Genomic DNA, 57671 nt, shown 5'->3' with positions numbered 1-57671 from the left:
GACAATGATGATCCCAGTAACGGTCATCTGATAGAAAGAGCCCCAGCCAAGCAGATTGAAGATGTTTCTGAGCACCTGAAGCAGCATGACGGCAAAGAACGTGCCCAATATGCTGCCACGGCCACCGAAGAGGCTTGTGCCACCCAGCACGACTGCAGCGATTGCATCCAGTTCAAGCCCTTGTGCAGCTGTCGGTTGGCCGATACGCAAACGTGACGTGAGCAAGATGCCAGCGATTGATGCCATGAGGCCCGAAATCGCAAAAACGGCAATGATCATTCCGCGTGTCGGAAGACCGGAAAGGCGCGCTGCTTCGGGATTGCCGCCCGTCGCATAGACATATTCGCCAAACACTGTGAAGCGCAGAATCAAACCCGCGACGATACAAAGAGCGATAAAGATTATACCCATTGATGCTATCGCAAAGCCGGGAAAAATTGGAACCATCGTTGAACTGATCGTCGAAAAGCCTGCGGGTAGACCGCTCACTGGGACGCCGTCGGTCAAGAGATAAGTCAGTCCGCGAAACGAAACCAGACCAGCAAGCGTGATGATGAAACTCGGCACCTGAGCGAGCGCTGAAATTGTGCCCATGGCAGCGCCGCAAGCCATGCCTGCAAAGGCCGTTAAGACAACAGCCACGACCGGGTCATATCCCTGAGACATGAGAACCGCGACCAGCATACCACAAAGCGCTGCGACACTTCCCACCGACAAATCGATATTCCCGGTGAGAATGACGAATGTCATGCCAACGGCCACGACGCCCACAACCGCTGCCTGCTGAAACAGGTTCGCGATATTACCAAATGTAAGAAAGTTGCCGGAAAGCGTTGCGGCGATTGCCACAACCAGCAGGAAAATGACAATGAAATTATACTCCACTGCCAGATTGATCAGCCGCTTGCCCAAGGGAGTTTTGCCTTGAGGAACGGCGAATAATGGTGTGTCAGTGCTGGACATGGTGACTGTCCCCCAGAATTGTTGTTTTCAGGATCGCGTCACGATCGGTTTTTGAAGGATCGTAGCGAGCAATGATGCGGCCTTCATGGAAGACCCAGATGCTATCGCAGGCGGAATAAAGCTCATCCAATTCGCTGCTGGCGACGATAACGGCAGCGCCCTCATCGGCAAGGCGATGCACGAGATTATAAAGATCGGCCTTGGCTCCAATATCAAGACCACGACTGGGTTCATCGAGCAGGAGAATGCGCGCGCCATTGATAATCCATTTGGCCAGAACAACCTTTTGCTGATTGCCACCCGAAAGCTGGATCACCGATTGTTCGGGATAGCCATATTTCGTCGAGAGGCTGGCAAGGATCGGTCGTGTTCGTTCTTTTTGAAAATTGTGACGTGTAAGCCAGCTCGAACGCATCGCAGGCAAAGTCGCATTCTTATAAATCGGCGCGTGAAGGATCAGCCCTTCCGTCTTTCGGTTTTCCGGTACGAGTCCCAAACCCGATTGAATGGCATCTGCCGGATAGCGCGGTTTGAAAGGCCTGCCATCGATGTGAATTTCGCCCTGAAAAGCTCGCGCTCCAAACAGGGACTTGAGAAAACTGGTGCGCCCGGAACCATTAAGGCCCGTGAGCCCGGTCACTTCACCCCAGCGCACCTGAAAGTCATCAATATGAAGTCCTTCATCACCCTTGAGGCTGGTTACTTTCAGGGCGACTTTTCCCGTTACTGGCGGGCGTTCCTGCCGTTCGACCAGCGAGCGTTCGCGGCCAATAATCGCCTCGACCAAGGCTTCATCACCAGTCGAGCTCAAATCAAAGGTCTCAATCGTCTTACCGCCACGCAAAACCGTCACACGGTCGCCGATTTCACGCAGTTCACCAAGACGATGACTGACATAAAGGATTGCCACCCCTTGCCGGGTCAGCTCGCGGATGACTTCGAAAACGCTCTTGAGTTCGGTTTCATTAAGCGCTGCTGACGGCTCATCCATGATAATAATTTTGGCATCCATGGTCAGCGAACGCGCGATTGCCGTGAGTTGCTGGTTTGCGACCGAAAGCGTCTCGACCCGAACATCAGGCGCAAAATTCGCACCCACACGCCTTAACGCTTCAACGGCTTTGCGCCGACGATCCTTTTTTCTCAGGAAACCAAACGTTGTCGGCGCATGTCCGAGAAACATGTTTTCTTCGACGGTCAGTTGCGGAACCAGATCAAGCTCCTGATAAATCATCGAAACGCCAAGGCGGGAAGCTTCAGACGGTGATCTTGGTGAGACGTTCTTGCCGTCTATCGCAACCGTTCCGGTCGAAGGACGCAGCGCGCCCGCAATGATCTTGAGAAATGTCGACTTGCCCGCGCCATTTGCGCCCAGCAGGCAATGTATCTCGCCTTTTTTGATGTCGATTGATGCATGTTCCAGCGCAATAATATTGGGCGGAAACCGCTTGGAAACTTGGCTTACAGACAAAACGCTATGGGACATTTGAAACCTCTAGGGCATGTCGTGCGGTGGCCTCGTCGGTTACGATAACCTTGAGATATCCAGCTGCGAGGGCTGCGACAGCGATATTGTGTTTTTCGGGACCAGAAACGACGCCGATGCTGTGTTGCTTTTTGCAAAGAGATTCGAGACGTAATCCAAGCGTGCGGTCATCAATCGAACTATCGACAATTGCGCCTTTGACATCGACGAAGCGTCCGAGAATATCGCCCACCGCACCCGTATCGCGCAGACGATCAATATCGCTTTCAGTGAGGTAGCCGGAGCTTAAAAGGACAGATTGATGCGTGATACCGCCCATGCCGAAGCAAACGGTTTCCGCCTGTTCGGCGAGCTCCATCACACGTTCGACAATCGGGTCTTCTTCCAGCGCATCGCGTGTGGTCTTCTTGCCAAGAATGGCCGGAACCGGCAGCAATGTGGTTTTACCATTGCCTGCGGCGGCGGCAAATTCTTCGGCAACAGCACTGGTTCTTACCGTCGTTGAATGCAAATGTGTTGATCCGTTGACCAACACCACGTGTAACCCCGGACACCAATTGCTCGGCAAAAATTTCGCTACGGCCGACATGGTGCGGCCCCACGAAACACCAATCAGCTTGGGTTTGGGATGCATGGCCGCAAGATAATTTGCCGCTGCCTGTGCAACGCTTTCCATCAAAAGAGCGGAATCCGTACTCTCGCCGGTCGGCACAACAATGGCATCGTGAAGGTCAAATTGCTGTTGCAACATGATTTCGAGTTCAGTGCGTCGCTGCGCACGCGGCGTGATCTCGATTCTGACAACCCCCAGTTCTTTTGCTTCCGTCATGAGCCTTCCCACCTGCCAGCGGGTGAGCCCGAGCTCCTTGGCGATCTCGCTCTGTGTCCGTTCCAGTTCGTAATAGAGCTTGGCAACGCGCACCATGAGATGTTCGCGCTGTTCGTCGGACGGAAGACGGACGGAAGGGTTCAAACGGGTGTCGTTCATACTGGAGCTCCTGTTGCCTGTCGCGCAGACAACCGATGCAGCGTTGGAGTCAGCACTGCGGTTGCTTCGCGATAAAGCTCCAATGTATCTGCGAACCATGCGCTGCGCACCGCATTGGGATGCAATTCCTCTGTATATGCAGCGCAATTTTTTGCAGCGGTGATCAGATCAGGGAAAAATCCCAGAGCATGTGCCGCACTGACCGACGCACCAATGAGCGAAAGATTATCGCTTTGCGCGACCAAAACAGGGCGTGCAAGGGCATCGACTGTGCTTTGTAACCACAGCGGATTTTTGCAAATACCACCGGCCATAACGATACGGTTGATCGTTACATCGCGCTTTTCCAGAGCATTCAGAACATTGGCCGAACCGAGGGCAATGGAGTCAACGGCGGATGCATAAATATCTGCCCTTCCGTGTCCAAGTGACAGACCTAGCATCGCGCCACGCAAATGACCGTCGCGATAGGGAGTCCGGTTGCCCATCCAGTAATCAAGTGTCAGCAAGCCGGAACCAGCTTTCTGCGCGACACTTGCCTGCTGAATAAGTACCTTATGCTCATCAGCATTAAGACAAAATATCTGACCGCTTAGCCAGTTGAGAATGGAACCAGTAGACACCTGCCCCGCTTCAACCAGCCAATAATCATCCACCAGCGCATTGGGATAAGGCCCCCAAAAGCCGCTGACATCGCCATAGCCAGATAGATGCGTCAGAAACACGTTGGACGTTCCGCCAATCGCCAGCATCGATCCGACTTCAACTGTGTCGGAACCCAGCATGCCGATATGTGCATCAATGCCTCCCTGCGCGATGATCGGGCACGACGAAAGCCCAAGCGCTTCGGCAACGTGCTTTTGAAGCACGCCAATCGTTCCACCCACAGGGATGATGCGCTGTGGGAGTTTGCCCGTCAGGTCTTCAATGCCGAGCTGCTTATAGACTTCCGGGACGAAGTGAGAGGTTCGGGAATCGTAATTCCATTTACACGCAGCGTTCATGCGCGAGCCAACCCATTCGCCCGCAAGCCTGAAATTGATGAAATCAAGCGCTTCACAGATAATATCTGCCTGCGCATATGTTTCCGGCTCATGGCGCGCCAGCCACATTGCCTTCGGCACCAGCCACTCAACCGCATCCCCGCCACCGCTATAAGCCATGACCGGATGATTGACTTCGCTGGTCGCGTGCGCTTCGGCAGTTGCGCGGCAATCCATCCATAAAAGCGCTGGGCGCAGAGGCTTGCCGTCTCTGGTGCATATGGCAACGGTTGATGCCGTGGTTGCAACGCAAATGGCGGCTATATCCCGCATTCCGATTGTTTCAATTGCCTTTCGACCAGCAATCAAAAGTGCATCCCACCATTCGTCGGGCTGCTGTTCGGCCCATCCGGCGCGCGGATAAGTGGTGTTATATTGTGCTTCGGCAACGGCAATCATATTGCGCTGCTCAAGATCATAGACACCGGCGCGCACGCTGCCGGTGCCAAGATCAAAACTAAGAACACATGTCATGTAAATCCTCCCTATACCAACTCCCGATTGGTATATTAGCGTCCCTTGCGATTAGGGACGGAACATGACTTTAGAGAAAAACAGTGATTTGTCAGATTTGAATTTCTCGAACATTTCGGGCAGTTCGGAGAGGTCGATATCATGACTGATCATGAACTCCCACTTCAGATCTCCCGTACCAAGCTTATCCAGCGTCACAGTCCATTGCGGACCCGGATAAGGGGCACCGAATGAATTCCATGATCCATGCAGCGAAATTTCCTGCCGCAAGAAATGCTGAAATGTTTTGGTTTCGAGGGTCACATCTGAGACCGGAATGCCGATGAAGACGACATGACCACCGGGAGCTGCAAGCTTCACCGCCGAATTGATTGATGAAGGATGCCCGGCTGCTTCCACAATAATGTCGCATAGCAAATTCGCAGGGATTTCTTCTCCCGGCAAAAATACATGGCTGGCACCGGCTTCGCGGGCGAGATCAAGCTTCTTTTGTGAAACGTCGATTGCAACGACTTCACTGGCACCCATCAGCTTCATCCATTGGATTGCAAACAGACCAATGGGACCGCAGCCAATGACCGCTCCGCGCTGGCCGATCGTAACACCACCGGCTTTCCAAATTGCATGAAGTGCAATAGATGCAGGATCGGTCATGGCAACCGCGCGAGGATCAATATCCTTGGGGGTCTTCAGAAGATTTTCGGCGGGAACACAGACAAATTCTGCATAGGCTCCATCTCTGCGTGAACCGAAATAATCATAATCGCGGCAGCGCGAAAACTGGCCCTTTTCACATTGATCACATTTCTGGCAGGGCAACATAGGCGGAATGGCAACCAGTTCGCCCAGTTTAAAGCCCTCGACGCCCTCGCCTATCTCGGTAATATGTCCCGAAAACTCATGCCCGCAGATGATGGGCATTTTATGCGCACCCTTGATCAGCATGCGCGGCAGATCAGACCCACAAACACCAACCGAGGCGACCCGTATCATCACATGCCCTGGGCGCAGCTCTGGGGCTGGTACATCTTCGATACGAATATCGCCGGGGGTATATAATACTGCTGCACGCATGGGGAAATCCTGAGTGATTTTGATATTGAGTGTGAATCTGTTGGCTGGATCTGGACAAAGGCCCACCGAGCAGGCCGCTGGATTTCAAACCCAGCGACCCGCTTTTCCTTCGAGCGCTCCTCTAGCGAAGCACTCAAAATTTTAATGTTTACTTTGCGAGTACCTCTGGGCGGTATTCTGCAAACAGGTTGTCATGCGGGAATTTGCTCACATTGTCTTTTGTGACCACTTCCGTTCCGGCATCAACGAACTTAGGTACGTCCTTCTTTGCAGCCGCCTGAATAGCAACCTGAATAGTAACATCGCCCAGATATTGCGGATCGTTAAGCGTTGTCGCAATGTAATGGTCGCCGCTAGACATAGCCTTCAGCGCTTCGGACAATCCATCCACACCGGCAACTGATACGTCATCCCGACCGCTTTCCTGCAAGACCTGCAAAGCACCGAGCGCCATATCGTCATTATGTGCATAAACGACTTTCACATCAGGATTAGCTTGCAACAAATCCTGCATAGCCGTCACTGCATTTGCGCGAATGTATTCAGCATAAGGTCCGGCAACAATCGTGTGCTTGCTGCCTTCAAGCGCCTTATGGAAGCCATCGCGGCGATCCATCATAACTGCGCCGCCAGCATCGCCCTGAATTTCAATGATTTTGGCGCTCTCCACGCCATCAGCTTTCAGCTTGGCAACGACGGCCTCACCGACGAGCTGGCCCATCCTTTTATTGTCGCGGCCGATATGCGCCGTCACACCATCACCATTGACGCTGCGATCAACCGTTATAACCGGGATTCCAGCGTTTACTGCCGCTTCCAGCGACGGCACGACCGCATCCGGGTTTACCGGATTGATGATGATCGCATTCACACCCTGTGTGATGAGATCCTGAATATCGTTGTTTTGCTTACTTACGTCACCATTGGCATCAAGAAAAACAAGCGTGTTGCCCGAAGCCTTAGCCGCAGCCTCAGCACCTTCCTTCAACTGCACGTAAAACGGAGACTGCAAAGTTACCTGACTAAAGCCGATTTTAAGCCCATCAGCCGAGGCGATGGACGGCAACATCAATGACGATGAAAGGGCAGTAAAAGCCACGAGTAGAGTACGACGATTGAGCATTCTTTTCCTCCCTAAGAAACTCGAATCAACAAATGTGAGATTTATGCGCATTTGTTGATTTTGTTTTACGGCAGAATAAGCCACATGTCAAATGCGCGCGTTTACGGCCTTCGCGGTTAATCAAATTTCGGTTGCAGGGGGAGCCTTTGGCGACGATCCAAAGGCCATCAGGCATTTATCAAATGCGTTTTGTGATCGCCAAACACTACAAGAAGCTGGCCAAGCACGACGGGCCGTAGAACATGTTGGCTAAAGTAAAGGGGACAAGCAGGCAGTAAGGCTAGCTTTTAACCACATTCCGCTGCCATAATCCTTTAGAGGGCAATCTAATTTAATTGAACCAGATGGGTGCGCTGAGCTCTTTTGCTTAAAGCATAACCTTATCAATCACTCCTCACTCCAATAGGACTTGTGCTCAAAGCAAACGAGAGGCTGGTATACATCGAGACTTATTCTGGATAGACTTTTTGTTAAGCTGTTGTAATGGCAATTGATATAGCTCCCATGCGGGACTCATGATAACGGTGAGTTGAGTAGTTTGCATTTAACGCCTGCAAGCAGAGGAAACGCGCTTTTCTGCCAGAATGATCTGATGCCGAAGACAGCGTTAATCTCTGCGGGTTAGGCTCAGGATATTATTCGTATGAGTTTGAACTATCCATGGCAAAGGCTTGCAGGCCTGCCGCGTTTGGGTAAGCAGATCATTCTGCTTTTAAGCGACTGTGCCCTACTTTTGCTCAGCGCTTATCTCGCATTTGTCATGCGACTTGGTTTCGTTTTTGTGCCTTCTCATGCACAACTTTTCCTGATTCTTATTGCACCCGTGCTCGCTGTTCCGGTCTTCATCCGCTTTGGGCTTTATCGCGCTATCATTCGCTATCTTGCAGAGCGATCCATCTGGCCAATCTTTCAAGCAACCGCAATTGCAGCGCTATTCTGGGTAGCGCTTGTATTCCTCATGGAACTCTATGGCGGTTCCGGCCTGCCCCGTTCTGTACCATTGCTATACTGGCTTCTAAGCACAGTTCTTATTTCCGCCAGTCGATTTGGCGCGAAGTGGCTTTTGCGCAATGCAGACACCAAAAAGATCTATTCAAGCTCCGCGCTTATTATCGGTGTTGGCGAACCCGGTCGTCAGCTTGCCGCCGCATTGCGAAGCCATAGCGATACGCATGTCATTGGATTTGTCGACCCGAACGGCCGGCTTGATGGCATGGACATAACGGGATTGCGCGTCTATCCCATTGCTCAAATCCCTGAACTCATCGAAAATTACGGCATTAAACAGGTCGTCATTTCCGAGCCTGAGCTAACACAGGAACAACGACAGACACTCGCGCGTCTACTGGGTCGTTTGCCAGTCAGTACACGCATTCTTCCGCCGATTGCTGATCTGACGGCTGGCAAATATCTTGTCAGCGCTTTGCGCAATGTCGAGATTGATGACCTTCTTGGACGCTCTCCCGTACCACCGGATACCAATCTGTTGCGCGAAGTCGTCGAAGGACGTCGGATCATGGTAACCGGTGCTGGCGGATCAATTGGCAGTCAACTTTGTCAGACGATTGCGCAGTGGAACCCGGAATGCATCGTTCTTTTTGAATCAAGTGAGTTTGCGCTTTATCAGATTGAGCGTCAGCTAAAGCAGCTTGCATCCTGTGAAATCATACCGGTTCTTGGCTCTGTGCGAGACAAACACGCGCCCGAAAAAACCATTCGCCAGTACAGCATTGATACAGTCTATCATTGCGCGGCCTATAAGCATGTGCCTCTCGTCGAAAAGAACGTACTCGTCGGCATCTGCAACAATGTATTCGGCACCCTGAACGTTGCGGCAGCAGCACTTGCAACGAATGTTGAGCGCATGGTGCTTATCTCTTCTGACAAGGCGGTTCGACCAACAAACGTTATGGGAGCGACGAAACGCTGGGCGGAACTCGTCGTTTATTATTACGGTACACTTGCCGAAAAAGCTGGTCAGAACAAATCCTTCTATTCCGTACGTTTCGGCAATGTTCTGGGTTCAAACGGCTCGGTTGTTCCGCTTTTTCGCGAACAGATTACCAATGGTGGTCCAATAACGCTTACACATGAAGACATGACGCGCTATTTCATGTCGATCAAGGAAGCGGCCGAGTTGATCGTGCAATCGGGTGCCATTGCAGAATCCGGCGATACGGTTTTGCTCGAAATGGGTGAGCCCGTGAAAGTGCGTGATCTTGCAGAAAACATGATTCTTCTTGCGGGCCTCACCGTACGCAGCAATGACAACCCAAACGGCGATATTGCAATCGAGGTTACGGGCATCCGTGAAGGCGAGAAGATGTATGAGGAACTCTTCTATGATCCGTCACAAGCGCAAGCTACGCGACATCCAAAGATAATGCGTGCGCCAAAAGGCAAGAAGGCGGATGTCGATGTCATGACGAGCCTCAATGCCTTAAAAATAGCAATGGAAGCCGAAGATGTCGATGCTGTCCGCAAAGTGCTTTTTGATATTATAATTTTCTGAAGCTGCCACGGAAGTCCAGTAACAGGATCAGAACGGCAACGATTGCGACGAGCAAGAAAATAACTTGCGCGAGCAAATGGTCAAAACTCAACATCGCGACGGCACAAATTATCAGGATGACGTTAAGAAGCCCGACATGGAAGACAACTTTAAGAACGCTCCAGCCTGATCTTTTTGCAACTTGATAAGCGTGTTTTGAATGGGCTTTGAGGATATTCTCTTTAGCGATCAGACGCAAAATAATCGTCGTACCCGCATCAAGCAAATAATATAGCGGCAACACAAGCGCTACCGCGATATGCGTTTCACGCGCGAGAAGAAGCAATGCCGTTCCCGTTAAAAGACCCAACGGCAGACTACCCGAATCGCCAAGAAAAATGCTTGCGGGTGGTCGGTTGAAGAATGAAAAAGCAAGCAGCCCCCCGGCGACTATTGCCGCAAGCGCACCGCTTTCAACACCCGAAAGCCGCATCATCGTCAAGATAGCGACACCTGCCAACGGGACACCCAGACCCGCGACTGTCATCAAATCCAGTCCGTCCATAAAATTAGTAATGTTAATGGCCGCGACCAGAACGATCACAATCAAGGTCGCCTCAAACCAGTGCGGAAGCAAAGCAGATAAAAGCCGGAAATCTGGCCCCAGACCATAGAGAACCAAACCACTGGCTATGAACTGGGAACCGAACCGCAAAAAAACTGGTAATTCAAATCGATCATCGATTACGCCGATAATCCACAAGAGTGCTGATGCCACCGACAAACACACGGCTAACTCTATCGGAATGCCAAGATCCAGTCCGAGTGTCAGCAGAATGACGAGATAGGCGGGAATAAGTGCCAGTCCACCGATCTGCCGGGCCGGGACGCTGTGATTTGATCGCGAGTTAAACGCTGCCGCAAGAAATGACCGTGGTAGCGATGCAGATAAGATATAAATTCCGGCGCCGCAAAGGATGGCGCTTGCAAAGAATGAAACCAGCAACAAAATCATTGAGAATACCGATCAGAAAATGTCCGTCGGAAGGAGTTACCAGCTTTGTGGTCCGTGGAAAATAGCTCAGCTTAGCGAAGCGATAAATACTCTGTTAGGATATACGCAAATAGGCGGCGCAAACATGATACGCCCAGCCTGCGGTGGACAAATTCCGCTACGCGCTTTAAATCGACTTAAGCCATTTAATTCTAGCAGAAGAGCCCGTCCATGCCGCAAAAAACTGATCTTCTCGTTCCCATCCTGCAAGGCCAGCCTGTTATTCCGGTTTTGGTGATCGAAAAAGGTGAACATGCAGTTCCGCTGGCACGTGCACTTGCTAAAGGCGGCTTACCTGCCATCGAAATTACGCTGCGCACCGCCGCCGCATTGGATGCAATACATGCGGTCGCTTCCGAAGTACCTGAGGCAATCGTCGGTGCTGGCACTATTCTCAATGCAAAGCAGTATGAAGATGCCGCTAAGGCTGGTTCCCGCTTCATAGTCAGCCCTGGCGCTACAAAATATATTCTTGCAGCGGCGAATGACAGCAACGTGCCGCTGCTACCTGCCGCGATCACTCCAAGCGAAATGCTTTCGCTTCGCGAAGAAGGCTACACACATTTAAAGTTTTTTCCAGCTGAACAAGCTGGCGGCGCATCATTCTTAAAGGCATTATCTTCACCTCTGGCAGGAACCGTTTTTTGCCCGACCGGTGGCATCAGCCTTAACAATGCTAAAACCTATTTATCGCTCTCAAATGTCATCTGCGTTGGCGGATCATGGGTTGCACCAAAGGAACTGGTCGAGGCTGGCGACTGGGAAGGGATCACCAAACTTGCAAGCGAGGCTGCTCGCCTAAAAGGATAAGAGGCAAATAGTAGAAATAGAAAAGGGGCCTTAAAGGCCCCTTTTCTTTATCTCTTAACTGCTCAGTTGGTTTCCGTAAACTTTGCAACTGTGAGGAAGGTAACGGCGTTACCGCTGAACTCATTGGCGCGCTCGCTTGGCAGATCCCCACGCTGGAAACCAGCTGTGTAAACCATTGCAGGTGCTGCACGCAGTGCATCGTTACGAAGAACCGGGTTGGTCGCTGGGGACGTTTGCGAAACCGAATCTGATGACATAGCAACCGCAGAAGCTGGCATTGCAGCAGGCTGCACAACCGGACTTGGGCGAGAGGCCGCTCTTGCCACATGACGATCACCCTTCCCTGATGAGCGAGCAATGCTTTTTACGTTCTGACCAATGGATGCAACATTCTGGCGGGGTGGCGTGGCTACAGTCTTGGCAACCGATGCAGTTTTAACCGGCGCAATCTTTACGGGCTCAGGCTTGGCTGCTGCAACGGGCGCAATGTCAAAGTCGTCTTCAGGCGGCGCAATCAGCTCGCCAATTTCATCTCGTTTTGAGACCATCGCCAATTGCGTATTGGCGCGGGGTGCCTCTTTAGGAAGCGGATAAGCGGTTGCTGAGGCCTGCTCCGCAGCATTGCCGGCATCTGCAACTGCAGTTGATGCAACAACCGGATTATTGTTAACGAGTTGCGCAATCGCGTCCTGTGGATTTTGCTGATCACGTTCAGGTCGAGCACCCGGCACGACCGCGGCTGCAATCTGTGTCACGGCTTCCTGCTGTGGCCGCAATGACGGAATTGGAACAAAACCTGTCATGAGCGGATTGGCACCCGCATCCGCGATTTCCTGCGCAACGGCATCAGCAGGCTGTGCCGCAGCAAGTGCTATTGCTTCCTGCGCTGCATTCACCGGCTTGCGCGTGGGAACCGGGATGTTCAATGCAACCACGGGCGCTTCTTCAACTTGCGGTTCTGCAACCGCTGCTTCTGGACGCGGCGCCTGCATCGGCACCGGTGCCTCACGCGTTGGCAAGGATGCAATCAGTGCTTCAGGCTGCTGGACAGGTGCAGGTGGAGTAACTGCTGGAGCCTGACGGCTCGGTGTTGCGCGTGCTGGACGAACCGTCGCTGGTGCTGGCGCAGAATCGTTGCTGTTATCTTCTTCCTCATCAGCACCACCTCCAAACAGTGCGCCGAAGAGTGTCTTGCTCTTACGCGGAGCCGAATTGCTTGCCACCGTGACACTGCCGCCACTCGCTTTTTGTCTTTCAATCATCGCAAGTGCCTGCTGATAGCCGGGCAATGGCTTACCATCAGCTGGAAGGTGGGCCGTTTTACCATCCGGGAACAATGCCAGAAGTTCGCGGCGGCTCATACGCGGCCAGGAGCGCACATTGCCGACGTCCATATGCACAAATGGAGAACCTGAACGAGGATAGTAGCCAACGCCGCCGATCTGGTAGCGCATACCAATGCCACGCAATTTGGCAAGCGGAACACCGGGAATGAAAAAGTCCATGGCGCGACCAAGCGTGTGCTGGCTCTTCTTAGCCACACCACTGGTTTTGGAACGCAACATGTTGTTGGTTGCAGGCGAACGATAAGCGGAGACAACAGTGATATACTGGCTAGAACCCGAGGAACGATAAACCTGCCAAACCAGATCGAATAGACGCGGATCCATTCTGGTCGGCTCGTTGCGGCGCCAATCGCGCAAAAAAACATTCAGCTTTTTGAGACCATCCGGCAAGAAACGGCCATTCTTCTTGAATGTGATCTCCGCCTTTTCGCCGGTGTGCACGTAATAAAGTTTTAACGTGCGGGTTTCAGCCGATGCCTGCGATGGCGCCAGCGCCATAAGCGCAGCCGCAATAATCCCAAATACCGAAACGGACAGCCTGGTCCAGACTTTCGCAAAGCGCGCTTTAATGGTCGATATGCTGCTCATTGAATCGTATCGCCTTACCGTGTTGTCCGCCCAAGGGCCGTATCAGAGACCGTACAAGTGAATATTCGAGAACCCTGATTGTCGGATTTAATGGTTAATAGACGCTTAGTGAACAACAAATGAGGAGACACCATGGCAAAAAAGACACACGACCGCATCTATTTTTAGTATGGTAAAGAAATTATTAACAATCTTCTTCGATGCTGACATTCTGGCAACAGCAACAGGTTAATCCAATAAACTATTGTTTTTCAATGCGTTAAGTGAATTCAACCATTCACAACCCGGCCATTTCCGGTATCATTTTCGGGACTTGTGTCGTATTCGCCTCTACCAGCTATCGACGCCACATCGATGCCATATTCTTTCAGTTTTCGATAAAGGGTGGTCCTTCCGATACCCAAGCGGCGCGCAACCTCACTGATATGACCATCATAATGGGCAATCGCGAAGCGGATCATGTCTTCTTCGGTCGAAGCAAGTGTACGTACTTCTCCCTCGGTTGTGATACCGCTTATAGAGCGTGAGCCAAAACCGTTGACATATGTCTGATTTAGAAACGCATTGTCATTACTTTGGACCGGGACTGTTCCGCCTTCAAACCCAAGATGACGAAAATCGCGAATGGTAAGCGCATGTTCCTCGCATAGAAGAACGGCATGATAGATGGCATTTTTAAGCTCGCGCACATTGCCCGGCCAATGATAGGCCTTGAGGCTTTCCAGCACATATGGAGTGATACCAGTGATATGGCTGAGCCTTTCTTCGCTCGCAAAATGCATGAGGAACTGATGCGCGAGAATTGGAATATCCTCAACACGGTCTTTAAGCAGAGGCATTTCAATCAAAAACGATGAAACAAGATGATAAAGACCGGGATGAAACCGTCCCATATGCACGAGCTCGACCAGCGAATGGCTGTTGGATGCAATAATGCGCGTGTCGGAGAGTTGAGAAGCCTGCATCATTTCGAACACACGAAGCTGCGTCCGATATGACAAAGCGCTTATCTCATCAAAAAACAAAGTGCCGCCTTGTGCTTCGGCAAATTTACCCGCGATCTGGATGGGTGCAGTGCCCGTCTTAAGTGCGAGATTCATATCCGATTGTCCGAACAACACTTCATCGGCATTTTGCTTTGCCAGCGAGCGGCAATCAATAGATATGAATGGCCCTTGCCAGCGCTGACCGCCACTACTGATAGCCCGCGCAAGCGTTTCCTTGCCCGTTCCGACTTCGCCTTCAACAAGCAATGGCGTATCAAGCTGCGTCACACGACGAGCCAGTGTTACGACCTTTTCCATCGATCGGCTTTTCGAGACCATCTCTGCAAGCAGAATATGCGATTTATCATAAGAACGGGTGCGGTTGAGCTCTTGCGTCAGCGAATCAAGTTTGAACGCATTGGCGATTGAGACCTGCACACGCTCAAAAGCCACAGGTTTCGTCAGAAAGTCGACAGCACCTAGCCGGATCGCCTGCATGGCTTTATCCATATTGCCATTCTGCACGAGAGCGATGACAGGTGTGTGGATGCCAGCTTCACGCATTCTCGCAAGAACCGCGCAACCATCCATATCCGGCATGGCGAGATCAAGAAGGATCAGCGCAATGTCTTTGCGACTGCCGATAAATCCAAGCGCACTTATCCCGCCGTCTGCAAGAATAGTGCGATAGCCCATGCGCAGGACTGCCGCCTCAAGGTTGCGGCATTGTATCGGATCATCATCCGCTATGAGGATACGCGTACTCATCGATGCTCTACTACCAGCGGTGTATATGCCGGAATACCCCAATATATTGTACTGAACATATTTCAGGCACTTTTTTTGAAACACCACACCTTACCAATGCAAGCCCAATGCGCGCATTTTGCATATATTCCTCAGAATAGTGGCGCTTTTCTGAACTGAACGCACACCCCTTGGCGACAAGAAAAAGACATGCGAGAAGAGGACAACAGGAGAATGCCAATGACCACTATCACGAACCGTTTTTCAAAGCCTGTCACATCTGACGCTGTCCTTCATATACCAGCCGGAGATACGGCTGCTGCGATAAAGACAGAGCTTGGAGAATTGCCGGAATGGAATCTGGCCGATCTTTATCCTTCTGCCGAGAGCGCCGAGTTGAAGGCCGATCTCGAAAAAGCGGCAAAAGTTGCAAAAGACTTTGAAGCGCGCTGGAAAGGCAAGCTTGGCGAAGAAGCGGCGAAGTCCGATGGCGGCAATTTTGCGCAAGCGATCAAGGAATATGAAGGCTTAAGCGAAGTGATGGGGCGCATCGCGTCTTTCGCTGGCCTTTATTATTATGGCGACACGACCGACCCCAAACGCATGAAGCTTTTTGGCGATGTGCAGCAGAAGCTGACAGACGCAAATACCCCGCTGATTTTCTTCAGCCTCGAAATCAACCGCATTGATGATTCTGTGCTGGAAACGGCGATGAGCGCCAATCCGGCAATCGGTCATTACCGTCCGTGGCTGGAAGATCTGCGTCTCGACAAGCCCTATGAGTTGGAAGATAAGCTCGAACAGCTTTTTCATGAGAAGTCGATCACCGGCTATAGCGCATGGAACCGGCTTTTCGATGAAACCATGTCAAGCCTGCGATTTGAGATTGATGGTGAAGAACTCGCTATCGAGCAGGCGCTTAATCTGTTGCAGGATTCGAATGGTGCAGTGCGCAAAAAGGCGTCCGAAGCGCTCGCCAAAACCTTTGGCGCAAATCTACGCACTTTCACGCTGATCACCAATACGCTGGCCAAGGACAAGGAAATCTCCGATCGATGGCGTGGGTTTGAAGATATTGCAGACAGCCGCCACCTTGCAAATCGCGTGGAGCGCGAAGTGGTGGATGCGCTGGCCAGGGCTGTTGAAGACGCCTATCCGCGACTTTCGCACCGTTATTATGCCTTGAAAGCCAAGTGGCTGGGCCTTGAAAAACTTGAGAATTGGGATCGCAACGCACCGCTGCCGGAAACGCCGCAAGCACTGATTTCATGGGATGAAGCGCGCGAGACCGTGCTTTCGGCCTACGGAAATTTCGCTCCCGAAATGGCCGCTATCGCGCAGGATTTCTTTGACAAGAACTGGATCGACGCGCCTGTGCGTCCGGGCAAGGCACCGGGCGCTTTCGCGCATCCAACCGTACCTTCCGCCCATCCTTACGTTCTGCTCAACTATATGGGCAAGCCGCGCGATGTGATGACGCTGGCTCACGAACTTGGCCACGGTGTGCATCAGGTGCTAGCCGGTGGACAAGGTGCATTGATGGCATCGACGCCGCTCACGCTTGCAGAAACTGCTTCCGTATTCGGTGAAATGCTCACCTTCCGTTCGCTGCTTGAGCGCACCAAGGACAAGCGTGAGCGAAAGGCCATGCTGGCTCAAAAAGCCGAGGACATGATCAATACAGTCGTGCGCCAAATCGCCTTTTATCAGTTTGAGCGCCGCATTCACACCGAACGTCGCGAAGGCGAATTGACAGCCGAACGCATCGGTGAAATCTGGATGGATGTGCAGCGCGAAAGCCTAGGCGATGCGGTGCATCTCAATCCGGGTTACGAAACATTCTGGACTTACATTCCTCACTTCATCCATTCGCCGTTCTATGTCTATGCCTATGCATTCGGCGATTGTCTGGTAAACTCGCTTTATGCCGTCTATCAGAACTCGGAAAAAGGTTTCCAGCAGAAGTATTTCGATCTGCTCAAAGCCGGTGGCACCAAGCATCACAAAGAACTGTTGGCACCATTTGGTCTTGATGCGACCGATCCCGATTTCTGGAGCAAGGGCCTGTCGGTGATCGAAGGGATCATCGACGAACTCGAAGCCATGGAAAACTGAGCAAGTTCGTGACCCACAAGGGTTTGAATAGGCCGAGCGTCCTTTTTCGGGACGATAAGGTGGGTCGTGAAGTTTTCTTCACGGCCCCTTCTGCCATTATTCACGCCAATAAGCCGGAAGAATTCGATGCCGCATGGGAAGACTTGCAGCGCGCGCATGACGATGGGAAATGGCTCGCAGGCTATCTTTCCTATGAGGCAGGATACCTGCTTGAGCCAAAACTGCGGCCGTTATTGCCGGATGGACGACAAGCGCCGCTCATTTGCTTTGGTGTTTTCGACGGTCCATCCGATGAGACTTTGCATCATCGCGGCGACGACGACATCACTTATCTCCGCGAACCAGTAGCTGAATGGTCATTCGAGGATTATGCACCGCGTTTTGAGCGGTTGCACCGGCATTTGCGCGAGGGCGATTGCTATCAGGGCAATCTGACTTTTCGGATCAGTGCTGCATGGGACGGCGATCCTCTGGTGCTGTTTAACAAACTCGCAAAACGCCAGCCGGTTCGCTACGCAACCTATTGCGATCTCGGTGGTCCGATTGTTCTGTCGCGATCACCGGAACTTTTCTTTGAGGTCGATGCTGACGGCTTTATCGAAACGCATCCCATGAAGGGCACCATGCCGCGCGGGGCGACACCTGAGGAAGACGAGAAAAACCGCCAGTTTCTGATGCACGACCCAAAGAATCAGGCGGAAAACCGCATGATTGTCGATCTGCTGCGCAATGACATTTCGCTGATAAGCGAAGTAAGTTCGCTTGATGTGCCCGAACTTTTCCGGGTGGAAACCTATCCAACTGTGCATCAGATGATCAGCCGTGTGCGCGCAAAACTAAAGCCCGACCTTTCCTTGCGTGCGCTTTTTACGGCACTATTTCCCTGCGGCTCAATCACTGGCGCTCCCAAAATCAGCTCAATGGAAATTCTACGAAAGCTGGAAACCGGACCACGCGATATTTACTGCGGTTCCTTGGGCTGGATTGAACCCGGCGGACGCATGCGTTTCAATGTCGCCATTCGAACGCTCTCGCTTCAAAGCCAAAATCGTGCAATTTTCAATGTCGGGGGTGGTGTGGTTTTCGATTCCACAGCGCAAGCGGAGTATGAGGAATGCCTTCTGAAAGCGCAGTTCGCGACGGGTCAGGTGCCAGCAATGTGCAACCCGATTATCAACTGATCGAAACAATGCGCTGGGAGCCGCTTTCCGGCATCCTGCGTTTCGATCTGCATATGGCGCGCCTTGAAAACTCTGCGCGTGAACTCGGCTTTCTTTACAATATGGAGGCCGTTCACCAGAAAATTACCGAAATCTGCGCAGGCGAAAACCCGCTCAGGCTGCGGCTGACACTCGCACCCGACGGTCTGGTTAATATCACGGCCCTACCCTATGAGCCGCTACAACCGCAGACCGTTTGGCGCATCGCGGTTGCCCGCAGTCGTCTTAACCACAACGATCCCCTGCTGCGGCATAAGACGACACGGCGACAGGTCTATATTAGCGCACGCGAAGAATATTCGACCGCCGAAATTGACGAAGTTATCCTGCTTAATGATCGTGATGAGGTCTGCGAAGGCACAATAACATCGATTTTCCTTGATGTTGGCGGTGCCAAATGCATCACCCCAGCCCTTTCCTGTGGCTTGCTGGAAGGTGTGCTACGGCGTGAACTTCTAAACAATGATGTGGTCCAGGAAGGGCCGGTTAAGCTCAGCGATCTTGCAAGTGCGCGCAACATTCTTATCGGCAATTCCTTGCGGGGCATGATCCTCGCAAAATTAGTAACAGTGTAAATTCGTTAAACACGTATTCATGTCATAGGCTTGTGACGTTTCTTTCTTTCTATGAACCTGTGCTATCGTGACAGAATGAGCAGTTCCGCATCCCGGAAATGCCAAGCGCTGCATCCTTGCAGCAGGAGAGAGAAAGAAAATGGCGAAAGCGAAATGGCCAGTCTATGGAGAAATTACCGGCCCTCTTATCATGATCGGCTTTGGCTCGATCGGGCGCGGTACCCTGCCACTGATCGAACGCCACTTCAAATTCGACAGATCCCGTATGGTGGTCATCGACCCATCGGATAAGAACCGCAAAATTCTTGATGAAAAGAAGATTCGTTTCATCAATGAAGCCATCAGTCCCGAAAACTACAAACAAATGCTTGAGCCGCTGTTGAACGATGGTGGCGGTCAGCCTTTCATCGTTAATCTATCGATTGATACAGGTTCGCTCGATCTTTTGCGCTTCAGCCGTGAGCACGGTGCGCTTTATATCGACACGGTGGTCGAGCCATGGTTTGGTTTCTATTTCGATGAAAAGGCCGACAATGCGTCGCGCACAAACTATGCCTTGCGCGAAACGGTACGGGCTGAAAAGCGTAAACATCCTGGCGGTCCCACGGCTGTTTCCTGCTGTGGCGCAAATCCGGGTATGGTGTCGTGGTTTGTAAAAAAGGCGCTGGTTGATCTCGCGACCGAGCTCAAGCTTGAATTTGAAGAACCCGCGTCAGATGACCGTCACGGCTGGGCAAGGCTGATGAAAAAGGCTGGCGTAAAAGGCGTTCACATTGCCGAACGGGATACCCAGCGCGCAAAAGAGCCGAAGCCTTTCAATACATTCTGGAATACCTGGTCTGTAGAAGGCTTTATCGCTGAAGGTTTGCAGCCGGCAGAACTTGGTTGGGGGAGCCATGAAAATTGGAAGCCTAAGAATGCCCGCAAGCAGAAAAAGGGCAACAAGGCTGCCATCTTCCTCGAACAACCAGGGGGCAGCACCCGTATTCGCACGTGGTGCCCGACGCATGGCGCTCAGTTTGGCTTGCTCGTAACGCATAATGAAGCGATTTCAATCGCCGACTTCTTCACTGTGCGCAACAAGAAGGGCAAACTTGAATACCGCCCAACCTGTAATTACGCCTATCATCCTTGCAACGATGCAATTCTATCACTTGATGAAATGTTCGGGGCAAACGGCAAAGCACAGCCCACACAGCATGTGCTTGACGAATCCGAGATACTCGACGGATCGGACGAACTTGGCGTGTTGCTCTATGGTCATGACAAAAACGCGTACTGGTATGGTTCGCAGCTAAGCGTAGAAGAAGCGCGGAAATTGGCCCCCTATCAGAATGCGACTGGTTTGCAGGTTTCGTCTTCGGTGCTGGCCGGGATGGTTTGGGCGCTGGAAAACCCTGAAAGCGGAATCGTTGAGACAGACGAGATGGATTATCGTCGTTGTCTTGAAGTGCAAATGCCTTACCTTGGCCCGGTTAAGGGATATTACACCGACTGGAACCCGCTTGAAGGTCGCGGTAAGCTGTTTGAAGAAGACATAGACACCAAAGATCCTTGGCAGTTCCGTAATATTCTTGTTCGATAAAACAAGTTGGATTGCCCGGCTCCGGTCGGGCAATCGTCTCTCTCTCGCACGTCTTGCCCGAAAGCCGTTACACACTTGTCGGGATGAGCTTGAACAATGCGACAGTTGCGCAACAGTCTTGCAATCCTGATAATAGGGGCTTGTATTCGTGTAAATTTCCATACATCACACGATAAACACTCTTACGGAGAAGATGGACATGAAATCCTTCCGCATCATTGGTTCCACGGCAATTGTATCGCTCACGCTTGCAGGATGTGTTGCAATGGGGCCAGGCGGTGGCGGCAATGTCCCTGTCGTTAATCGTGCGCCTGCCGGTATCAATGGCTCATGGGTCGATCCAAACGGTATCGTCTCATCGTTCAATAATGGCATTTTTGAAACCCGCTCAACAGACACCAACGAAAAGCTGGCAGAAGGCAACTATCGTTTCCAGTCACCCCAGCTCGTTGAAATCGATATGCGTTCGATTGTGCGCGGTACATCATCCCGCGTGAACTGTGCTCTTGTTTCGCAGAACCAGCTCAACTGCACGTCTTCGGCGGGCTCGCGCTTCTCACTGACACGCCGGGCATAATAAATTCTGCAATAACATTCTAAAAGGCATGTGCTTCCCGTACATGCCTTTTTTATTCGCTGTTTTCTTGATTACAGAGACAATTAAACATGCTTTGACATTGTTAGGATTGTAATTTGCCTTTTTTTCTCTAGTTTTCCGGCAAAGCAGGAGTCGGAAAATGAGTGAGACGGATAAAGTGATCGCCACCCCAGTAAGCCTTGCACCCAAACACCCGAAAGTCGGTGTTTTGCTGGTTAACCTTGGCACGCCGGACGGCACCAGCTACGCTCCCATGCGCCGTTATCTGGCCGAATTTCTCTCAGATCGCCGCGTCATCGAATGGCCGCGTATTTTCTGGTATCCGATTCTTTACGGCATCGTGCTTACCGTGCGGCCGAAACGCTCCGGCAAGCTCTATGACCGCATCTGGAACCACGAAAAAAACGAGTCGCCGCTGCGCACCTTTACGCGCTCTCAGGGCGAAAAACTTGCAGAAGCACTTAAAGATCATCCGAACGTCATTGTGGATTGGGCCATGCGCTATGGTCAGCCTTCCATTGAAGATGTGACGGACCGTCTGTTGAAACAGGGCTGCGACCGCATCGTCATGTTCCCGCTCTATCCGCAATATTCGGCAACGACGACGGCAACCGTGAATGACAAATTCTTTGAAGTGCTGATGAAAAAGCGCTTCATGCCAGCCGTCCGCACCATCCCCTCCTATGAAGTCGAACCCGTTTATATCGAAGCGCTGGCGCAATCGATCGAAAAGCATCTGGCAACACTCGATTTCAAGCCGGAAGTGATCCTTGCTTCCTATCATGGCATTCCAAAAAGCTATTCCGACAAGGGCGATCCATATCGCGCACAATGCCTTGAAACATCTCGTCTTTTGCGCGCACGCCTCGGCATGGACGACAAACAGTTCCGCTCCACGTTCCAGTCCCGTTTCGGGCCAGAAGAATGGCTCCAGCCTTATACCGACGAAACGCTTGAAGAATTGGCCAAGCAGGGCGTAAAATCGGTTGCCGTACTTAATCCCGGCTTTGTCGTTGACTGTCTGGAAACGGTAGACGAAATCGGCCACGAAGCTGCCGAGTCTTTTCATGAGGCTGGCGGAGAAAATTTCAGCCATATTCCATGCCTCAATGACAGCGAAGAAGGCATGAAAGTTATCGAAGCGCTGGTACGCCGCGAATTACAGGGCTGGGTTTGATTTGAGGGGATTTAATTAATGACTGGTTTTGACATCACGTTACTGATTTTAGCAGCACTTGTTCTGGCAACCTTGTTTGCGGGCATCAAGACCGTGCCACAGGGCTATAATTATACGGTTGAGCGTTTTGGTCGCTATACGCGCACACTGATGCCCGGACTTAATCTCATTGTGCCGTTTTTTGACCGCATCGGTGCCCGTCTCAATATGATGGAACAGGTGCTTGATGTTCCAACACAGGAAGTCATCACCCGCGATAATGCTATTGTCGGTGTGGATGGGGTTGCATTTTATCAGGTACTGAATGCGGCACAGGCCGCCTATCAGGTGTCCAATCTGCAATATGCAATCCTCAACCTTACCATGACCAATATCCGCAGTGTCATGGGCTCAATGGATCTTGATGAACTGCTTTCAAACCGTGATGCCATCAATGATCGTCTGTTGCGTGTTGTCGATGAAGCGGCGCATCCTTGGGGCCTGAAAATGACCCGCGTCGAGATCAAGGACATCAATCCACCCGCCGATATTATCAGTTCGATGGGCCGCCAGATGAAGGCCGAGCGGGACAAGCGTGCGCAGGTTTTGGAAGCCGAAGGCGACCGCAATGCACAGATTTTGCGCGCTGAAGGTCAGAAACAGTCGCAGATTCTTGAAGCGGAAGGCAAGCTTGAGGCGGCAAAGCGTGAAGCTGAGGCGCGTGAACGCCTGGCAGAAGCGGAAGCTAAGGCGACCACACTGGTTTCTGATGCGGTTGCCAACGGCAATGTTCAGGCGCTGAACTATTTCGTGGCGCAGAAATACACAGAAGCACTCGGTAATATTGCCAGCGCCAAGAACCAGAAGGTCATTCTGATGCCGCTTGAGGCGAGTGCTCTTATTGGCTCACTGGGCGGGATCGGCGCTATTGCCAAAGAAGTTTTTGGCAATAACGCGGCCCCTATTGAGCCAACCCCGGCCGCACCATCGCCGCGTACGCGTAGCGTCCCCACCACCAACCGCAGTTAGTCAGGCGGGGCGTCATGATTATTCATTTCCTGTCACAACTTGGGCTCTGGGGGTGGTTCGTTCTCGGACTTGTCCTGCTCATTCTGGAAATTATGGCACCCGGAATTTTCTTTATCTGGTTTGGCCTTGCAGCCCTTGTAACCGGCGCGCTTGCTTTCCTGCTCGGTTCGATAATGGGCTTTGGCTGGCAAGTGCAAACCGTGCTTTTTCTCGTGCTAGCCGTGATTTTCGCGCTAGCTGGACGCCGTTTTTTTGGCTCCAACGACAGTCAGGACGAACCGCTGCTCAATCGCCGTGGCGATCAGCTTGTCGGTCAGCGCGCAACGTTGAACGAGCCTATCGTCAATGGTCGCGGTCGTATTCATATCAATGATACGACGTGGCGCATTAAAGGGCCTGACTTGCCCGCTGGGACTGAAGTACGGATTGTGTCTTTCGATCCGATTACACTTGAATTTGAAGTGGCTATTTAGGCAAGTAAGTGATTAGGGCAGTATGTTTTTTTACATATTGCCCTACTCACTTATTACCCTAAATCAAGCTACCCCAATACGCAGAAGGTCGTGGAAATGCACAAGGCCAATCGGTCTGTTGTCTTCAACGACGATCAATGCGCCAATATGATGTTCATTGAGAATGCTTAACGCAGCACTTGCCAGCAAATTTTGCTCAATCGTCCTTGGCTTGCGCGTCATGATGTCATCAACCGCAAGTTCCGAAAGATTGCGGCTCAGATTACGCGAAATATCACCATCGGTCACGATGCCCGCCAATGTGCCGTCATTATCAACGACTATCACACATCCAAAGCTCTTTTGAGCCTGTACCTTCATGGCATCCGGCATCAAGGTTCCCACGGCAACCAACGGCAGACGCTCGCCCCTGTGCATGATTTCACGCACATGCGTGAGGCTTGCGCCAAGCGATCCGCCCGGATGGAACGTTTTGAAATCTGTCGGGCTGAAGCCACGCGCTTCGAGAAGTGCAATCGCCAGCGCATCGCCAATTGCCAATTGCATCATCGTGGATGTGGTGGGTGCAAGACCATGTGGGCAGGCTTCCTGCGCCTTTGGAAGCAACAGCACGGTATTTGCCGAGCGGCCCAGAGCCGATTCTTCGCCAGCGGTAATCGCAATTAATGGAATGCGGAAACGTTGCGAATAATTGACGATGCCCTTGAGTTCCGCCGTCTCACCCGACCATGAAATAGCGAGAAGAACATCATTGCGCCCGATCATACCCAGATCGCCATGATTGGCTTCTGCCGAATGCACGAAGAAAGCAGACGTTCCGGTGGAGGCGAAAGTCGCGGCAAGCTTGGTGCCTATGTGACCGCTTTTGCCTACACCTGTGACAACCAGACGGCCTTTAGAGGCAACAATCGTTCTGACTGCTTGCGCAAAAGGAGCAGCAAGGCCGTTGTTCAGCGCTTCTTCAAGCGCCGCAAGGCCAGCATTTTCGGTCCGGATCGTGCGCAAAGCAGAGGCAATCAAATCCTCCGCAGGCGCGGCTTCATGAGTTGTGTCGAGCTTTGTCATGGAGCACAGGGTTAGCGCCTTGATGCCAGCTTGTCCAAGCATTTGTTGCCGCACAATCAAAGCCTTCAATCATCGAAAAGCAATAAAGAATTAACCATGTCCGTTTACCGTTCATCTACCACGTTGCAACGGTTTGAAGACAATATGCTTTTTGCCAAATCCCCACCCGGCGGATCATCACCCTTTGCCCTCAGGCTGAAAAGCCTGTTGCTTGCAAGTGTGGTGCTGGCATTTGGCCATTTGACAGCTTTTTCGCAAGATATTCAGCTACGGGGCGATGTTGATGAAGACGTGCTTTCCGCGACTTCACCGGACCGCCTCACCATTCGCAACGAAAATCAGCCTAATTCAAGCGGCGATACGTCGGGTGAATTCGCAGATGATTCCTATACGCCTCCAGCAGAAAGCACAGCACCAACGCAGCCAGCGGAACCAATACTGGCTTCTGATGAAGAGCCGCGACGGTTTTTGTCGACTGACAATATGCCAGTTGGTGCCGTCACAATTGAGGAGCAGGACGAAACAGGCCGTGCGCGTCGGGAGAACTTGCCCGCCATTCCCGAACAGGGCCGCAGAATTATGCCAGATGCTGATCCATTTGCACCAATTGGCATTCGCACTGGCTCATTCATTCTGCGCCCATCGCTTGAGCAGGGTATCCGCGCCACCACTAATGGCGATAACAGTTCGACCGGTTCCAGCGCCATTCTCTCGGAAACAACCTTGCGGCTTAATGCACAATCCGATTGGTCACGCCATCAGGCGAGGATTGACGCCGCAGGCACGCTCAGTAAGTCAATTTCGGGTGAAGACGTATCGGAACCGCGCGTTGATATTCAGGGCAATTTGCGCTTTGATATGAGCAATCAGACAACAATTAACGCAGGCGCGGGCTATCGTCTGCGCCGTGAAAGTGCATCAAGCCCCAATGGTGTGACAGACGCGCTTAAGCGACCTCTGGTGCACACGATGCATGGAAGCCTCGGTATCGAACGCGATACAGGATTGCTTTTTAGTCGTGCGACAGGCCGTGTAACATATGACACCTATGGCGATGCGGAACTGGCTTCCGGCGGCAATGTCAGTCAGAAAGATCGCAACAACACCTATGCCAGCATTACGTTGCGCAGCGGTTTTGCAATTTCACCTGCACTCAAACCGTTTGCAGAAGTTGAACTCGGCAAGCGCATCTTCGACGAACGTATAGACAGCAACGGTTATGAACGCAGTGGCTCACAATTTGCGCTGCGTGGCGGCTTGATGTTTGACCGCGGTGAAAAATTCAACGGCGAATTCTCCGCAGGCTATATGCACGCCAATAGCGACGATTCACGTCTTGGTAGCATCAGCGGGCCATCACTTGCAGCAAACATCAACTGGTCACCGCTGCGCGGGACCGATGTGAATTTCTTCGCACAAACCATGGTCGATACATCGACAACGCCCGGCGTTGCCGGTGCGCTTCTGCATTTTGCAAGCCTTGAAGTCACCCGGCGCGTGCGTTCCGATCTAAGCCTCAGCGGCAAGCTCGACCTTAACGTCCGCGACAACAAGGATGGCACCGGCACCGATTATACCATCGGAGCACAGATCGGCGCGACATACTGGATCAACCGCTTTGTCGGATTGGATACACGCCTGCGTCACGAGTTTCAAACGAGCCAGGTTGCAGACCGCGAATACCGCGCCAACAGCATCTATGTCGGTATGAAAGTTCAGCGATAGGGTAGTCACGTCTTATCTATTCAAAAAAAGCCACCCTCATTTCTGAAGGCGGCTTTTTTTGCTTACAACCAGAGATTATTCTGGCTTGATCGTCTTGAGCAGATCAGCAATCGAGACTTCAACCGTCGGACGAATATCCTGACGCCAAAGGGCAAAAGCCACATTCGCTTCAATAAAGCCTGACTTCGAACCGCAATCAAAGGTCCGGCCATGATAATCGAAGCCGAAGAATTTTTGAGCATCAGCCAGCTTAAGCATGGCATCGGTCAACTGGATTTCGTTGCCAGCGCCCTTTTCCTGCCTGGATAGCAGCTCGAAAATTTCCGGCTGAAGAATATAGCGACCATTGATGTAAAGATTGGACGGTGCAGTTCCCTTTGCAGGTTTTTCAACCATCTGGTTGATTTCAAAGCCATTGCCGATTGCATTGCCCTTACCGACGATGCCGTATTTGTGCGCTTCCTCAGGGTCGCATTCCTGAACCGCAATCACATTGCCGCCGGTCTGCTCATAAAGCTCCACCATTTCCTTGAGGCAGCCCTTCTTCGACTGCATGACCATATCTGGCAGAAGCAATGCAAAGGGCTCATCGCCAACCAGTTCGCGTGCGCACCAGACCGCGTGACCAAGGCCGAGCGGCACCTGCTGACGGGTGAAGCTCGTTGTGCCGGGCTGCGGCTGCAAAGCCTGCATATGCTCAAGCTCAGCCTTTTTGCCGCGTTCGGCCAAAGTGGCATAAAGCTCAACTTGCGCATCGAAATAATCTTCGATGACAGCCTTGTTGCGTCCTGTGACGAAAATCAGATGTTCGATACCAGCTTCACGAGCCTCGTCGACCACATATTGAATGACGGGTTTATCAACAACCGTCAGCATTTCCTTTGGGATCGACTTGGTTGCCGGCAGAAAACGGGTACCGAGACCGGCGACGGGGAAAACTGCCTTGCGGATTTTACGGATCGAACTCATTCGTCTCCTCGAGATGTTACGAATATTGTAAAGTCTTGAAACCACTGCATTTCAAATAGGGCGCTTTCATTAAGGAATGACAAAATTCTGTCTTTTTCCTTATCACATTCGATGACCTGACCTTAATGTTACTTGATGCGAATGTTTCACACAATTTCAGGCATTTTTTTCGAAAACTCTGCGATGGTAAACCAAATACTAACCTGATGCCTATAATTTTACAGGCTCATAAGGGTCGGCCCCAAATTCAACACTGGATAGTATTACAAACTTAATGCAATCTAATGAAACAGGCCCGGCATGAAAGGCAACTTGTCGTTCAACACGACAAAAACATGATTGCAGAAGGGAAACACAGAATGCTGCGATTTCCATTCACTCTGGGACGAGGAATGCGCGCCAGAATTACAGCAACCGTTGCGGTGGCAATGCTTGCATCTGGCTTGACGACCACCGGCGCATTTGCTGATGCCAAGTTTAAAAGCTGGGTTTCCAGTTTCCGCACCACAGCTATCCAGAATGGCGTAACTCCATCCACGTTTGACCGCGCGTTCAGGGGCGTCAATGCGCCGGACCCGGAAGTATTGCGCAAGGCCCGTTTTCAGCCAGAATTCAACGATCCGGTCTGGAATTACATCGACAACCGCGTCAATGAACAGTCGGTTTCGGTCGGACAGAGCATGTCGCGCAAATGGGGTCCATGGCTTCAGCGTATTGAGCAGCGCTTCTCAGTAGAGCGTAATATCCTGCTGGCTATCTGGTCGATGGAAAGCAATTACGGCGAGATCCTCAAGCGTGAAGATGTGATGATGGATACGATCCGCTCACTCGCCACCTTGGCTTATGCTGATCAGCGCCGTGCCAAATTTGGCCGCACGCAGTTGATTGCCGCGATGAAAATCCTCCAGACCGGCGATATTGATCGTGGTCACCTGACCGGCTCATGGGCCGGGGCTATGGGACATACACAGTTTATCCCAACCAGCTATCAGGCCTATGCAGTCGATATGGACGGCAATGGCAAGCGCGACATCTGGAACTCTGTTCCTGACGCGCTGGGCACTGCCGCTAATCTTCTGCATCGCAATGGCTGGCAGCCCGGCCGCACATGGGGCTACGAAGTCACATTGCCTGCCGGGCGCAAATTCCCCTCCGGTTCAATTTCAGCCGCTGAGTGGCAGAAGCTCGGCGTGGTTCGCGCCAATGGTCGTCCTTTCCCGGATGCAAATGAAAAAGTGACTTTGAAGGTCCTTGATGGACGCGAAGGGCCAGCCTTTTTGATGGCCAAGAATTTCTTTGTCATCAAGCGCTACAACAATGCCGATAAATATGCGCTGGCCGTTGGCCTGCTCGCAGATCGTATCGGCGGTTATCAGGGTCTGCGTCAGGACTGGAACCGTCCGTTCACACCGATCACGATGAACGAGCGTGAGGAATTGCAGTCACATCTCAAAGCGCTCGGCTATTATGACGGCACAATTGACGGCAAGATCGGCTCTGTCTCGCGCAAGGCGATTGAAGCATTCCAGCAGCGCAATGGCTTGCAGCCAGACGGGCATCCAAGCAAGGAAGTGCTCTCAGTCCTGCGTCGTCGTTGAGCAATATTGAACAGAAGGGGCGCGCATTTCTTGTGCGCTTCTTTTTCTTTTTCGCACAAAGCGCTAATACTCGCGCCGAAAGAAAGCGAAACAGATGCAGATAAGCCAGTTTATGCGCCAGGCACATATCATAGCGGCAGCGATGCTTGTCGCTTTCGCCATGATGCTTATAGCCGTTTCATCTGCATCGGCGCAGGAGCGTCCGCGAACAATATTTGATTTGCTGTTTGGCCAGAAACAGGCGCAACCGCAGCGCCAATATGAGCAGCCAAAGCCGCAGCGTGCCCGTCCTGCAAAACCAAAGCGAGCACCAAAAGCTACAACACCAGCTGCCCGTGCTGTTCCCACCGCCGCACCCCGACCTGAAATTAACTTTGTCGAGAAGAAGCCCGATGCGAAGAAAATATTGGTCGTCGGTGATTTTATAGGCAATGGATTGGCAGAAGGGCTGGACGTGGCCTATGCATCCAATCCCGACATGCGAATTACCAGCCGTATCAATGGCTCATCTGGCTTTGTGCGCGATGACCATTTTGACTGGCCAGCCAATATCGGCAAAATTCTGGATGAAGAAAAACCAGCAGCCGTGGTGGTGATGATCGGCTCCAATGACCGACAGGCAATTACCAGCAAAGGGCAAAGCCTTGCAGCGCGTTCACCCGAATGGACGGCTGAATATCAACAGCGAGTCTCACAGTTCACGAAGGAAATCACGGATAAGAATTATCCAGTGATCTGGGTCGGCCAACCACCCTTTCGTCCGCGCGGCATGTCGCAGGATATGCTGGCATTGAACGAAATCTACCGCACCACATCCGAAAGAGCTGGCGGTAAATTCGTCGATGTATGGGAGGGGTTTGTCGATGAGGACGGAAATTTCAGCCAAACAGGCTTTGACATCAACGGTCAGACCGCCCGTCTTCGCGCCAATGACGGCATCAACACAACATCGGCAGGCAAACGCAAGCTGGCATTTTACGCCGAAAAGCCGCTAAACGCCTTGTTTGGCGATAATCGCGATAGCGAGCAATTGCTACCTACCGCCACAAAGCAAGATCCTGCAAAGCCGATAGACCGGATAGCTCCGGTCAGCCTGCGCGATATTTATAGCGACAACAGTGGTATTTTGCTGGGTGGAGCGCTGAAATCTCGTAAGGGTGACAATATAAAACGCTATCACGATCACAAGCCTACTCCCGGACGGGCAGATGATTTTTCCTGGTCTGCGAAAAGCTTAAACCCCTGAATAGTAAGATTATTTTCAAGAAAACAGACTGCAATATTAGACAAAAGCCGTGATATTTGCGGCTTTTCTTATTCTAAATGCTATATTTCACAGAGTTCACATTTCAGAATTCCTCGTCTATCAGGGTCACGCGCAGCCCGAAGGGCATTTGGCGCAGGCAGCCGCATTGCATAAGAGGCATATGAATGAACATTGCATCAAAGCCTCCCGTTGAAAACAACGGGGAGCAGGAACCCCATCTTGCACGCAATCTAACCAATCGACATCTCCAGCTGATCGCCATTGGCGGCGCTATAGGCACCGGCCTTTTTATGGGATCGGGCAAGACAATCTCGCTCGCGGGGCCGTCTATCCTGCTGGTCTATGCGATCATTGGCTTCATGCTGTTCTTCGTGATGCGTGCACTGGGTGAAATCCTTCTGTCCAATCTCGAATATCGCTCTTTTGCTGATTTCGCAGGCGACTATCTCGGCCCTTGGGCGCAGTTCTTCACCGGCTGGACTTATTGGCTCTGCTGGATTGTGACCGGCATTGCCGATGTAGTGGCAGTTTCTGGCTATATGTCATTCTGGTATCCTGATCTCGCACTGTGGATTCCAGCACTTGGCTTGATCGGGGTCTTGCTCCTATTGAACCTGCCGAACGTTCGCAACTTCGGTGAAATTGAGTTCTGGTTCGCGCTTATCAAGATCGTTGCCATTGTCGCACTTATCCTGGCTGGCGCTTATATGCTGATTACCGGCTTCGCTCTGCCAAACGGCACTCAGGCATCGGTCACGCATCTATGGGCCAATGGTGGATTTTTCCCGAACGGGTTTTTCGGCTTTGTGGCTGGCTTCCAGATTGCAGTTTTTGCTTTCGTGGGTATCGAGCTGGTCGGTACCGCTGCCGCCGAAACAGAAAATCCAATGCGCAATCTGCCAAAGGCGATCAATTCGATTCCGATCCGCGTTGTACTTTTCTATGTCGGTGCACTTTTTGTCATTATCACGGTTATTCCGTGGGATCAGGTTGACCCGGGTTCAAGCCCATTTGTTGCTATGTTCTCGCTGGCCGGTCTTGGCATTGCGGCGCATGTGGTGAACTTCGTCGTGCTGACCTCTGCAACATCGAGCGCCAATTCCGGCATCTACTCGACCTCGCGCATGATCTATGGTCTGGCCACCTCGCGTCTGGCACCGCAAACGTTAGGCAAACTGAACAGCCGTAAAGTGCCAGTAAATGCGCTGTTCTTCTCCTGTATCTTCCTGCTTGCAGGCGTTGTGCTGCTTTATGCAGGCGATAGCATCATTGAAGTTTTCACAATCGTCACGACAATTTCAGCACTGTTGTTCATCTTCATCTGGTCGATTATTCTCGCATCTTACCTTCAGTATCGCCGCAAGCGTCCTGATCTGCATAAAAAATCGACCTTCAAGCTACCCGGAGGACGCGCTTCCGTTGTCATGGTCTTTGCCTTCTTCGCCTTCATTCTATGGGCATTGGCACAGCAGCCAGATACGGCTGTCGCGCTGAAAGTGACACCTGTTTGGTTCGCATTTCTTGGAATTGTCTATCTGGCAATTCGCAAGAAACGCCAGCAGAGCTAAAACAAAAAATAAAGCCCGGCTTCGAGCCGGGCTTTTTAATTCTCTAGCCTTAGAGCTGTTGAGATTTCGGAGCTGGAGCATCGAAAATTGTGGGGTTTGATAACCGGCGCGCAGCGTACTTAAAGGTACGTGAGCAACGGAAGCGAGAAACACGCCATTTGCAGATCGCCAGAGCCGAAATAACACATCTCTAACGTGGTAGGACAGACGATCCCATGAGATCAGCATCGATTGCATGGGCTGCCTGACGACCTTCACGAATTGCCCAGACGACCAGCGATTGACCGCGACGCACATCGCCTGCCGCATAGAGCTTGTCGACATTGGTGCGATAATCACGATCATTGGCCTTGACTGACGTTCCGCCGCGACGATCCGTTGCGATCTCGAGCTTGTCCGTCATTTCATGCAACACACTGTTTTCTGCGGGACCAGAAAAGCCAATAGCGATGAAAGCGAGATCAGCCTTGATAAAGAACTCGGAGCCAGCAATCGGCTTACGCTGATCATCAACCTGACAGCACTTCACATGCGTGAGCTTGCCGTCTTCGCCGATAAACTCAAGCGTTGCGACCTGAAACTCGCGATTAGCGCCTTCAGCCTGACTGGAAGACGTGCGCATCTTGGTAGCCCAATAAGGCCAGACGCTCAGCTTGTCTTCTCTTTCAGGCGGCTGTGGGCGAATATCGAGCTGGGTCACATTAACAGCGCCCTGACGGAAGGCCGTGCCCACGCAGTCAGAAGCCGTATCACCACCACCGACAACGACGATATGCTTGCCACCGGCAAGGATCGGGGCTTCGTGCCATGCAACGGATTCAATGTTTTCGCGGCCAACACGACGGTTCTGCTGAACGAGGTAAGGCATCGCATCATGCACGCCTTCAAGGTCCGCACCCGGAATGCCAGCAGGACGCGGCTTTTCAGAGCCCCCCGAATAAAGCACGGCATCATAGGTATCGAGCAGACCGCGCAGCGGCTTGTCGACGCCGATATTGACCCCACAAAGGAAACGAACGCCCTCGCCTTCCATCTGCGTAACACGACGGTCGATCAGGTGCTTTTCCATCTTGAAGTCAGGAATACCATAACGTAGCAGACCGCCGGGACGGCTTTCGCGCTCGTAAACATCAACCATGTGACCAGCGCGTGCGAGTTGCTGTGCAGCAGCAAGACCTGCAGGACCGGAACCAATGATCGCGACCGACTTGCCGGTTTTCTGTGCCGACGGCTGCGGAACAATATAACCTAACTCATAGGCCTTATCGCCAAGTGCCTGTTCAACAGTCTTGATTGCAACAGGTGTATCTTCAAGGTTGAGCGTGCAAGCTTCCTCGCAAGGAGCCGGGCAAATACGCCCAGTAAACTCCGGGAAGTTGTTGGTCAGATGCAGGTTTCGGATCGCCTGATCCCAGTTGTTGTTATAGACGAGATCGTTCCAGTCGGGGATCTGATTGTTCACCGGGCAACCAGTGTCACCGTGGCAGAACGGAATGCCGCAGTCCATGCAGCGTGCCGCCTGCTTCTGCACTTCACCATCCGTCATCGGCAGAGTGAATTCGCGGAAGTGACGAATGCGATCCGATGCTGGCTGGTACTTCGCTACCTGCCGGTCGATCTCAAGAAAACCAGTAACCTTACCCATTGTTCTATGCTCCTATCACAGTGCCGTGCGCCATTTCAGGCGCACAAGCACCGCGTTATGATATTCATTTACTCAGCTGCGACACCGATCTGCATGCGCTCCATCTCTTCCAGAGCACGGCGATATTCGACCGGCATGACCTTCACGAATTTCGGGCGATAGCTTTCCCAATTGTCGAGAATGTCCTTGGCACGCGTAGAGCCGGTGTAATGCAGATGGTTGGCAATCAGCTGCACCAAACGTTCTTCGTCGTGGCGCGTCATGTTTGCCGATACATCCACACGGCCCTTGTGCATCAGGTCGCCGCCGTGATGGTGCAGCTTTTCGAGGATGTCATCCTCTTCCGGCACCGGTTCCAGCTCGACCATCGCCATGTTGCAGCGCTGTGCAAAGTCACCGACTTCATCAAGCACATAGGCAACACCGCCCGACATGCCGGCTGCAAAGTTCCGGCCCGTCTGACCGATAACGACAACCACGCCACCCGTCATATATTCGCAGCCGTGATCACCCACGCCTTCGACAACAGTCACGGCACCAGAGTTACGCACGGCGAATCGCTCGCCTGCCACACCGCGGAAATAGCACTCGCCTTCAAGCGCACCGTAGAGCACGGTATTGCCTGCGATGATCGAATTTTCCGCAACAATACGCGTGTCTTCTGGCGGACGTATGACAATGCGGCCACCCGAAAGACCCTTGCCGATATAGTCGTTGCCATCGCCGATCAGCTCAAACGAGACACCGCGTGCAAGGAAAGCACCAAAGGACTGGCCAGCCGTACCGCGCAGGGTGACAGCAATGGTGTCATCCGGCAGACCCTTGTGACGGAAACGCTTGGCCACTTCGCCCGAAAGCATCGCACCTGCTGAACGGTCGACGTTCTTGATGTCGACATTGATTTTCACCGGCGTCTTGTTTTCCAACGCAGGCATGGCTTCAGCAATCAGCGTGCGATCGAGAACATCTTCAATCGGATGATGCTGACGCTCTGTCCAGAAGATTTCGTGCTTCTCGGCTACCGGCTTGTAGAAGATACGGCTGAAATCGAGACCCTTCGACTTCCAATGATCAATCATGCTCTGCTTTTCGAGCAACTGCGTTTCACCAATGATCTGCTCAAGCTTGGTGAAGCCCATGGCTGCCAGCAATGCGCGCACTTCTTCTGCCAGATAGAAGAAGAAGTTGATGACATGCTCAGGCGTACCCTTGAAGCGCTTTCGCAAAACCGGGTCCTGTGTGGCAACGCCAACAGGACAGGTATTGAGATGACACTTACGCATCATGATGCAGCCAGCAGCGATCAACGGAGCAGTCGAGAAACCGAACTCGTCGGCACCGAGCAGCGCACCGATAATCACGTCGCGACCAGTACGAAGACCGCCATCGACCTGCAATGCGATACGCGAACGAAGACCGTTCAGCACCAGTGTCTGGTGAGTTTCGGCAAGGCCGATTTCCCACGGCGAACCGGCATGCTTGAGCGACGTCAGCGGAGACGCACCTGTTCCGCCATCATAGCCTGACACGGTAATATGGTCAGCGCGCGCTTTGGCAACACCAGCCGCAACTGTACCAACACCCACTTCCGACACCAGTTTGACCGAAATATCAGCCGCCGGATTGACGTTTTTCAGATCATAGATCAGCTGTGCCAGATCTTCGATTGAATAAATGTCGTGATGCGGCGGAGGCGAAATCAGACCAACGCCCGGCGTCGAGTGACGTGTCTTGGCGATGGTCGCATCGACCTTATGTCCCGGCAGCTGACCACCCTCACCCGGCTTTGCGCCCTGCGCAACCTTGATCTGGATGAGATCGGAGTTGACCAGATATTCGGTTGTTACACCAAAACGACCCGATGCCACCTGCTTGATCGCAGAACGCTCAGGGTTTGGCGTACCATCCGGCAGCGGATAGAAACGATCCGGCTCCTCACCGCCCTCACCCGTGTTCGACTTGCCGCCAATGGCGTTCATCGCACGTGCAAGCGTGGTGTGGGCTTCACGCGAGATCGAGCCAAAGGACATGGCGCCCGTCGAGAAGCGCTTGACGATATCGGTTGCGGACTCAACCTCGTCAATCGAAACCGGCTTGCGTCCGCTTGCTTCCGCAAAACGAATATCGAACAGACCACGAATGGTCTTTGCCTGCGCTGACTTCGAGTCAAGCATCGACGTATATTCGGTGAACGTGTCCGGGTTGGACGTGCGAACAGCGTGCTGCAATTTTGCAACTGCGTCTGGCGACCACAAATGTGCTTCGCCGCGCATACGGTAAGCATATTCGCCACCAACTTCGAGCGCCGTCAACAGAACCGGGTCGTTGCCGAATGCGTCGGTATGACGACGCACGGTTTCTTCCGCAATCTGCTCCAGTCCAACGCCTTCAATGCTCGTTGCCGTGCCGAAGAAGAACTGATCGACAAAGCTTGTCTGCAAGCCGACAGCGTCAAAAATCTGCGCGCCGCAATAGGACTGATAGGTCGAAATGCCCATCTTGGACATGACTTTGAGGATGCCCTTACCAATCGACTTGATGTAGCGCTTGACCAGCTCATCGGCATCGACTTCCGGCGGGAACTCGCGGCGGCGATGCATGTCGAGCAGCGTATCAAATGCAAGATATGGGTTGATTGCTTCCGCACCATAGCCTGCAAGGCAGGCAAAATGATGCACTTCGCGCGGTTCGCCCGATTCAACCACCAGACCGACCGATGTACGCTGACCCTTGCGGATCAGGTGATGGTGAACCGCAGCTGTTGCCAGCAGCGCCGGGATCGGAATGCGATCCGGGCCGACCTGACGATCCGACAGAATGACAATGTTATAACCGCCGTGAACGGCAGCCTCCGCACGGTCGCACAGGCGCTCAATTGCACCCTGCATACCGGCCGCGCCCTCACCAACATTGTAGGTGATATCGAGCGTCTTGGTATCGAAACGATCTTCCGTATGACCAATCGAGCGGATCTTTTCCAGATCGCCATTGGTCAGGATCGGCTGGCGCACTTCCAGACGCTTGCGGCGCGAGGTGCCAACAAGGTCAAAAATATTCGGGCGCGGTCCGATGAAGGAAACAAGGCTCATCACCAGTTCTTCACGGATCGGATCAATCGGCGGATTGGTGACCTGTGCAAAGTTCTGCTTGAAATAGGTATAAAGCAGCTTCGACTTGTCGGACATGGCCGAAATCGGCGTATCAGTCCCCATCGAGCCGATGGCTTCCTGACCTGTCGTGGCCATGGGCGACATCAGAAGCCTTGTGTCTTCCTGGCTGTAACCAAACGATTGCTGACGGTCGAGCAGGCTCACATCCTTGCGCAGCGCGCGTGGTTCGACCGGGTTCAGGTCTTCCAGAATGAGCTGTGTGTTGGCAAGCCACTGCTTGTAAGGATGCTTCTGTGCGATCTGTGACTTGATTTCCTCATCCGAAACGATGCGGCCTTCTTCCATATCGATCAGCAGCATGCGTCCCGGCTGAAGACGCCACTTCTTGATGATTTTCTTTTCATCAACCGGCAGAACACCAGCCTCAGAAGCGAGAATCACAAAGTCATCATCGGTCACGATATAACGTGCAGGGCGCAGACCATTACGGTCCAGCGTTGCGCCAATCTGGCGACCATCGGTGAAGGCAACAGCCGCAGGACCATCCCATGGCTCCATGAGGGCTGCATGATATTCGTAGAACGCGCGGCGTTCGTCCGACATCAGCTTGTTGCCCGACCATGCTTCGGGGATCAGCATCATCATGGCATGCGCAAGGCTATAGCCACCCTGATGCAGGAATTCGAGCGCATTATCGAAGCAGGCCGTGTCCGACTGACCTTCGTAAGAAATCGGCCAGAGCTTGGAAATGTCGTTACCAAACAACTCCGAATCCACCGATGCCTGACGTGCAGCCATCCAGTTAACATTGCCGCGCAGCGTGTTGATTTCGCCATTATGCGCAACCATGCGATAGGGATGCGCCAGACGCCATGATGGAAAAGTGTTAGTCGAAAAGCGCTGGTGAACGAGCGCCACAGCACTTTCAAAACGTGGGTCTTTCAGGTCGTTGTAATAGCTGCCGACCTGATAGGCCAGGAACATGCCCTTATACACAACGGTGCGCGCCGACATGGAGACGATATAGAAGCCCTTATCGTCGCCTTCATTTTCCTGATAAATACGGTTCGAAATGACCTTGCGCAGCACGAACAGGCGGCGCTCAAAATCATCGTCGGTTTCAATCGTCGCGCTGCGACCGATGAAAACCTGAACATGGAAAGGTTCGGTTGCAGCAATGTCCGGTGCCTTTGACAGCGATGCATTATCAACCGGCACCTCACGGAAACCGATGAAAGTCTGGCCTTCGGCGACAATCACTTCCTTGACGACTTCTTCAATATGCGCGCGCAGCTCAGCATCGCGCGGCATAAAGAGATAGCCCACGGCATAATGGTTCTGTTCTGGCAGGTCTATGCCCTGACGCGCCATTTCCTCCCGGAAAAACCGGTCTGGAATCTGCACCAGAATGCCTGCGCCATCGCCCATCAGAGGATCGGCACCAACCGCACCACGATGGGTGAGGTTTTCAAGCATCTTCAGACCGCTTTCGACGACCTGATGCGACTTTTGGCCCTTCATATGCGCGATGAAGCCAACGCCGCAGGCGTCGCGTTCGTTGCGCGGATCATAGAGGCCTTGGGCGGGGGGAGTACCCGCCGAAGTTCGCGTTTTTCGATTTACTATGGTGGAATTGGTCGCAGCTTTGACCGTTCCGTTCTGACCGTTGTGTAAATCCACATGCGATACAGATGGCGTCAAATGCGGCATCGTCATTCCCTCCAATAAGCGCGCAACCCTGCGCGCGATACGATAATGAACCGGAACGGCTATTCGTTCCGCAACTGATTTCGAGGCGTATCTCATCCGAAAACCGCTTCACGCTTTTCGGCATACGCTTTATTCCACCGCGCATCTTATCCGAAAACCGGTTCCCACTTTTCGGCATACGCTTTATTCCACCGCGCATCTTATCCGAAAACCGGTTCCCACTTTTCGGGATGCGCTTTGATCTAGATGTGTGGGAGCCTTGTCGAAAAGGCGTTGGACGACGTTCCGTAGGCGCACAGTTAAAACCGTCGCGGGGAATATTGTTTAAGCGCCTTAGTCTTTCAGGCTCGACAAGCGACCTCGGCCCACCGTGATGGCACCAAACTCCCCTGTCTCATTAAGCGCCGCTTTCTGCCGGGTTGTCCCAATCTGTGCGACACTCTCTTTCAACGACTGGCAAAACTTGACAATCGCAGTGATGAATTGGACAGCAAGAGTGAATTAGTCAGCATTGCTGTCCTAATTACGTATGACAGAATTCAAATTCGCTCACAAGATGGAAACATGATTTTTTTGAGCATATTGCGAAATAAAGTGTCGCACAAATATGCATAAGCAACATTTAGTTGCGTAAAGCACCAATTGCGTCAGTTTGGCACGGCACAAGTCTGGCAGCAGAAGCCTTAAAAAGTGACAGCAACTGCCCGTTTTTTAACGCATAGAGGTCTTACGCCTGCAACGCGTTGCGTCTATAGACCTATCATCAAACACCATAACGCGAGCGGAGAACAACGTGCATTTTGCTTCCGACAACTGGGCCGGTGCCCATCCGAAGATCGCTGAAAGCCTTTCGCTGCATGCCGATGGTTTTGCTGCCGCCTATGGCGCAAGCGAAATCGACAAGCGTGTGGAACAGCGATTCAACGAGTTGTTCGAGCGTGAAGTTGCCGTCTTCTTCGTCGGTACGGGTACTGCGGCCAATTCGCTCGCACTTGCCAGCGTAAACCGCCCCGGCGGTGTGTCGCTTGTACATCGCGAAGCGCATGTGATTGAAGATGAGTGCGGCGCGCCGGAATATTTTACCGGCGGTGCACGTCTGCATCCGATTGATGGCGCCATGGGCCGTATCGACCCTGAATTGCTCAAGCGCGAACTCAAGCGTTTCAATCCGGCTTTCGTCCATGCCGGTCAGCCAATGGCCGTCAGCATCACACAGGCAACAGAAGTCGGCACGCTTTATCAGCCGGAGCACATTTCCACCATTGCCGAGATTTGCCGTGGCGCGGGCTTGCCTTTGCACATGGATGGTGCACGTTTCGCCAATGCACTCGTATCGCTCGACATGACGCCTGCGGAAATGACCTGGAAACAGGGCGTTGACATTGTTTCCTTCGGCGGCACCAAGAACGGCTGCTGGTGTGCGGAAGCATTGGTCTTCATGGATCCGTCAACTGCCAAAGACCTACCGTTCATTCGCAAGCGCGCAGCTCAACTTTTCTCGAAGACCCGATTCATCGCAGCGCAGTTTGACGCCTATCTCACCGACAATCTGTGGATTGATCTGGCGAATCATTCCAATGCGCTTTCTGCACGTCTTGCCCGCCATATCGATGCATCAAGCCAGATGCGCCTTGCATGGAAACCGGAAGCCAATGAGGTTTTCGCGATCATGAAGCAGTCGGTCTATGATCGCCTGCGCGATGCGGGCGTGATCTTCTATGACTGGAACCCACCGCATTCCGAAGTCAATCGTATCAGCGAAGGCGAGATTTTCGCACGCTTCGTCACAAGCTTTGCCAATACGGAAGATGAAGTCGACCAGTTTGGTAAGCTCATAGCTTAAAGCATGTCTCCCAAAAGTGGGAGCCGGTTTTGGGATGAATACATGCCTACGAAGCCAAAAAAGCGGCGCAAAATGCGCCGCTTTTTTTTACTAGCTGTGCAAATTAGTGGGCGGTCTTCGCCTCAATCTGCTGACCATCACTTGCCGAAGATTTGCTGACTTCGATTTTGCGCGGTTTCATCTGTTCAGGGATTTCGCGCTTGAGATCGATGTGAAGCAAACCGTTTTTAAGGCTGGCACCGGCAACTTCGACGAAGTCTGCAAGCTGGAAGCGACGCTCGAAAGCACGCGAAGCAATGCCGCGATAAAGCACTTCACCTGTTTCAGAAGCATCATCTTCGGCCTTTTGACCTTTGACGGTCAACTGATTGCGGTGCGCTTCAATCTCGATTTCACCTTCCGAAAAGCCTGCAACAGCCATGGTGATGCGATAGGCGTTCTCACCGGTCCGCTCGATATTGTAAGGCGGATAGGACTGCGAACCTTCTGGCGATGCAAGTGTATCAAGCATTGAGGAGAAGAGACGGTCGAAACCAACGGTGGAACGATAGAGTGGGGAAAAATCAACGTGACGCATGTGTAAGCCCTCCTTAAGAGCGACAAGAATGCATAATACTGGCGGCAGAACTCCCATTCTGGCGAATTCTCTGGTGCCGGCGGCCCCGTTATCGGCAACCGCAAAACGTAATTGGGAATGGCGCTTTTTCATTTCAAGACCAATTTTATCGTATCATGCAGAAAACCGGATTACCCCTGCCCTATAACCAACTCAATATGCTTACACGGCTTATCACTTGCCGTAACAACTCCTGATCATTTGGAGCCTACAAATTGGGGCGTTCGCCACGCAATGAACCCAAAATAAACACCATCTTCGGCGAGCGTTCAGGTGCTTGGGGATACTATCGCCCCTATGCCTGCCGAGAGGCGGGTTCATCAAAGGATCACGGTTATGAAAAAAGCTCTTCTTGCTTTTGCCGCACTTGCCACCATCGCGACCGGGGTCGCGACAAAGTCCTATGCAGCCGATAATGGACTGCTCATACAGGCCCAGTATTACGACGATGATTATCGTCCGCCAATGCCACCACCACCACGCGGCGGGCCACGTCCGGGCTGGGATGGACCTAATAACGGACCGGGTTGGGGCGGCGGTTATGAGCGTCGTGATACGCTTGGCCCACGCCAGGTTGCGCGTTCACTTCAACGGCGGGGGTATGATGTTGGCGACATTCGCCGTGATCGCGGCACCTATTTTGTGAAAGCCACGCGTCCAAACGGTCGCCGCGTAATCGTCGTGGTTGATGCTTTCAGCGGTCGCATCATTGATGAGCGGCGCGCGGGACGCGGTTGGTGACAATTAGCGCATCCCGAAAAGCGTGAAGCGGTTCGTGGGATGCGCGAAAAAAAATGATCAGTTCAGCCTGCGTGACGTCCCTTACACAGGCTGTTTTCTGAACCGGAAGTTTGCCTGCAAACTTCCGGTTACTTTTTGTCATTCTTTATCCCATTATAGTGGCACAAAGTATTCAACCGGGGCACATCTCTGAAATGCCAGACTTTCTTTTTGAGACCAACGCCAATCCCATACCCATGGGAACGCAATCTGGCATGTTTGAAACGCGGGATGGTAAAAGCCTTCGTTATGCGCTGGTAAAATCGCAAATCCGGCCATCGCGTGGCACGATCATTTTGCTGCAAGGTCGCAACGAATTTATCGAAAAGTATTTCGAAACCATATCAGATCTCACAAGCCGTGGCTTCAATGTCGCGACATTCGACTGGCGCGGACAAGGTGGGTCCCACCGACTTCTCAAAGATCGCTTTCGTGGTTATGTTGGCCGCTTTAGCGATTACACGGACGATCTAAATCAGTTTCTCACTGACATTGTGTTACCCGACTGCCCGCCGCCCTTTTATGTTCTGGCGCATTCAGCGGGTGCATTGATTGCCTATGCATCGATCCCGAAAATCGCATCGCGCATTACCCGTGTTGTTCTTTGTGCGCCACTAATGGGGCTTAGGCCATTGCAATCAGGCGACGACAAAATGCGCCGCATCACCACCACCCTGCGCCTGTTCGGCTTTGGCAAGCTATATGCAGCGGCAGGCCGCAAAATGGTTGACCGGCCTTTTGCCAATAATCCACTGACCAGCGATCCCGCGCGTTTCATGCGCAATATGGAAGTTGTACGTGACAATGCCGATCTTGCGCTTGGCGGCCCGACGGTGCGCTGGATTGCAGGAGCACTCGAAACCGCGTCGCTCATCAACAAGCCGGACTTTTATAAGGGACCGGCATTGCCTGTATTGATTATTGCAGCTGGTGCAGATCAAGTGGTTTCAACAGCTGCTATTGAGCGTTTTGCAGCAAACACGCGCAACATTTCGCTGGTGGTTATTGATGGCGCTCGCCACGAACTGCTGCAAGAAGCTGACTTTTATCGCGAACAGGCTCTGGCCGCTTTTGATGCCTTCATTCCCGGAACTTCGGAAACAGACGCACAACCGGCCAGCACAGAGCCTGAACAATTAGATTAGCTGTTAATCAGCTCAAGTGCTGCCTGATGCAACTCTATGGATGCGGCAGCAACAATGTCGCCGCCCTTTTCTGCCGGCCCACCATCGCGCTGCGTTACGACCCCGCCTGCCTGCTCAATGATCGGAATAAGTGCTACGATGTCATAGGGTTGCAAGCCTGCTTCCACAACAATATCGGCAAAGCCGCCCGCAAGCATCGCGAAAGCATAGCAATCGACGCCATAGCGCGACAAACGCACCGAGTTTTCCAAACTGTCAAAACCCTTCCGCAATTCGCCTTTGAAGAGCGAAGGTGTTGTCGTGAACATGGTGGCATCTTCAAGCTTGGCCTGCGAGCGCACGGATAAACGCTGCTCAACACCATCGCGCGCCAGATAAGCACCCTCGCCATCGCTATAGAACAGCTCGCCCGTAAAAGACTGTGACATCATTCCGGCCTTCGCGTCGCCATCGACGGTCAGCCCAACAAGCGTCCCCCAGACAGGCAGACCGGAAATGAAAGCGCGTGTGCCATCGATGGGATCAATGACCCAAACATGGCTGCGGTCAATATTTTCCGGCCCATATTCTTCACCAAGAATACCATGCTCTGGAAACTCACGTCCGATCACCGCATGAATCGCACGCTCTGCCGCACGGTCTGCCTCCGTGACCGGGTCAAAACCAGACGTGTATTTGTTATCGATCTCATTAAACTGGCGAAACCTTGGCAAGGTTTCGGCGGCCGCAGCGCGAGCGACTTCGGAAAAAAATGCCTTATCGATCAGCAATCCCAATCTCCCGTTTCCATAAAGTGATGCATTCCTATGCAATCCATACCAACATTGCACATATTTTGAGCTGGCAATCTTTAAGCTCAAAAATTATGCGTAATTCCTTGACCCAAAAGGCTTTTAAGCTTAGCTTAAACGTCAGACAGGTTTTCCTGTCGGTGCCTTTCGGGGCATTTCCTCCCTAGTCTTTGACCGCGTTCTCTTTATTGAGGCGCGGTTCTTTTTATCCTGATTTTGCTTGGTTTTTCCGCTCTATTCGGCTGCAAGCGGCGGCACGACCAGAAGTTCATCCGGCAAGGACGTAAGATCGCTCAGGAACTGATAGAGGTCCGCACAAAGCGCATCAAAACCAACCAGCTTCTGCAAGCTCTGCTCGTTCATGTAAAGACTGCGGTTGATTTCGATTTGCAAGGCAAAACAGGCTGCGGCAGGCCTGCCATAATGCTCGGTGATAAAGCCACCAGCATAGGGCTTGTTATGCGCGACCGTATAACCGAGCCCTTGAAGAAGCTCAATTGCCGCCTGCGTCAACTGCTCACTGCATGAACGGCCAAAACGATCACCGATGATGAAATCCGGGCGACCGCTCAGTTCACCCGAACGCGTTCCACCTGGCATAGAGTGACAATCGATCAGAACCGAATAGCCAAAACGCTCATGGGTCGATTTCAGCAGATCATCAAGTGCACGATGGTAGGGCTTATAAAGGTCTTCGATACGATAAAATGCTTCCTGCAACGATATGCGACCCGAATATATCGTCTGCCCCTCGCCAACCAGACGCGGCACAGTTCCCAAACCACCTGCAACTCGCGCAGACTGGCTGTTTATAAACGGCGGCAGCGGCTCAATAAACATGCGTGGATCAAGCTCGTAGGGCTCGCGGTTCACATCAAGAAATGCGCGCGGGAAATGCGCTTTGAGCAACGGCGCGCCTAAGCGCGGCACAGATGCAAAAAGCTCATCCACATAGCAATCTTCCGAATAGCGAATGGCGAGCGGATCAAGGCGTGCTTCCGCAAGAAACGACTTTGGATAGGCGCGACCGCTATGGGGCGAATTGAAAACAAAAGGAATACGCTGCTGCGCCGGTGCGCAAACCTCAAAAGGGGGCATCAGATGAAAATCACGTTCCAAACTCATACTTCAACCCGTCTCGATTATATTGTGACGGCCCGTCACAGTGCAGATTTGCTTCAAAAGCAGCACCTTATTTGAGTCTGCCGCAATGCAATATCCAAATTTTAAAAGACCGCCCTTACTCCTATTGGCGAGCCTCCCAAATCATGCAAAGCTGTAACATACAACAGCATGTTGCCAAACAGTGGCCATAACAATTAACATTTGCGCGAGCGTTCATTTCATATTTACCAAAAAAGCGTTTTCTAGTGTGCAAAATGAGTCGTTATCTTCGCTGCACCTCGCGAACGGACGACACGAAATTCGGACGGACCAATGAAAAGAATTCTGCTAGCTGAAGACGACAACGATATGCGTCGCTTTCTCGTGAAGGCTCTGGAAAAAGCGGGCTATCACGTCACCCATTTCGACAATGGCGCAAGCGCTTACGAGCGACTGCGCGAAGAACCTTTTTCACTTCTGCTCACCGATATTGTCATGCCGGAAATGGATGGTATCGAGCTGGCGCGCCGCGCAACCGAAATCGACCCCGATCTCAAAATAATGTTCATAACGGGCTTTGCAGCCGTTGCATTGAATCCCGATTCGGACGCCCCACGCGATGCAAAAGTGCTTTCCAAGCCATTCCATCTGCGCGATCTTGTGAACGAAATAGAGAAAATGCTGATCGCCGCCTGAGGCGACCAGCACCTTTCCGGGCTTTTGATAAGCTCTTCAACAAAAAGAATAAAAAACTTCAAATAAGGGCATTGACGGGCGCAACGCGATATGGTGTATGCGCCACATCGAATGGGCGTATAGCTCAGCGGGAGAGCACTACATTGACATTGTAGGGGTCACAGGTTCAATCCCTGTTACGCCCACCATTCGATCTCTAAAATAGTTATGAATTATACTGTATTAACAATTCTTTAGGCTAAATCGTCGACTACAAAGCCCGTCACCGAACGCCCAAAAATTGCATTGATTTGATTATATAATCCCATTCCTTCCCCTCACCTTTTTATCCATCAATGCCCCTTCTTCTGCGCCGCTTCAATCCTCTGCAATATCTTCATAACAAGACGCATATCACCGCCGAGTTGCGCAAGCGTGTCCTGTATCTTGCTGACGGTGTGAGAGGTATTTGAAGTGGCCTGTTCGTTTGCTGTAACTCGATAGGCAAGATTGTCTGATGCGCTGAATAGCTTACGCACATCGGCCTCAATACCTTTCACGCGCTCATCCTGTCGGGCTTCAATTGCCTTCACGTCTGCAAGGCGCTCGTTGTGCAAAAGCTCATGTGAAACCTTCCACGCCTGAAGCTCATCAATATCCCGCTCGGTATTGGCCCATATGTAAATCCAGCCCGCAACCAAATCCCCCGAAGGTGAATATCTGCAAAGCCGTGTTGAAGTTGAACGACCATTCGAATTTCGGCACCGTCATCGCCAGCAGCCCCCTTATTTCTCATCATGCTTTGCGCATTCGTCTTTCGACCAGACGCCACCGGCACAGCCTCGAACGATTGTGCGATCGATCTTCCGCTGATCAGAATCAGTTGAAGTTTGCGCCGACGTCATTAACAACAACTGGGTACGCATTTGATTGCTGAGACACATACCCACTCTGTTTCATGCGCGGCCTGCGCAACAATGATTCGAGGATCAACACCGATCTACTGCCCGAACTTCTGGGATGCTGGCATCATCATATTGATGAAAGACCGTCGATTGTCGTTCAAAAGGGAAAAGCCATGACCTGCATACTGCCTCCCGTGCATCCCGGCGAAATCCTTCGCGAAGAGTATCTTGCCCCGCTCCATATGAGTGCCGGTGCGATTGCCAAGCAGTTGAATGTGCCTCGCACTCGTATAGAGCGCTTATCAAAGGAGCAGACCGCTATTACGCCAGACACCGCATTGCGCCTTGCAAAGTTCTTTCGCACCACGCCGGAGTTCTGGATGAACATGCAGGCAAGCTTTGACCTCAAGATTGAAACCCTCGCTATTGAGAATGATCGAGCAGCAATTCGCGAGCTTGAAGCTGCATAGTAATGACGGGCAGCATCTGTCCACCCCTCATTCATAGGGATACCGATTAGAGCCAATATTCATTTAAGTTCTCGCCAATTTGGAGAGACTTATGAAGCTGGCTTTTTTGATTCCTACCTGTTTGGCGCTTTGTGGAAGTCTGGGGAATGCGTCAGCATGCAATACCACTCTGGTTCAGATTTCAGATTGGTCGATCAACGCCGATAAGCCACAAACACAACAATTTCTTTTCCAGTTAATTTCAAAATCGAAAAAAACTATAAAATCTCTGGATGCGTCAGTGATTATTGAAGACAGATTGGGCAACCTTCTATTCTCATCATTCATCAATAAACATCTGCTCATAAAGCCAAAAGAAACGTTCATCACTATCGATACAATAATACCGGATGAGGCTGTTGATCATATGCAGAAAGACAGCATGCGCGCCTATGTTTGCTCTCGCAGCGCCATTTTTAGCGATGGAACAAGTCAGCAATACGATTGATACCCCAAACTCCTAGCAATACCAATTTGCAGAGAGAAGCGGCCCGTAGTCCGCTCTCTTATGCCGCATGTTTCTGAACTCTATGTGTCAGCAGTTGCGGGAACATCTGCGCTAACTGACTGTGTGGATAGTTTCTCTGTTCAGCGCTTAGCATTTGCCAGATGGCGAGGATTTCATGCGCCGTTTGTCGATATTAGTGATAGGGTAAATATTATGAGCAAAACGAACTGAACAGACCTCTGTACATTTCCGGAACCTTCCGCTCATAGGCAAGAAAGTTTCTATCATGGCAAAAGGCCAAGTACGCAGTAATCGCGAAGTACGCAAACCTAAGAAGGATAAGTCAGCTTCGACTGATAAGTCATCCAGCCCAGTAGCCGGACGCTTCGCAACCCAGATCAAAGACGCCGAGAAGCAAAAAAAGTAGCTGACGTCGGTTGCTCCATAAGCGAAGCTTTCATATCCCAAGTTGCGAGACACGAAATCGAGGTAGGCTTCGTAACGCCTGCCTTTTTTCATATTTACGGTAGCGGAGTTTTGTATGATTGCAGCCTATATCGGATCTGCGGCGGTTGGCGCTGGCGTATATCTCATGATGAGGCGAAAGCCACGAAAGACGCGGTTTTCAATCTCCTTGAGTATATTTTTAGTGCTATGTGCACTATTCACCGTCTGGTTTATCAACACTGGCGGCTATTACGGCATTATGGGCAAAAATGGCATTATCCCCGATTGGGCGAATTGAAAAATCTAATTATCACTTCTTAAGCCAGCCGCGTTAGTCGGCATTATTGTTGAACCCATATAATTTTAGCCGCATCAACATTGAGACCTTTTGCGACTGAAAGCGCTTTGTCTTTAAGTCGCTTCGTAAGCTTCGGCTGACGTGAGAGAACCCAAAAATATTTGTTGGGATTCGGCCCGACAACGATTGCCCATTGATACTGGTCATCAAGAGCCACAACATTGTAGCCGCCATAAAACGGCCCGAAGAATGAAACTTTTAAAGCGCCGACATTTGGGCTTCCGACGAATTTAGCCTTGCCAGTGGCATCCCTAAATTTCTGCTTCGCAGGGTCATAACCGCTATTAACAACCTTAATTGATCCGTCCGAGTTCAATGAATACTGCGCTGTGGTTTTGAACATCCCACGTTCAAAGCTATTTTCAATTCGCCCTAGCTCATACCATTTGCCAAGATAACGATTTGCGTCGAAATTCTGAACAGGCGTAATCGCTGGACTTTGTGTTGGCGCTACACCGTAAGCGGCACAACCTACCAACCCGACTAGCGAGAGAAGCGCGAGCGCTTTGAACTTCATGTTTTCTTCCTATCTTGAAAACTTGGGGATTAGGTAGCGCTATCAAGTCCCGTTTCAAGACATCTGATCCACGTCCCATTGGGGTTTTCTGACCTCCATCTTTTTTAGGCGGGCCCACTAAAAAAATAACAAAATAAGAACGTAAGTACCTGGCTAAGCGCGCCATAGGCTGAGGCAACGAAATACAGAAGCCATTGCAGAGTGTCGATATGATCAGTCCGACAACGCGGAAAAACGAACAAGTCTTTTCTGAGAACCTTTTCCTGATCTCGTGCGTTGTTCTCCATGCATTCAGGAGGACGTCAATGCTGAAACCTACGCACCCGGGAAATTACCCCGATCGTGACATTGATTGTCAGGAAGCATTAGCGAATGAAATTGCGGGCCTTATAGCGTCTGGCAAAAATGCTGGATGGGACGAGGTCGAAACCGCAAAGGCAATTGCCATTGTTTCTCAAGGTTTGGTGCTTGAACTTCTCAAATTTGGACCTGAGGAATAGGAGAGATATATGAGCAATAAGAAAAGTCCTTGGTCGGACCCTGATCTGGTTCGCGAGGACCAGTCGGCAGATCCAGATTCAGTTGATCCAAAAGACCAAAACGAAAAACCGACACACGAACAAACAAATTCACCGGGCAGTTCAAAAAAACAAAATCCAAAATCCCCCTATCCCGACCGTTCTAAGTATTGATAAATTAAATAAATTTCATGTTCACTGAAACTTTTTACTAACTCACGAGTTTTCTCAAAGAGAGCGTAAAGCCCGACACTTATCACACCGCTAACCGGGAAATTTTACTTATCCAAAGGAGATAACCAACATGAACTCCATTATCTATTTAGTAGGACTAGTCGTTATCGTGTTGTTCATCCTCTCTTTTCTGGGATTACGTTGATGGTAGATTCAACTGTTGTAGAAAATGCGCCTGATCGCAGCTATGTGGATTGGGCGGCTATTTTTGCTGGCGCTGCGGTCGCATCCGGCGTGATGGTTGTCCTGACAACATTTGCCGGTGGCCTTGGTCTAAGTTCATTCTCCGTCGATGATGGAGGCGACATAAGCGCTGTATGGCTTGTCATCACTGCACTCTTTATCGTCATATCGATGGTCGCTTCTTATATGCTTGGTGGCTACATCACTGGCAGAATGCGCCGACCTGCCGGAACTGCGACCCGTGATGAATTGACCGTTCGCGACGGCCTGAATGGGCTGGTGGTGTGGGGTATCGGTACGATCGCATCTGCTCTACTGCTTGTAAGTATTATTTCAGGTGGCGCCAAAGCAGTTGGAAGTGCGGCTGAAACAGCGGTGCAAACCGCGGGAACGGTCGTCGGCGGCACTGCACAGGGTGCCGGTCAGTTGGCCGGCGGGATCGTTTCTGGCGCCGGACAAGCAGTTTCCGGATTGGCGCAGGGTGCAGGGCAAGCTGCCGCTCCATCTGTTGAACAGATGCTGCCACAAGGGCTGAAAACAAACCCTTTAGACTACCTCACCGATAGTCTGCTACGCACGGACAGTCAGGGGAACTCTGTTGTTGGTCAAGAAGCGCAAAATTTGGCGGATTTTCAACGCCAGATAAGTGGTATCCTTGGAAACCTGCTGACTACGGGTGAAATCTCTGATGCTGACCGCACATGGCTCACTAATCAGGTAGCCTCTCGAACTGGCCTCAGTCAAAATGACGCCCAAACGCGTGTAAACCAGACCGTTGAACGCGTTCAGGCTCTGCGTACTGAAGCCCAGACAAAGGTTGACGAAGCACAGAAAGTATTTTCAGATCTACAAGCGCAAGCTGAAAAAACTGCAGAAGAAGTGAAAGCTAAGGCAGCTGATGCTGCTGAAAAAGCAAGAGTAACTGGCATTCTAACAGCATTCCTACTTGCTGCATCTGCTCTTGTTGCCGCAGTTGCCGCTTACATCGGAGCCGTTCACGGTGGTCGTCATCGCGACGAAGGTAGAATTTGGGGCGGCTTAGCTTACCGCAAATAACAAGCAGTCAATAATTTGCTTAACAATAAGGGCTTCGGAGAAATCCGAAGCTTTTTTTATACGCATAAATCGAAAATGAGACTGCTGAATATTATGAATTGTGAGGTCGGCGGAGTTTTCATTGGGTCTCTTTCGCCAAAATTGCAAACAGCTGAACGGGGTATAAATTCGTTCTACGTGATACCTCTCTCGTATCGCAATTCACGAACTCTATCACGTAACTGTTCAGGCGTTCTGTCGAGAACCAACTATAAAGCCGTTTAACCACCTAAATATCTTCGTCTATTACCAAACAGTCCGATACTTCCCCCCGAATGCAATGTTTGAGCGCGCGCCATACCCTCCATATAATTGCCTGCTATGTAGACGCTATTGTCATGATCAATGCTGCGGCGGCTTCCACTTAGCGACTATTTTTTGGTTGATACCGTACAGCATCGCCAAAGCCCTCAGGCAATTTTGGCTCTGTCGTATCGCTTGACAGATTGCCTCTGTCGTCGCGTCCCTGCCATATAGATCTTGGCTCGAAGCCACCACTCAAAGCATGAGAAAATATTGCGCCATCCAATTTTTAGATCAAAAAACTCCTAATACGCCTCACCGCCCGGCGCGCCTTCAGCATGACTTTTACTGCCAACCAGTAATGCCTCTAAGAGAGAGAAACAGTTCTGAAGCAGAATAAACATGTGTATTATATAATATCATATATACGATTGATTATCAATCATAATAATGTCTGACAATAATTTACTATGTAATATAATACAATTATAAATTTCAGATATTCATATTAGTATTTTTTATTATACAAATATAATACTTTTATAAAATTTTGACTTGTTGATTTTCAAATTATTTCATAGTAAATTTTACACATATATTATATCAACAACAGAATCCCATAATTAATTTTTATATTTAACTAATATAAGTTTTTATATTTGGAAGGCGTTTTCGTGAATCACTCTAAATGCAGCACAGTTCGCGCATCTCTCATTCGGGTATTAGGGTGCGCCTCTGTATTGGCAATCGCGCTATTGCAGCCACAATCCATTGCACAGGCTAAAAACCACACTGATGACGGACAAACAACGCTTTCGGGAGACGTCACAGACTGCACCCCGTCCAACTTTGCGCAAGGCAACGGTTCTATTCACGGCATAACGTCCTGCATGGCTGTCGGGTCGTTTTCGAAGCCGACCTCTGTCACATTCGACGGAAATTTGAGTTATGATATCAATGTTGGCGACCTAACTGACCAAACACTCGGTTCGTATTTTGCAGGGCTCGCCGTCCTCGGCGGAGGGGAAATCACTGTCAAAGGTGATTACGGGATCTCAGGTCTCGGGGCTCCTGTAATTAACTCAAAATATCCGATGGCCGCAATCAGTTCCTATTACGGCTTATCAAGCTTCAAGGACAATCCTGATTGGCACACAACAAAAATAGATATACAGGGCGACCTTCAAGTTGGTGGCGGTATGCTTTTTTACCAGGGTGGATCGCATGCTGATGATGCAAGCAATCTTCAACCGAGTACGGATCAGTACGGTTCATTGACGATTGGCGGAACGACCACAATGGATGCCCGATCCGATGATACCGCGATGTTCTATAACAACGGAAGTGCCGCTCTCGTAGCTCCTATGATTTTCAATGATACTCATGCTGATTTCAACGGTTCAGCTAACTTTAACCTCCCACTCCTCTCCATTAAAGATCCGAGTGGAAATAAGTCTGTTTATGGTGCGATAATACTGGCGGGACCACAGTCTTCCCTAAGTTTCAAAAAACCTAGCACCTACACGCTGGCCCAGCAGTACAATCCACAATTGACGGGCGTGATCAACCCGTCTGGTGTAGAGGGAAGTGTGACACCTAACTATCCAGCTGCTTATGGCTGGGTGATGCTTTCGGGTGTATGGGACAGCGCAGGAACCCGCGGAGGACTGAAGCCCACGGCAGACGTAGACGATGTATTTGGGTCAACTATCGCCAATTTTAATGCGAATTATATGACTTTGAATTATACGATGGATGGCGATGGACCGTCAGGCATCTGGGGCGTCGTGTCGCTCAACCAACATGCACATGCATCTTTAAGCAACACCACATTAAATCTCAATATGCAAGGCAGCAAAGATTCACGCGCTTCGGTATTTTTAAGTGGTATTACACCCTTTTCTCCAGCACCTCAAACAAACACCGCTGATATTCCAACAGTTTATTTCGACAACAAATTCGACCTCAACAACGTTAATGTTAATTTTAATGGTACAGACTCTGGAAAATATGTTTCGCTTTTTGATGTTGACGCAACAATTGCAACAGTGAGCGTCAGTGGCACATCAAGCTTGATTGCATCAGATAATTCTGCAATCAGCGATCGTTCTCTTATTTACATCAATAATACAATGAAGGTGAAATCAGACCCAAGAGATGCTGTTAAAAACTACGATGGGCTAGATTCTGCGCAACTCACATTCAATGCGACGCAAACCACTTTGCGCGGCGGCATATATGTTGATGACCTAGATAATAAAAAAGCATTTACGGGTAAGAATTTACTAAATTTTACAATTGATGGAAGTTCGACGAGTTGGTTGGGTGACCTATATGTGGCATCTGAGGTGACTGCGCTACATCCAGACAGGTTCGCTTCCGCAACCATAACGATTATTAATGGCGCTATATGGACAGGAGACGTTACCTCCAACAAAAATAACGTCACGTTAAAACTTGCAAATGGAGGCATCTGGTCTCCACTGAACGACGTCACGCCAGATCCGTTTGTCGCCGGCAAAATTAGCTTGGATGGCGGCATTATTCATACATTATCTCAGCCCTTGACCATTAGCGTTCCTATCGAACTCGGAATCAATGGCGGTACATTTGATACGGCTGGTCAACCAACTACCTACAGCTCCACCATTACGGGAAGCGGATTATTATACAAAAGGGGCGATGGTACCCTTATTCTTGATGGGCAGAATAAGCCCCCCCGTATAATACTTCAAGAAGGTGTACTCTCCGTCGGTAGTGACGATAATCTGGGAGGAGATCCTACGCATCATCTGGACCTCGCTGGTGGCACATTGCAAATTACCGGCACGACGATGCACTCGACACGGTCCGTGATAAATTGGGGACCAACGGGTGGCGGCTTCGATATTGCGGATGCTGGGAATACATTTACGATAGCGCAGAATCTGGCAACGGGCGGTGCATTAACGAAGCTTGGCGCCGGTACTTTGGTTCTGTCGGGTGCTAATGCCTATACGGGTGGTACAAATATCAACGCCGGCACTTTGTCAGTTTCATCTGATTCCAATCTTGGCGATCCATCTGGTGCCCTGAATTTTTCGGGTGGTACGCTGCTCATCACAGGAGACATGAATGCGGACCGGAAGGTGTCACTGAGCTCTGCTGGCGGCACGGTTTCGGTCGATAGTGCTAAAACGGCGACGTTCAGTGGCGTTATTGCGAATGCAGATACAGCCAAAGGCAGTTTTACCAAAGCAGGAGATGGCACGCTCGTTCTGACCGCTTCCAACACCTATACGGGCGGCACGACGATTGCTGCGGGAACTCTGCAATTGGGTGACGGGACTGCTGGTCATGACGGCATGATCCTAGGCGATATTGTCAATAACAGCACTCTGAACGTCAATAATATGAATGCAGCCGCTCTGTCGGGTGCCATCAGCGGCACTGGTAGCGTGAAGCAATCTGGTGCTGGAACGCTGACACTTTCCGGCAATAACAGTTACGGCGATACGCATTTTAATAATGGCGTGCTTTCGGTCGCGCAGGCAGCGAACCTCGGATCAGGTACGCTTGATTTTGATGGCGGCACGCTACAGGTGACAGGCAAATCGTTCAAAGCCACAGCCAGCACGATCAATTGGGGCGCCCATGGTGGTGGCTTTGACATTGCTGATGCGAATAACACTTTTAGTGTCTCATCCGCATTCAGTGGTGCGGGTGCATTGACAAAGACCGGCGCAGGTGGGCTGATTCTGAGCGCTGACAGCTCTGGCTATAATGGTGCTGTCAGCGTGAAAGCCGGTGATCTGCGCCTTGATGGCGCAACATTGGGCGGAACATTGGCGGTTGACGATAAGGCCGATCTTGGTGGCCACGGCGCAATCAGTGGTGCCGCGCGTTTTGCCTCAGGAGCAACGCTGTTTGGCCAGAGCAAGCAGAAGCTGAGCTTTGGGAATGGCCTTAATCTGGCAACCGGTAGTCAGACTGATGTGACCTTAACGGGCGGCCAATCGCAGAATGCCTTATTTGATGTGACTGGCGATCTTGCGCTCAATGGTACACTCAATGTCGAGAGTGGCAGCGTTATGGGAACCGGCGTCTATCGCATCTTCGATTATACTGGAAATCTGACTGAGAACACCATGACCCTGGGCACGATTGCTGATAGCAATATTGCCGATTTTAATCTTCAGACTGCGATTAACCACCAGGTCAATCTGGTCAATACTGCGGGCCGCAGCATGTTTTTCTGGGATGGTGCAGGCCCCGGGAACGATGGTATAATTCAGGGTGGTAATGGCACCTGGGATAGTGCTGCGAGCAACTGGACTGGTGCCGATGGCCTCATAAACTCTCCTTGGAGCAATGATGGCTTTGCGGTGTTTGGCGGTACAGGCGGTACCGTAACGATTGATGCAGGTTATCAACCGAGCGTCAATGGCATGCAGTTCATGAGCAATGGCTATGTTCTGCAAGGCAGCTCTTTAACATTGGCTGGGACCGGCGATCAGCTGATCATTGTCGGTGATGGATCTTTGCAAAGCTCTGCTATGACCGCCACCATTCATTCGGATATTGAGGGCAATGAAGGCTTATTAAAATCGGGTGCAGGGCAACTGGTTCTGAATGGAGCCAACACATATACAGGCACAACCACGGTCACAGAAGGCCTCCTTACACTTGGTGAAGGTGGTAGCATTGACTCAACAAGCGGCATTGTGCTGGCCAGTACCCGCTATGGATATGGTGATTTTGCTGTCGACAAAACAACTGATACCACACTTGCCAACCAGATCAGCGGGATTGGCACAGTCTTCAAACGCGGCAAGGCGACAACGACCTTTAGTGGCGACAACAGTTTCAGTGGCGGGTTAACGGTTGAAGCCGGTGCAGCGAAAGCCGGTATTGCTGATAATGCTTTTGGCTCAGGTCACGTCAAGATTGCCGATGGAGCAAGATTGGACCTTGCCAACTTCAATGAAACGATCGGTGGTCTTGATGGACTTAATCCTGCTGATGGAAATGGTCATGACGGCAACATCAATCTCGGCTCCGGCACATTAACACTCAACCAGGACTTACATGCGGACTTTTCCGGCGTAATCTCCGGCACGGGCGGTTTGACCAAGAACGGCAAGGGCGATCTGGTGCTTTATGGTGCCAATGACTATTCGGGGGCCACAGCACTCAACGAAGGTGCACTGGTTCAGGGCGCTGCCGGTGGGTTCTCGGCTGCTTCAACCTATAATGTGGCCAGCGGCGCTTCCCTTGAACTTGGAGGCTTCTCCAGCACCTTGGCAGGGCTGTCCAATGGCGGCGATGTTTTCTTCGGCGGCAATGGCGGCAGCGTGCTCAATGTGTCAGGGGATTACAATGGCACTGGTGGCACGCTGCATATGTCTGCCGTGTTTGGCGATGACAATTCTCTGACAGACCGAATGAATGTCACTGGCAACACATCTGGCAGTTCCAAAATTGACATCACCAACCGTCACGGTTTTGGCGCCAAAACGAATAATGGCATCGAGATCATTTCCGTCGCTGGCAACTCGGATGGCCTGTTCACGCTCAATGGCGATTATACCACCAAAGAGGGAAAGCCGGGCATTATGACCGACTCTGCCTATGCCTATACGTTGCAACAGGGGGGAACAAATACGCCCAATGACGGCAACTGGTATCTGGTGAGCAAGATGGATAAGGACAATCCAGCTCCCCCAATTGATCCAAGCTGTGAGACAACCAATACGTGCCCACCGTCGCCACCGTCGCCGCCTTCACCGTCTGGCCCTGATCGTTATAGTCCTGCAGCACCGGTCTATGAATCTTACACCTCAACCTTGCAGGCTCTGAACAAATTGCCGACATTGCAGCAGCGCGTGGGTAAGCGTTATCTGGAAGGCTCTGATCAGGCCAATGCGGGCGAAAGCGACAGTCAGGCCATTTGGGGCCGCATCGAAGGCGCGCATCATCGTGCGGAAAATGGCTCGACCGCAGGAGATCTGCGTCAGGAGATTAACACGCTCATCATGCAGGCGGGTGTAGACGGTCAGTTCTATGAAGACGAGAATGGCAAGCTGTTTGCCGGCATTACCGGCCAGTATGGCAATGCGCGTTCTGATATCGACAATCGCACCGGTGATGGTTCCGGCCACATAAGCACGCAAGGCTGGGGACTGGGTGCAACTGCCACATGGTATGGCACATCCGGCTTCTATCTCGATGCGCAGGCACAGGCCAACTGGTATGATAGTGACCTTGATGTCGATGCCAGGAACCAAACCCTAACGAATGGCAACAAGGGATTTGGCTACGCTTTGAGCCTTGAAGCAGGACAGCGCTTTGATATGAACCAATACTGGTCACTGACACCACAGGCACAGCTTATGTGGTCATCGGTGGATTTCGACACCTTTACCGATACATACGGCGCTCGTATCTCCAATCGAAACGGCGAAAACCTAACTGCCCGCCTCGGTCTTGCAGCAAACTACACCAAGAGCTGGAAAAACCATGACGGGCTGATGGTCAATACATCGCTTTACGCAATCGCCAATCTTTATCAGGAGCTCATGGGCGACGCGCGCATGAATTATGCAGGAACCCATATGGTAACCGACAGCGATGACACATGGGGAGGTATCGGTGTAGGCACCACCTATGCCTGGGCCGACAACAAATACATGCTCTATGG

Annotated in this window: 42 protein-coding genes and 1 tRNA gene (1 of these 43 running past the window's edge); 25 read left to right on the top strand and 18 right to left on the bottom strand. The window is 51.5% G+C overall.

Annotation, left to right across the window (positions count from 1 at the left end; all coding sequences use genetic code 11):
• The 6 genes from CEV31_RS20785 to CEV31_RS20760 all read right to left on the bottom strand — a co-directional run.
• On the bottom strand, positions 1-963 hold the 5' portion of the coding sequence (locus tag CEV31_RS20785; protein WP_094510133.1) for an ABC transporter permease. Its footprint begins 51 nt before the window's first position; only the first 963 of its 1014 coding nucleotides appear in the window; the start codon lies at positions 961-963; the stop codon falls past the left edge of the window.
• Positions 950-2449, bottom strand: a complete 1500-nt coding sequence (locus CEV31_RS20780) for a sugar ABC transporter ATP-binding protein (RefSeq protein ID WP_094510132.1) — start codon at positions 2447-2449, stop codon at positions 950-952. Before CEV31_RS20780 ends, CEV31_RS20785 begins: the two co-directional genes overlap by 14 nt.
• On the bottom strand, positions 2439-3437 hold the full coding sequence (locus CEV31_RS20775) for a sugar-binding transcriptional regulator (RefSeq protein ID WP_094510130.1): 999 nt from the start codon (positions 3435-3437) through the stop codon (positions 2439-2441). Before CEV31_RS20775 ends, CEV31_RS20780 begins: the two co-directional genes overlap by 11 nt.
• On the bottom strand, positions 3434-4954 hold the full coding sequence (locus tag CEV31_RS20770) for an FGGY-family carbohydrate kinase (RefSeq protein ID WP_094510128.1): 1521 nt from the start codon (positions 4952-4954) through the stop codon (positions 3434-3436). Before CEV31_RS20770 ends, CEV31_RS20775 begins: the two co-directional genes overlap by 4 nt.
• Before the next feature lie 51 nt (positions 4955-5005).
• On the bottom strand, positions 5006-6028 hold the full coding sequence (locus tag CEV31_RS20765; protein ID WP_094510127.1) for a galactitol-1-phosphate 5-dehydrogenase: 1023 nt from the start codon (positions 6026-6028) through the stop codon (positions 5006-5008).
• Positions 6029-6176: 148 nt separating this feature from the next.
• Complete coding sequence (locus tag CEV31_RS20760; RefSeq protein WP_094510125.1) at positions 6177-7151, bottom strand: substrate-binding domain-containing protein; 975 nt, start codon at positions 7149-7151, stop codon at positions 6177-6179.
• Between the two features lie 643 nt (positions 7152-7794).
• Here CEV31_RS20760 and CEV31_RS20755 point away from each other — a divergent pair.
• Positions 7795-9663: a polysaccharide biosynthesis protein gene (locus CEV31_RS20755; RefSeq protein ID WP_094510123.1), complete on the top strand. Its 1869-nt coding sequence runs from the start codon at positions 7795-7797 to the stop codon at positions 9661-9663.
• On the opposite strand, the gene CEV31_RS20750 is transcribed toward CEV31_RS20755, so the two are convergent.
• Positions 9650-10657 carry an MraY family glycosyltransferase gene (locus CEV31_RS20750; RefSeq protein ID WP_094510122.1) on the bottom strand — a complete coding sequence of 336 codons (1008 nt, stop codon included), beginning with the start codon at positions 10655-10657 and terminating at the stop codon, positions 9650-9652. The two genes, CEV31_RS20755 and CEV31_RS20750, sit on opposite strands and share 14 nt — an antisense overlap.
• Positions 10658-10867: 210 nt before the next feature.
• On the opposite strand from CEV31_RS20750, the gene CEV31_RS20745 reads away from it, so the two are divergent.
• Positions 10868-11506 (top strand): 2-dehydro-3-deoxy-phosphogluconate aldolase, encoded by a 639-nt coding sequence (locus tag CEV31_RS20745; RefSeq protein WP_094510121.1) that lies wholly within the window; start codon positions 10868-10870, stop codon positions 11504-11506.
• Positions 11507-11568: 62 nt separating this feature from the next.
• Here the strand turns inward: CEV31_RS20745 and CEV31_RS20740 are convergent, their stop codons facing one another.
• Positions 11569-13440, bottom strand: a complete 1872-nt coding sequence (locus CEV31_RS20740) for a DUF882 domain-containing protein (RefSeq protein ID WP_094510119.1) — start codon at positions 13438-13440, stop codon at positions 11569-11571.
• Between the two features lie 269 nt (positions 13441-13709).
• On the bottom strand, positions 13710-15194 hold the full coding sequence (locus tag CEV31_RS20735; RefSeq protein WP_094510118.1) for a sigma-54-dependent transcriptional regulator: 1485 nt from the start codon (positions 15192-15194) through the stop codon (positions 13710-13712).
• Between the two features lie 219 nt (positions 15195-15413).
• Here CEV31_RS20735 and CEV31_RS20730 point away from each other — a divergent pair, with 219 nt between their 5' ends.
• The 8 genes from CEV31_RS20730 to CEV31_RS20695 all read left to right on the top strand — a co-directional run bounded on the left by CEV31_RS20730 (position 15414) and on the right by CEV31_RS20695 (position 23924).
• On the top strand, positions 15414-17288 hold the full coding sequence (locus CEV31_RS20730) for a M3 family oligoendopeptidase (protein ID WP_169717421.1): 1875 nt from the start codon (positions 15414-15416) through the stop codon (positions 17286-17288).
• A gap of 8 nt (positions 17289-17296) precedes the next feature.
• The gene (locus tag CEV31_RS20725; protein ID WP_094510116.1) at positions 17297-18469 is read left to right on the top strand and encodes an aminodeoxychorismate synthase component I; all 1173 of its coding nucleotides are present in this window, start codon (positions 17297-17299) and stop codon (positions 18467-18469) included.
• A complete protein-coding gene (locus CEV31_RS20720) occupies positions 18403-19083 on the top strand; it encodes an aminotransferase class IV family protein (RefSeq protein ID WP_094510115.1) in 681 nt (226 codons plus the stop codon). The genes CEV31_RS20725 and CEV31_RS20720 overlap by 67 nt, the downstream gene beginning before the upstream one ends.
• A gap of 139 nt (positions 19084-19222) precedes the next feature.
• Positions 19223-20668: a homospermidine synthase gene (locus CEV31_RS20715; RefSeq protein ID WP_094510113.1), complete on the top strand. Its 1446-nt coding sequence runs from the start codon at positions 19223-19225 to the stop codon at positions 20666-20668.
• Positions 20669-20867: 199 nt separating this feature from the next.
• Positions 20868-21245 (top strand): outer membrane lipoprotein Omp10, encoded by a 378-nt coding sequence (gene omp10, locus CEV31_RS20710; protein WP_094510146.1) that lies wholly within the window; start codon positions 20868-20870, stop codon positions 21243-21245.
• A gap of 160 nt (positions 21246-21405) precedes the next feature.
• Positions 21406-22443 (top strand): ferrochelatase, encoded by a 1038-nt coding sequence (hemH, locus tag CEV31_RS20705; RefSeq protein WP_094510112.1) that lies wholly within the window; start codon positions 21406-21408, stop codon positions 22441-22443.
• An 18-nt stretch (positions 22444-22461) separates the two neighbouring features.
• Positions 22462-23451 (top strand): SPFH domain-containing protein, encoded by a 990-nt coding sequence (locus CEV31_RS20700; protein WP_094510111.1) that lies wholly within the window; start codon positions 22462-22464, stop codon positions 23449-23451.
• Positions 23452-23465: 14 nt separating this feature from the next.
• A complete protein-coding gene (locus CEV31_RS20695; RefSeq protein WP_094510109.1) occupies positions 23466-23924 on the top strand; it encodes an NfeD family protein in 459 nt (152 codons plus the stop codon).
• A 63-nt stretch (positions 23925-23987) separates the two neighbouring features.
• Here CEV31_RS20695 and CEV31_RS20690 read toward each other — a convergent pair whose 3' ends face one another.
• Positions 23988-24989, bottom strand: a complete 1002-nt coding sequence (locus CEV31_RS20690) for a KpsF/GutQ family sugar-phosphate isomerase (RefSeq protein WP_094510145.1) — start codon at positions 24987-24989, stop codon at positions 23988-23990.
• A gap of 144 nt (positions 24990-25133) precedes the next feature.
• Between CEV31_RS20690 and CEV31_RS20685 the strand changes: the two genes are divergently transcribed.
• Entirely contained in the window at positions 25134-26714 is a 1581-nt protein-coding gene (locus CEV31_RS20685) for an outer membrane beta-barrel protein (RefSeq protein WP_094510143.1), read from the top strand.
• Between the two features lie 75 nt (positions 26715-26789).
• Here the strand turns inward: CEV31_RS20685 and galU are convergent, their stop codons facing one another.
• Entirely contained in the window at positions 26790-27683 is an 894-nt protein-coding gene (gene galU / locus CEV31_RS20680) for a UTP--glucose-1-phosphate uridylyltransferase GalU (protein ID WP_210190973.1), read from the bottom strand.
• Between the two features lie 359 nt (positions 27684-28042).
• Between galU and CEV31_RS20675 the strand changes: the two genes are divergently transcribed.
• The 3 genes from CEV31_RS20675 (at position 28043) to CEV31_RS20665 (ending at position 32116) form a co-directional block, all read left to right on the top strand.
• Positions 28043-29281: a lytic murein transglycosylase gene (locus CEV31_RS20675; RefSeq protein ID WP_094510139.1), complete on the top strand. Its 1239-nt coding sequence runs from the start codon at positions 28043-28045 to the stop codon at positions 29279-29281.
• A gap of 94 nt (positions 29282-29375) precedes the next feature.
• Complete coding sequence (locus CEV31_RS20670) at positions 29376-30527, top strand: DUF459 domain-containing protein (protein WP_094510108.1); 1152 nt, start codon at positions 29376-29378, stop codon at positions 30525-30527.
• Positions 30528-30712: 185 nt separating this feature from the next.
• Positions 30713-32116 carry an amino acid permease gene (locus CEV31_RS20665; protein WP_094510107.1) on the top strand — a complete coding sequence of 468 codons (1404 nt, stop codon included), beginning with the start codon at positions 30713-30715 and terminating at the stop codon, positions 32114-32116.
• A gap of 190 nt (positions 32117-32306) precedes the next feature.
• On the opposite strand, the gene CEV31_RS20660 is transcribed toward CEV31_RS20665, so the two are convergent.
• Positions 32307-33761: a glutamate synthase subunit beta gene (locus tag CEV31_RS20660; protein WP_094510105.1), complete on the bottom strand. Its 1455-nt coding sequence runs from the start codon at positions 33759-33761 to the stop codon at positions 32307-32309.
• A gap of 68 nt (positions 33762-33829) precedes the next feature.
• Positions 33830-38581 (bottom strand): glutamate synthase large subunit, encoded by a 4752-nt coding sequence (gltB, locus tag CEV31_RS20655; RefSeq protein ID WP_094510138.1) that lies wholly within the window; start codon positions 38579-38581, stop codon positions 33830-33832.
• Between the two features lie 793 nt (positions 38582-39374).
• Between gltB and CEV31_RS20650 the strand changes: the two genes are divergently transcribed.
• Positions 39375-40424, top strand: coding sequence for a threonine aldolase family protein (locus CEV31_RS20650; protein ID WP_094510104.1), 1050 nt, complete (start codon positions 39375-39377; stop codon positions 40422-40424).
• Positions 40425-40527: 103 nt separating this feature from the next.
• Here CEV31_RS20650 and CEV31_RS20645 read toward each other — a convergent pair whose 3' ends face one another.
• Positions 40528-41001, bottom strand: a complete 474-nt coding sequence (locus CEV31_RS20645) for an Hsp20 family protein (RefSeq protein ID WP_094510103.1) — start codon at positions 40999-41001, stop codon at positions 40528-40530.
• A gap of 375 nt (positions 41002-41376) precedes the next feature.
• Here CEV31_RS20645 and CEV31_RS20640 point away from each other — a divergent pair, with 375 nt between their 5' ends.
• Both CEV31_RS20640 and CEV31_RS20635 read left to right on the top strand, forming a co-directional pair.
• Positions 41377-41781 carry a PepSY domain-containing protein gene (locus CEV31_RS20640; protein ID WP_094510101.1) on the top strand — a complete coding sequence of 135 codons (405 nt, stop codon included), beginning with the start codon at positions 41377-41379 and terminating at the stop codon, positions 41779-41781.
• A 194-nt stretch (positions 41782-41975) separates the two neighbouring features.
• A complete protein-coding gene (locus CEV31_RS20635) occupies positions 41976-42965 on the top strand; it encodes an alpha/beta fold hydrolase (protein WP_094510099.1) in 990 nt (329 codons plus the stop codon).
• On the opposite strand, the gene hisN is transcribed toward CEV31_RS20635, so the two are convergent.
• Both hisN and CEV31_RS20625 read right to left on the bottom strand, forming a co-directional pair.
• A complete protein-coding gene (hisN, locus tag CEV31_RS20630; RefSeq protein WP_094510136.1) occupies positions 42962-43735 on the bottom strand; it encodes a histidinol-phosphatase in 774 nt (257 codons plus the stop codon). The genes CEV31_RS20635 and hisN overlap by 4 nt on opposite strands.
• 255 nt (positions 43736-43990) lie before the next feature.
• Positions 43991-44881, bottom strand: a complete 891-nt coding sequence (locus CEV31_RS20625; RefSeq protein WP_094510098.1) for an N-formylglutamate amidohydrolase — start codon at positions 44879-44881, stop codon at positions 43991-43993.
• 312 nt (positions 44882-45193) lie between these two features.
• On the opposite strand from CEV31_RS20625, the gene cpdR reads away from it, so the two are divergent.
• Entirely contained in the window at positions 45194-45556 is a 363-nt protein-coding gene (cpdR, locus tag CEV31_RS20620; protein WP_007877205.1) for a cell cycle two-component system response regulator CpdR, read from the top strand.
• Positions 45557-45669: 113 nt separating this feature from the next.
• A tRNA-Val gene (locus CEV31_RS20615) sits at positions 45670-45744 on the top strand.
• 144 nt (positions 45745-45888) lie between these two features.
• Here CEV31_RS20615 and CEV31_RS20610 read toward each other — a convergent pair.
• A complete protein-coding gene (locus CEV31_RS20610) occupies positions 45889-46236 on the bottom strand; it encodes a hypothetical protein (RefSeq protein ID WP_094510096.1) in 348 nt (115 codons plus the stop codon).
• Between the two features lie 377 nt (positions 46237-46613).
• Here CEV31_RS20610 and CEV31_RS20605 point away from each other — a divergent pair, with 377 nt between their 5' ends.
• Complete coding sequence (locus tag CEV31_RS20605; RefSeq protein ID WP_094510134.1) at positions 46614-46910, top strand: HigA family addiction module antitoxin; 297 nt, start codon at positions 46614-46616, stop codon at positions 46908-46910.
• Positions 46911-47001: 91 nt separating this feature from the next.
• On the top strand, positions 47002-47397 hold the full coding sequence (locus CEV31_RS20600; RefSeq protein ID WP_094510095.1) for a hypothetical protein: 396 nt from the start codon (positions 47002-47004) through the stop codon (positions 47395-47397).
• A 788-nt stretch (positions 47398-48185) separates the two neighbouring features.
• Here CEV31_RS20600 and CEV31_RS20590 read toward each other — a convergent pair.
• Entirely contained in the window at positions 48186-48719 is a 534-nt protein-coding gene (locus CEV31_RS20590) for a lipocalin family protein (protein ID WP_094510091.1), read from the bottom strand.
• Positions 48720-49024: 305 nt separating this feature from the next.
• On the opposite strand from CEV31_RS20590, the gene CEV31_RS20585 reads away from it, so the two are divergent.
• The 4 genes from CEV31_RS20585 to CEV31_RS20575 form a co-directional block, all read left to right on the top strand.
• Positions 49025-49219, top strand: coding sequence for a hypothetical protein (locus CEV31_RS20585; RefSeq protein ID WP_094510089.1), 195 nt, complete (start codon positions 49025-49027; stop codon positions 49217-49219).
• A gap of 9 nt (positions 49220-49228) precedes the next feature.
• Complete coding sequence (locus CEV31_RS21010) at positions 49229-49411, top strand: hypothetical protein (RefSeq protein WP_143850998.1); 183 nt, start codon at positions 49229-49231, stop codon at positions 49409-49411.
• Positions 49412-49615: 204 nt separating this feature from the next.
• Complete coding sequence (locus CEV31_RS20580; protein WP_094510087.1) at positions 49616-50710, top strand: hypothetical protein; 1095 nt, start codon at positions 49616-49618, stop codon at positions 50708-50710.
• Positions 50711-51732: 1022 nt separating this feature from the next.
• Positions 51733-57671 (top strand): autotransporter outer membrane beta-barrel domain-containing protein (locus tag CEV31_RS20575; protein ID WP_143850997.1); only part of this gene is annotated, 5939 nt, incomplete at its 3' end.

Source organism: Brucella thiophenivorans, from assembly GCF_002252445.1.
Lineage (GTDB): Bacteria > Pseudomonadota > Alphaproteobacteria > Rhizobiales > Rhizobiaceae > Brucella > Brucella thiophenivorans.
The sequence above is the reverse complement of the archived record's forward strand: the minus strand, read 5'-3'. Positions and strand labels throughout refer to the sequence as shown.

Coding starts and splice junctions, on each gene's coding strand:
- CEV31_RS20625 (WP_094510098.1), bottom strand. CDS start 44,881: ATGAGTTTGGAACGTGATTTTCATCTGATGCCCCCTTTTGAGGTTTGC.
- CEV31_RS20745 (WP_094510121.1), top strand. CDS start 10,868: ATGCCGCAAAAAACTGATCTTCTCGTTCCCATCCTGCAAGGCCAGCCT.
- CEV31_RS20600 (WP_094510095.1), top strand. CDS start 47,002: ATGAAGCTGGCTTTTTTGATTCCTACCTGTTTGGCGCTTTGTGGAAGT.
- omp10 (WP_094510146.1), top strand. CDS start 20,868: ATGAAATCCTTCCGCATCATTGGTTCCACGGCAATTGTATCGCTCACG.
- CEV31_RS20715 (WP_094510113.1), top strand. CDS start 19,223: ATGGCGAAAGCGAAATGGCCAGTCTATGGAGAAATTACCGGCCCTCTT.
- CEV31_RS20695 (WP_094510109.1), top strand. CDS start 23,466: ATGATTATTCATTTCCTGTCACAACTTGGGCTCTGGGGGTGGTTCGTT.
- CEV31_RS20760 (WP_094510125.1), bottom strand. CDS start 7,151: ATGCTCAATCGTCGTACTCTACTCGTGGCTTTTACTGCCCTTTCATCG.
- CEV31_RS20750 (WP_094510122.1), bottom strand. CDS start 10,657: ATGATTTTGTTGCTGGTTTCATTCTTTGCAAGCGCCATCCTTTGCGGC.
- cpdR (WP_007877205.1), top strand. CDS start 45,194: ATGAAAAGAATTCTGCTAGCTGAAGACGACAACGATATGCGTCGCTTT.
- CEV31_RS20685 (WP_094510143.1), top strand. CDS start 25,134: ATGCTTTTTGCCAAATCCCCACCCGGCGGATCATCACCCTTTGCCCTC.
- CEV31_RS20690 (WP_094510145.1), bottom strand. CDS start 24,989: ATGACAAAGCTCGACACAACTCATGAAGCCGCGCCTGCGGAGGATTTG.
- CEV31_RS20590 (WP_094510091.1), bottom strand. CDS start 48,719: ATGAAGTTCAAAGCGCTCGCGCTTCTCTCGCTAGTCGGGTTGGTAGGT.
- CEV31_RS20660 (WP_094510105.1), bottom strand. CDS start 33,761: ATGGGTAAGGTTACTGGTTTTCTTGAGATCGACCGGCAGGTAGCGAAG.
- CEV31_RS20735 (WP_094510118.1), bottom strand. CDS start 15,194: ATGAGTACGCGTATCCTCATAGCGGATGATGATCCGATACAATGCCGC.
- hemH (WP_094510112.1), top strand. CDS start 21,406: ATGAGTGAGACGGATAAAGTGATCGCCACCCCAGTAAGCCTTGCACCC.
- CEV31_RS20580 (WP_094510087.1), top strand. CDS start 49,616: ATGGTAGATTCAACTGTTGTAGAAAATGCGCCTGATCGCAGCTATGTG.
- CEV31_RS20730 (WP_169717421.1), top strand. CDS start 15,414: ATGACCACTATCACGAACCGTTTTTCAAAGCCTGTCACATCTGACGCT.
- gltB (WP_094510138.1), bottom strand. CDS start 38,581: ATGCCGCATTTGACGCCATCTGTATCGCATGTGGATTTACACAACGGT.
- CEV31_RS20665 (WP_094510107.1), top strand. CDS start 30,713: ATGAACATTGCATCAAAGCCTCCCGTTGAAAACAACGGGGAGCAGGAA.
- CEV31_RS20765 (WP_094510127.1), bottom strand. CDS start 6,028: ATGCGTGCAGCAGTATTATATACCCCCGGCGATATTCGTATCGAAGAT.
- CEV31_RS20640 (WP_094510101.1), top strand. CDS start 41,377: ATGAAAAAAGCTCTTCTTGCTTTTGCCGCACTTGCCACCATCGCGACC.
- CEV31_RS20700 (WP_094510111.1), top strand. CDS start 22,462: ATGACTGGTTTTGACATCACGTTACTGATTTTAGCAGCACTTGTTCTG.
- CEV31_RS20645 (WP_094510103.1), bottom strand. CDS start 41,001: ATGCGTCACGTTGATTTTTCCCCACTCTATCGTTCCACCGTTGGTTTC.
- CEV31_RS20675 (WP_094510139.1), top strand. CDS start 28,043: ATGCTGCGATTTCCATTCACTCTGGGACGAGGAATGCGCGCCAGAATT.
- CEV31_RS20635 (WP_094510099.1), top strand. CDS start 41,976: ATGCCAGACTTTCTTTTTGAGACCAACGCCAATCCCATACCCATGGGA.
- CEV31_RS20670 (WP_094510108.1), top strand. CDS start 29,376: ATGCAGATAAGCCAGTTTATGCGCCAGGCACATATCATAGCGGCAGCG.
- CEV31_RS20605 (WP_094510134.1), top strand. CDS start 46,614: ATGACCTGCATACTGCCTCCCGTGCATCCCGGCGAAATCCTTCGCGAA.
- CEV31_RS20775 (WP_094510130.1), bottom strand. CDS start 3,437: ATGAACGACACCCGTTTGAACCCTTCCGTCCGTCTTCCGTCCGACGAA.
- CEV31_RS20585 (WP_094510089.1), top strand. CDS start 49,025: ATGCTGAAACCTACGCACCCGGGAAATTACCCCGATCGTGACATTGAT.
- galU (WP_210190973.1), bottom strand. CDS start 27,683: ATGAGTTCGATCCGTAAAATCCGCAAGGCAGTTTTCCCCGTCGCCGGT.
- CEV31_RS20780 (WP_094510132.1), bottom strand. CDS start 2,449: ATGTCCCATAGCGTTTTGTCTGTAAGCCAAGTTTCCAAGCGGTTTCCG.
- CEV31_RS20755 (WP_094510123.1), top strand. CDS start 7,795: ATGAGTTTGAACTATCCATGGCAAAGGCTTGCAGGCCTGCCGCGTTTG.
- CEV31_RS20740 (WP_094510119.1), bottom strand. CDS start 13,440: ATGAGCAGCATATCGACCATTAAAGCGCGCTTTGCGAAAGTCTGGACC.
- CEV31_RS21010 (WP_143850998.1), top strand. CDS start 49,229: ATGAGCAATAAGAAAAGTCCTTGGTCGGACCCTGATCTGGTTCGCGAG.
- CEV31_RS20720 (WP_094510115.1), top strand. CDS start 18,403: ATGCCTTCTGAAAGCGCAGTTCGCGACGGGTCAGGTGCCAGCAATGTG.
- CEV31_RS20770 (WP_094510128.1), bottom strand. CDS start 4,954: ATGACATGTGTTCTTAGTTTTGATCTTGGCACCGGCAGCGTGCGCGCC.